34 protein-coding genes, 5 tRNA genes and 2 pseudogenes are annotated in these 40,686 nt (G+C 60.8%); 25 read left to right on the top strand and 16 right to left on the bottom strand.

The window, feature by feature from the left end:
• Positions 1–135: 135 nt before the first annotated feature.
• The gene (locus tag HMPREF2896_RS02135; RefSeq protein ID WP_246823974.1) at positions 136–3,354 is read right to left on the bottom strand and encodes an ExeM/NucH family extracellular endonuclease; all 3,219 of its coding nucleotides are present in this window, start codon (positions 3,352–3,354) and stop codon (positions 136–138) included.
• Positions 3,355–3,582: 228 nt separating this feature from the next.
• On the opposite strand from HMPREF2896_RS02135, the gene purS reads away from it, so the two are divergent.
• From purS to purL, 3 genes are read left to right on the top strand one after another with little or no spacing between them, the layout of a single operon-like run.
• Positions 3,583–3,813, top strand: coding sequence for a phosphoribosylformylglycinamidine synthase subunit PurS (purS, locus tag HMPREF2896_RS02130; RefSeq protein ID WP_039676532.1), 231 nt, complete (start codon positions 3,583–3,585; stop codon positions 3,811–3,813).
• Positions 3,813–4,475: a phosphoribosylformylglycinamidine synthase subunit PurQ gene (purQ, locus tag HMPREF2896_RS02125; protein WP_070710946.1), complete on the top strand. Its 663-nt coding sequence runs from the start codon at positions 3,813–3,815 to the stop codon at positions 4,473–4,475. The genes purS and purQ overlap by 1 nt, the downstream gene beginning before the upstream one ends.
• A gap of 28 nt (positions 4,476–4,503) precedes the next feature.
• On the top strand, positions 4,504–6,801 hold the full coding sequence (gene purL, locus HMPREF2896_RS02120) for a phosphoribosylformylglycinamidine synthase subunit PurL (RefSeq protein WP_070717311.1): 2,298 nt from the start codon (positions 4,504–4,506) through the stop codon (positions 6,799–6,801).
• Positions 6,802–6,876: 75 nt separating this feature from the next.
• Here the strand turns inward: purL and HMPREF2896_RS02115 are convergent, their stop codons facing one another.
• Positions 6,877–7,836 (bottom strand): Abi family protein, encoded by a 960-nt coding sequence (locus tag HMPREF2896_RS02115; RefSeq protein WP_070717307.1) that lies wholly within the window; start codon positions 7,834–7,836, stop codon positions 6,877–6,879.
• Between the two features lie 298 nt (positions 7,837–8,134).
• Positions 8,135–9,172 (bottom strand): alpha/beta hydrolase, encoded by a 1,038-nt coding sequence (locus tag HMPREF2896_RS02110; protein ID WP_070710944.1) that lies wholly within the window; start codon positions 9,170–9,172, stop codon positions 8,135–8,137.
• Positions 9,173–9,462: 290 nt separating this feature from the next.
• Here HMPREF2896_RS02110 and HMPREF2896_RS02105 point away from each other — a divergent pair, with 290 nt between their 5' ends.
• Positions 9,463–10,116, top strand: a complete 654-nt coding sequence (locus HMPREF2896_RS02105; RefSeq protein ID WP_236659413.1) for a PAQR family membrane homeostasis protein TrhA — start codon at positions 9,463–9,465, stop codon at positions 10,114–10,116.
• A gap of 27 nt (positions 10,117–10,143) precedes the next feature.
• Here HMPREF2896_RS02105 and HMPREF2896_RS02100 read toward each other — a convergent pair whose 3' ends face one another.
• The 3 genes and pseudogenes from HMPREF2896_RS02100 to HMPREF2896_RS02090 form a co-directional block, all read right to left on the bottom strand.
• Positions 10,144–10,782 carry a DUF6891 domain-containing protein gene (locus tag HMPREF2896_RS02100; RefSeq protein WP_070717306.1) on the bottom strand — a complete coding sequence of 213 codons (639 nt, stop codon included), beginning with the start codon at positions 10,780–10,782 and terminating at the stop codon, positions 10,144–10,146.
• Between the two features lie 95 nt (positions 10,783–10,877).
• Positions 10,878–12,961, bottom strand: a pseudogene (locus tag HMPREF2896_RS02095) (acyl-CoA dehydrogenase family protein).
• Between the two features lie 29 nt (positions 12,962–12,990).
• Positions 12,991–14,289, bottom strand: a pseudogene (locus HMPREF2896_RS02090) (acetyl-CoA C-acetyltransferase).
• A 185-nt stretch (positions 14,290–14,474) separates the two neighbouring features.
• On the opposite strand from HMPREF2896_RS02090, the gene HMPREF2896_RS02085 reads away from it, so the two are divergent.
• Both HMPREF2896_RS02085 and HMPREF2896_RS02080 read left to right on the top strand, forming a co-directional pair.
• Positions 14,475–15,824, top strand: coding sequence for a 3-oxoacyl-ACP reductase (locus HMPREF2896_RS02085; protein ID WP_070717303.1), 1,350 nt, complete (start codon positions 14,475–14,477; stop codon positions 15,822–15,824).
• Positions 15,825–16,754: a MaoC/PaaZ C-terminal domain-containing protein gene (locus HMPREF2896_RS02080; protein ID WP_070645641.1), complete on the top strand. Its 930-nt coding sequence runs from the start codon at positions 15,825–15,827 to the stop codon at positions 16,752–16,754. It abuts the gene before it with no gap.
• Positions 16,755–16,804: 50 nt separating this feature from the next.
• On the opposite strand, the gene HMPREF2896_RS02075 is transcribed toward HMPREF2896_RS02080, so the two are convergent.
• Positions 16,805–17,839 (bottom strand): acyl-CoA thioesterase, encoded by a 1,035-nt coding sequence (locus tag HMPREF2896_RS02075; protein WP_070717299.1) that lies wholly within the window; start codon positions 17,837–17,839, stop codon positions 16,805–16,807.
• A gap of 33 nt (positions 17,840–17,872) precedes the next feature.
• On the opposite strand from HMPREF2896_RS02075, the gene HMPREF2896_RS02070 reads away from it, so the two are divergent.
• Genes HMPREF2896_RS02070 through purM form a run of 3 tightly spaced genes read left to right on the top strand, consistent with a single transcriptional unit; the run spans position 17,873 to position 20,873 of the window.
• Positions 17,873–18,277, top strand: coding sequence for a sterol carrier family protein (locus HMPREF2896_RS02070; protein ID WP_070443897.1), 405 nt, complete (start codon positions 17,873–17,875; stop codon positions 18,275–18,277).
• Positions 18,278–18,311: 34 nt separating this feature from the next.
• The gene (gene purF / locus HMPREF2896_RS02065; protein ID WP_201829149.1) at positions 18,312–19,799 is read left to right on the top strand and encodes an amidophosphoribosyltransferase; all 1,488 of its coding nucleotides are present in this window, start codon (positions 18,312–18,314) and stop codon (positions 19,797–19,799) included.
• Positions 19,800–19,820: 21 nt separating this feature from the next.
• Positions 19,821–20,873, top strand: a complete 1,053-nt coding sequence (gene purM / locus HMPREF2896_RS02060) for a phosphoribosylformylglycinamidine cyclo-ligase (protein ID WP_010188991.1) — start codon at positions 19,821–19,823, stop codon at positions 20,871–20,873.
• A gap of 118 nt (positions 20,874–20,991) precedes the next feature.
• On the opposite strand, the gene HMPREF2896_RS02055 is transcribed toward purM, so the two are convergent.
• Together HMPREF2896_RS02055 and HMPREF2896_RS02050 are read right to left on the bottom strand one after the other, a co-directional pair.
• Positions 20,992–21,219 (bottom strand): DUF3073 domain-containing protein, encoded by a 228-nt coding sequence (locus HMPREF2896_RS02055; protein WP_201829151.1) that lies wholly within the window; start codon positions 21,217–21,219, stop codon positions 20,992–20,994.
• A gap of 188 nt (positions 21,220–21,407) precedes the next feature.
• A complete protein-coding gene (locus HMPREF2896_RS02050; RefSeq protein WP_070443888.1) occupies positions 21,408–22,469 on the bottom strand; it encodes a CAF17-like 4Fe-4S cluster assembly/insertion protein YgfZ in 1,062 nt (353 codons plus the stop codon).
• Between the two features lie 30 nt (positions 22,470–22,499).
• Here HMPREF2896_RS02050 and HMPREF2896_RS02045 point away from each other — a divergent pair, with 30 nt between their 5' ends.
• Positions 22,500–23,387 (top strand): aminodeoxychorismate lyase, encoded by an 888-nt coding sequence (locus HMPREF2896_RS02045; protein WP_070717296.1) that lies wholly within the window; start codon positions 22,500–22,502, stop codon positions 23,385–23,387.
• A gap of 53 nt (positions 23,388–23,440) precedes the next feature.
• Here HMPREF2896_RS02045 and HMPREF2896_RS02040 read toward each other — a convergent pair whose 3' ends face one another.
• Positions 23,441–24,115 (bottom strand): heme-binding beta-barrel domain-containing protein, encoded by a 675-nt coding sequence (locus HMPREF2896_RS02040; RefSeq protein ID WP_070645650.1) that lies wholly within the window; start codon positions 24,113–24,115, stop codon positions 23,441–23,443.
• A 63-nt stretch (positions 24,116–24,178) separates the two neighbouring features.
• Between HMPREF2896_RS02040 and HMPREF2896_RS02035 the strand changes: the two genes are divergently transcribed.
• The gene (locus HMPREF2896_RS02035) at positions 24,179–25,219 is read left to right on the top strand and encodes a diacylglycerol/lipid kinase family protein (protein ID WP_070645651.1); all 1,041 of its coding nucleotides are present in this window, start codon (positions 24,179–24,181) and stop codon (positions 25,217–25,219) included.
• Here HMPREF2896_RS02035 and HMPREF2896_RS02030 read toward each other — a convergent pair.
• Complete coding sequence (locus HMPREF2896_RS02030; RefSeq protein ID WP_070710530.1) at positions 25,216–26,052, bottom strand: LmeA family phospholipid-binding protein; 837 nt, start codon at positions 26,050–26,052, stop codon at positions 25,216–25,218. The two genes, HMPREF2896_RS02035 and HMPREF2896_RS02030, sit on opposite strands and share 4 nt — an antisense overlap.
• A 33-nt stretch (positions 26,053–26,085) precedes the next feature.
• Between HMPREF2896_RS02030 and mshD the strand changes: the two genes are divergently transcribed.
• The 5 genes from mshD (at position 26,086) to pstB (ending at position 31,204) form a co-directional block, all read left to right on the top strand.
• Positions 26,086–27,000 (top strand): mycothiol synthase, encoded by a 915-nt coding sequence (mshD, locus tag HMPREF2896_RS02025; protein ID WP_070717293.1) that lies wholly within the window; start codon positions 26,086–26,088, stop codon positions 26,998–27,000.
• Positions 27,001–27,174: 174 nt separating this feature from the next.
• Positions 27,175–28,284: a phosphate ABC transporter substrate-binding protein PstS gene (gene pstS, locus HMPREF2896_RS02020; RefSeq protein ID WP_070443870.1), complete on the top strand. Its 1,110-nt coding sequence runs from the start codon at positions 27,175–27,177 to the stop codon at positions 28,282–28,284.
• A 123-nt stretch (positions 28,285–28,407) separates the two neighbouring features.
• Positions 28,408–29,454: a phosphate ABC transporter permease subunit PstC gene (gene pstC / locus HMPREF2896_RS02015; RefSeq protein WP_070443867.1), complete on the top strand. Its 1,047-nt coding sequence runs from the start codon at positions 28,408–28,410 to the stop codon at positions 29,452–29,454.
• A 13-nt stretch (positions 29,455–29,467) separates the two neighbouring features.
• On the top strand, positions 29,468–30,379 hold the full coding sequence (gene pstA / locus HMPREF2896_RS02010) for a phosphate ABC transporter permease PstA (protein ID WP_070717291.1): 912 nt from the start codon (positions 29,468–29,470) through the stop codon (positions 30,377–30,379).
• Positions 30,380–30,430: 51 nt separating this feature from the next.
• Positions 30,431–31,204, top strand: coding sequence for a phosphate ABC transporter ATP-binding protein PstB (gene pstB, locus HMPREF2896_RS02005; RefSeq protein ID WP_070443861.1), 774 nt, complete (start codon positions 30,431–30,433; stop codon positions 31,202–31,204).
• Between the two features lie 143 nt (positions 31,205–31,347).
• Here pstB and phoU read toward each other — a convergent pair whose 3' ends face one another.
• Positions 31,348–32,076 carry a phosphate signaling complex protein PhoU gene (gene phoU, locus HMPREF2896_RS02000; RefSeq protein WP_070443858.1) on the bottom strand — a complete coding sequence of 243 codons (729 nt, stop codon included), beginning with the start codon at positions 32,074–32,076 and terminating at the stop codon, positions 31,348–31,350.
• 64 nt (positions 32,077–32,140) lie between these two features.
• Positions 32,141–33,286 (bottom strand): tRNA dihydrouridine synthase DusB, encoded by a 1,146-nt coding sequence (gene dusB, locus HMPREF2896_RS01995; RefSeq protein ID WP_070443854.1) that lies wholly within the window; start codon positions 33,284–33,286, stop codon positions 32,141–32,143.
• 176 nt (positions 33,287–33,462) lie between these two features.
• On the opposite strand from dusB, the gene HMPREF2896_RS01990 reads away from it, so the two are divergent.
• A complete protein-coding gene (locus HMPREF2896_RS01990) occupies positions 33,463–34,965 on the top strand; it encodes an acetyl-CoA hydrolase/transferase family protein (RefSeq protein ID WP_070717286.1) in 1,503 nt (500 codons plus the stop codon).
• A gap of 91 nt (positions 34,966–35,056) precedes the next feature.
• Positions 35,057–35,129, top strand: a tRNA-Lys gene (locus HMPREF2896_RS01985).
• A 76-nt stretch (positions 35,130–35,205) separates the two neighbouring features.
• On the opposite strand, the gene HMPREF2896_RS01980 is transcribed toward HMPREF2896_RS01985, so the two are convergent.
• Positions 35,206–35,538 (bottom strand): metal-sensitive transcriptional regulator, encoded by a 333-nt coding sequence (locus HMPREF2896_RS01980; protein ID WP_070443848.1) that lies wholly within the window; start codon positions 35,536–35,538, stop codon positions 35,206–35,208.
• Between the two features lie 83 nt (positions 35,539–35,621).
• On the opposite strand from HMPREF2896_RS01980, the gene HMPREF2896_RS01975 reads away from it, so the two are divergent.
• From HMPREF2896_RS01975 to HMPREF2896_RS01955, 5 genes are all read left to right on the top strand, one after another.
• Positions 35,622–35,697, top strand: a tRNA-Glu gene (locus HMPREF2896_RS01975).
• Positions 35,698–35,731: 34 nt separating this feature from the next.
• Positions 35,732–35,808, top strand: a tRNA-Asp gene (locus HMPREF2896_RS01970).
• A 253-nt stretch (positions 35,809–36,061) separates the two neighbouring features.
• Positions 36,062–36,135 (top strand) — tRNA-Asp (locus HMPREF2896_RS01965).
• A 20-nt stretch (positions 36,136–36,155) separates the two neighbouring features.
• A tRNA-Phe gene (locus HMPREF2896_RS01960) sits at positions 36,156–36,228 on the top strand.
• Between the two features lie 53 nt (positions 36,229–36,281).
• Positions 36,282–36,584, top strand: coding sequence for a GNAT family N-acetyltransferase (locus HMPREF2896_RS01955; protein WP_070717284.1), 303 nt, complete (start codon positions 36,282–36,284; stop codon positions 36,582–36,584).
• Positions 36,585–36,602: 18 nt separating this feature from the next.
• Here HMPREF2896_RS01955 and epsC read toward each other — a convergent pair whose 3' ends face one another.
• On the bottom strand, positions 36,603–37,166 hold the full coding sequence (gene epsC, locus HMPREF2896_RS01950; protein ID WP_141754749.1) for a serine O-acetyltransferase EpsC: 564 nt from the start codon (positions 37,164–37,166) through the stop codon (positions 36,603–36,605).
• A gap of 118 nt (positions 37,167–37,284) precedes the next feature.
• Positions 37,285–38,223, bottom strand: coding sequence for a cysteine synthase A (gene cysK / locus HMPREF2896_RS01945; RefSeq protein ID WP_284764728.1), 939 nt, complete (start codon positions 38,221–38,223; stop codon positions 37,285–37,287).
• Positions 38,224–38,476: 253 nt separating this feature from the next.
• Between cysK and ramA the strand changes: the two genes are divergently transcribed.
• Entirely contained in the window at positions 38,477–39,316 is an 840-nt protein-coding gene (ramA, locus tag HMPREF2896_RS01940) for an acetate metabolism transcriptional regulator RamA (RefSeq protein WP_070717274.1), read from the top strand.
• 21 nt (positions 39,317–39,337) lie between these two features.
• Positions 39,338–40,606 (top strand): UDP-N-acetylglucosamine 1-carboxyvinyltransferase, encoded by a 1,269-nt coding sequence (gene murA, locus HMPREF2896_RS01935; RefSeq protein WP_070717314.1) that lies wholly within the window; start codon positions 39,338–39,340, stop codon positions 40,604–40,606.
• Positions 40,607–40,686: the final 80 nt, after the last annotated feature.

The following is a 40,686-nucleotide window of genomic DNA, read 5'->3' as shown; positions in this document are numbered from 1 at the left end:
AGACTAAAACAGCACTAGCAACCCCGCAACTGGAGGAAGAAAATTCCTGGTTAGAGGGGTAATCGGGCTGGTAGGAGAAAAGCCCCTCAGATGAGGGGCTTAACGAGACTGAATAAATACGCTCAGCAGAGTGCTTTATTTAGACCCGGTCGGGACGCAGGCCGCGCCGATGATGCCAAGCGCAGCCAGCAGGCCGAGACCACCGGCAGCGTACTGAGCTTCGCGCGGGATGTTGCGGGCCATCGACTCAATCTGCTTCCGGACCGGCTCGAAGCCCGGGATGTTGAACTGTGTATTGGCAAACCCAAGGAAGGCCAGCGGGATGGCAAGGGCTGCGGGGATGGCGAGACCGAGGGCAGTCGGCAGGCAGCGCTCGCCAGTAGAAGAACCGGTTCGGCTGGCGGGCTTGCTGTCTACCTTGATGGTTTCGGAAGTGCCATCGGTGTACTTCACAACGAGGTTGCCCGCAGCGTCAGTGGTCACGGACTCGATGCCACGGCCATCCTTGCCGTCTTGACCATCGGCTCCGTCCTTACCGTCTTTGCCGTCGCTACCCGGTGAGCCCTGGTCGCCCTTCGGTCCGACAAGGAGACCGAGATTATCGGTTGTGCCGTCGGTGTAGGCGACGATGACCTTGCCCCTGTCGTTGGTGGTCACGGACTCAATACCACGGCCGTCTTTGCCTGGCTTGCCGTCAGCGCCGTCTTCGCCGTCGGTACCATCCTTGCCATCGGCACCGACAACATTGCCGGCGTCTTCGGTGGTGCCGTCGGTGTAGGTGATGATGAGGTGGCCCTCGTCGTTGACGGTGACAGACTTGATGCTGCGAGACTCATCAGCCTGATCCGGGTCTTCAGCTGGATCCGGATTCTCAGCAGAGCCGCAGCCCTCGAGCTCGTCCGCAGAGCGTTTCACCGTCGCAAGGTTGAAGCCCACCTTGACCGGGTCGTGGTCGGAGGAGCGGTAGGGGTTATCGGCCTCAAAGACATCGCCGCCGGTGTAGTTGCGGCGGGAGTACTCCATGGCAATCGGCTCGTCGGAGTTGATGTTCCACGTCTGCGCGGCCTGGGCGTCGACGTGCTCGTTGGCCAGGATGTGGTCCAGGGAGCCGAGGCGGCCGGAGAACTGGTAGGAGGCCACGTCCTGCCAGTCCTCTTGGGCGTTGAGCTCCTCAACCGGGATGGTGTAGCCAGCGTTGCGGAAGACGGAGATGGCGTCTTCCTTGGAGTAAGCGTTTAAGTCACCCATGACGAAGGTGGCCTTCTCCTGCCACTGTGGCTGCTTGGACAAACCATCCAGGACTGCCTGGGCGTGGGCATTGCGCACGTTCGGGTTGTTGCCCTGACCATCGCCGGTGTCCTTGTCACCGTTGGCCACGGAGCCCTTGGACTTGAAATGGTTGGTCACCACCACGAAGGAATCGGGGCCCTCAGGAGCGCACTTGTCAGCAACCGGTTCAAACTCCGCAGCGAGCGGGGTGCGGGCGGTACCCTTGAAACGCTCATCCTCAAGCAAGGAGGTCTCACCGACCGGCTCGACGCGGTCCTTCTTGTAGATGATCGCAGTGCGGATGACATCCGTGTCCGCCGCGGAGTTCGCTGGGGCCTTGACGTAATCCCACTTTTCAGACCCCGCACGGGAGTTGAGCTCACCCACGAGGTACTTCACGGCATCGTCATAGGTGCCACCCACGGTGTTGGCGGCGTTCTCAATCTCAGACAAGCCAATGACATCGGCGTCAAGGCCCTCCAGCGCAGTGAGGATCTTGCCCTTCTGGTCCTCAAATGCGGAGGCAGACCACGCACCGCGGAAGGTGGGGCTGTCGGAGCCCACACCGTTACCGAAACGGTCCTTGTACGCCTTCGCGCCGTTGTCCTCACCAAGGTTGATGAAGAAGTTGAGCACGTTGAACGCCGCCACGGTGTAATCGCCAGCCACCTGCGGGGCCTCCGGACGGGCCGGGTCCCACGTAATTGGCAGATCTGCGGTAGCGGAGTCACCCGTAATCATCGTGGTGGGCTGGAAGCGCCACTGCTCGTGGCCGTAACCCAGGATGACGCCGGAGTCCGCGAACTCCACCTGGTTCGTCGTGCGAATCGTCTTCACATCCGAGCCGTTCTGCATGATGTACGGCAGCTTCGCCGACGCGCCATCGCGGGTGAAGTCACGGGTGGAGCCGTCATCCACGATGACGTACTTCGCCGCGTTAGAGGCTTCCATGTCCTTTTGCTCCTGGGTGCCAGGGGAGACAATATCGGTGGGCTGGCGCAGCGCCTCGGTGCCCGGTGCTAGACCGAGCTCGCCGTAGCGGTTGAGGCCGTAGTTATCGGTCACCGTGTGCACGCCCGGCTTGAGCAGCATGGACTCGAGCTTCTCTCGCTCCTCATCTCCCTCGGGTAGGGCGTCGATGGCGAGCGGGGTGGCGGGATCGAGTGCGGTGTCGAGGACGGAGCCCTGGGCCAGGGCGATTTGGGTCTGGCCGTAGTACTCATCAACGGTGCCGGTGACCTCGACGGATTCCCCAATCTTTGGGTAGAAGCCGGTGCCGCCGGTGTAGACGAAGACAGCCTCAGAGGCCTCTGCCGGTACGGTGTCGCCCGTGCCCGGGGTCTGGATGGTGAAGCCGTTGAGGGACTTCTCACCCTGCCACACGGCGGTGACAACACCCTGGGTGGTGACGTTCTGTCCCTTGAGCGGGGACTCCGCGCCGGTGCCCTGGATTTCCGGGATGGTGACGGATGCGCCCGGCTCGGCCGGTGTGGGGTCCTCCGGCGCGGTGGCGCCACCGCCAGCAGACTTCGGCGTCGGCGCTGTAGCGCTGAAGTCAGCAACGTTGTCGTCGGTGTCGGTGCCCTCGGCGTCGCGTTGCGCAGAGGTGGAGTTGTTCAAGGCCTGGGCAGGGGAGCCCTCGCTGAGCGACGCCTCCCCGTACCCCACGAGGTCTACCACGGCCCCGGAGGCGTCGTAAAGCTTCACCGAGCCCTTGGAGCCGGACAGATTCAGGTTCCCCTCTGCATCAGGAGCAGGAAGCGGCTCACCGGTGCCGCCACCACCTTCCTGGATGAGGAAGTGGCCCGCGGCCGGGAGGGAACCGGACAGCTCGTGCTTTCCGCCAGAGTTGCCGGAGGCGGACAGGTACTCCACGGACCAGCCAGTGAGGTCGAGGTCAGCTGAGGTGGGGTTATAAAGCTCGATGAAATCGTGGTTAAACGCGGCACCCTTGTTGCCGCCGCCACCGTAGACCTCAGAGATGACGGCGTTGGAGCCGTCCACAAAGGCGCTGGCCTGGGGGACAACAATGCAGGTAGAGACAAGGGCGGCGATGGCGAGTGAGCCAATGCGTTTGAAATGCATGAGAGGTTCCTTGGATAGGTGAGAAAGGGCAGCGCATCTCGTTCTACCTGGGTTTCGGGGCACGTGATACCGAAGCGCAGAGGGCGAGCTGGGGGTTAAGGTGGGATTCCCCAAGAATTCTTCAACCGTTTGGTTTGAATTCATCACCCCCAAAGATTCCGAATCTTTCTTGCCGGCGGGATAGACTGGCGGGGCACCTATACTCACGCACAGTAAGGCAAAATTTTCATGGCTCGTGTAGTTGTCAATGTCATGCCCAAGGCCGAGATTTTGGACCCGCAAGGCCAGGCCGTCGTTCGCGCGCTGGGCCGCCTGGGGGTTGCTGGTGTCAGCGACGTGCGCCAGGGCAAGCGCTTTGAAATTGAAGTTGATGATTCGGTCAGCGCCGAGGAACTCGAGAAGGTGGCTTCCACCTTGCTGGCCAACACCGTGATCGAGGATTACGAGGTCATCCAGTAATGAAGATCGGCGTTATTACCTTCCCTGGCACGCTTGACGACGTCGACGCGGCCCGCGCCGCCCGCACCGCCGGCGCCGACGTCGTGTCCCTGTGGCATGCGGATGAAGACCTGCGAGGAGTGGACGCCGTCGTTGTACCCGGTGGCTTTTCCTACGGTGACTACCTGCGCTCCGGCGCTATTTCGGCGCTGGCCCCGGTGATGCGCGCGGTGGTGGAAGCAGCGAATAAGGGCATGCCGGTGCTCGGCATCTGCAACGGCTTCCAGATTTTGACGGAGACCGGCCTGCTGCCCGGCGCCCTGACTCGCAACCAGGGCCTGCACTTCCACTGCGTGGATACCTACCTCGAGGTGGAGAACGCACAGACCTCCTGGACCAGCGAGTTTGAGCAGGGCCAGCGCATCCTGATTCCAGCGAAGCACGGCGAGGGCCGCTTCCAGGCGGATGCGGAGACCGTGGAACGCTTGGAGGGCGAAGGCCGCGTGGTCTTCCGTTATACCGATAACTTCAACGGCTCCATCAACGGCATCGCCGGCATCACCAATGAGGCCGGCAACGTGGTGGGGCTGATGCCGCACCCAGAGCACGCCATCGATCTTCTCACCGGCCCGTCCACCGACGGTCTGGGTTTGTTTGTGTCCGCCCTCAAGGTCGTCGCTTAACCCGCGCCGACGGTTATAAGGAGAAACAATGACCGTACACAACGACACCGTCGAGCAAGCAGCTGCGCAGCCTGAGCTGGAGCAGCCCTACCGCGAGTTGGGCCTGAAGGATGACGAGTACGCGCACATCCGCGAGATCCTGGGCCGCCGCCCCACCGACGCCGAGCTGACCATGTACTCGGTGATGTGGTCGGAGCACTGTTCTTATAAGTCCTCCAAGACGCACCTGCGCTACTTCGGCGAGACCATGACCGAGGAAATGGGCTCCAAGATCCTCGCCGGCATCGGTGAGAACGCCGGCGTGGTGGATATCGGAGACGGCAACGCGGTGACCTTCCGCGTGGAAAGCCACAACCACCCCTCCTACGTGGAGCCGCACCAGGGTGCGGCCACGGGTGTCGGCGGCATCGTCCGCGACATCATGGCCATGGGCGCTCGCCCGATTGCCGTGATGGACCAGCTGCGCTTCGGCCCGGCGGATGCCCCCGACACCAAGCGCGTTTTGCCTGGCGTGGTTGGCGGTATTTCGCACTACGGCAACTGCTTGGGCCTGCCTAACATTGGCGGCGAAACCGTTTTTGATGAGTCTTATGCTGGCAACCCGCTGGTTAACGCGCTGTGCGTGGGAACGCTGAAGGTGGAGGACCTGAAATTGGCCTTCGCCTCCGGTACTGGAAACAAGGTCATGCTCTTCGGCTCGCGCACCGGCCTCGATGGCATCGGTGGCGTGTCCGTGTTGGCTTCTGACACCTTCGAGGACGGCGCGGAGCGCAAGCTGCCGGCCGTTCAGGTGGGCGACCCGTTCGCGGAGAAGGTCCTCATCGAGTGCTGCCTGGAGCTGTACAAGTCCGGCATCGTCGTGGGCATCCAGGACTTGGGCGGCGCGGGCCTGGCGTGCGCCACCTCCGAGCTGGCCGCCGCCGGTGATGGCGGCATGGAGATCAACCTGGACAACGTCCCGCTGCGCGCCAAGGATATGACCGCCGCGGAGATCCTTGCCTCCGAGTCCCAGGAGCGCATGTGTGCCGTGGTGACCCCGGAGAACGTGGAAAAGTTCAAGGAGATCTGCGCGCATTGGGACGTCACCTGCGCCGAGATCGGTGAGGTTACCACTGGCAAGCACCTCATCATTCGCCATCAAGGCGAGGTCGTTGTGGATGCCCCAGCCGGCACCATCGCGGACGAGGCCCCGGTCTACGACCGCCCCTACGCCCGCCCGGAGTGGCAGGATGCGCTGCAGGAGTTCAAGGGCGTCGAGAAGCAGGACCTTACCGTGGCGCTGAAGAAGCTCGTGGCCTCCCCGGCGCTGTGCTCCCGTGATTTCATCACCGAGCAGTATGACCGCTACGTGCGCGGCAACACCGTGCAGTCCCATCACGCGAACGCTGGTGTGTTGCGCATCGACGAGGAGACCGGCCGCGGTATCGCGGTATCGGCTGATGCTTCTGGGCGCTACACCAAGCTGGATCCGAACATGGGCACACGCCTGGCGTTGGCGGAGGCCTACCGCAACGTCGCTGTGACCGGTGCCCGCCCGGTCGCCATCACCAACTGCCTCAACTACGGCTCCCCGGAGAACCCGGACGTAATGTGGCAGTTCCGCGAGTCCGTGCACGGGCTTGCCGACGGCGCCGTGGAGCTCGGCATCCCCGTGTCCGGTGGCAACGTCTCCTTCTACAACCAAACCGGCGAGGAGCCGATCTTGCCGACGCCCGTCGTAGGCGTCCTGGGTGTCATCGACGACGTCCACACGTCCATCGGCAACGAGCTTGGACGCGTAGAGGAGCCGGAGGTCCTTGTTCTGCTGGGTGAGACCAAGGATGAGTTCGGTGGTTCCATCTGGCAGCAGGTAAGCGCTCGTGAACAAGGTCACGAGTCAGAGAAGGGACTCAATGGCCTGCCGCCACAGGTGGACCTGGCCAACGAGCAGCGTCTCGCGGACTTCTTCGTGGGCAACGAAGGCCTGACCGCTGCACACGACATCTCCGAAGGCGGTCTCGCCGTTACTGCATTCGAGATGGCCAAGCGCAGCGGCGTGGGCCTGAGCCTGGATCTGTCTAAGGTCCACGAGGACGCCTTCGTGGCAGCCTTCTCTGAGTCCGCCTCCCGAGTACTGGTAGCAACGACCGCTGACCGCGTCGACATGCTGCTGCAGCGCGCCGAGGAGTGCGGCGTTCCGGCCGTCGTCGTCGGCCAGACCACCGACAACGGTGAGCTGGAGCTGGGCGGCGAGTCCGTTGCTGTTTCCGAGTTGCGCGAAGCTTGGGCGGCGACCCTGCCGGACCTCTTCGGTCACGCCGTCGGCGCGAACTCCGTCGTGGAGTAAAACGCGCAGTTCCGCTCAGCAGCGTTGACGCTGCATCAGCCCGGCTTCGGCCGGGCTTTTCCTTTTCCGAGTCATTTAAATTGTTTCTTCATCCCAGTTGCCATGAATACCGATACTGGCTTTTTCGACAAGAGGATTGGTGAGGAAGTGTCCATTTAACAAGGCCACTACTTTTTCAGGCCACGTGGTTCCAGGAGACACAGTCCGCAGTAAATGCGCCATGATTATCAAAGCGCCGAATAACTTCTCACTTTGATTCTCTGGAAGGATGTGTAGGTTTCCATTGTTCCGGATAACCTCAGTTGGAGCCGGAGCAAATGAACGATTCCACAGCCTTCCATGGTGGGCACATGTATTCCGAATGACAGTTAGCTGCTCGAGCCAACTCGCCAGCGGATGTTTCTTCGTAAGTCTTTGCTTCTGATTCCTATTCAAACTAGAGAAGTTGATCTTTATATTCAGCGCTTCCGAAATTGACCGTTGATCGTTGGATCCTAAGCCTGCATAGAGCTTTGAAATGTCCGAAAAATCGAGCACTTCAGCCACAACCCACATGGGATACTGTCCACCGTATTCATCAATGTAGTGCTTCACGGCGTTGCTCTTCTTCGCTCTCGCAAGCCGACCGTACGCTGTACTCAGCCACGACACGTGGTCAAAGTTTGGCCGAAAGTCGTCTGAACGGAGATAGAAAGTAGGATCATTGGGGTGTCGAGTACACAGTAGCTCGACGAGCTTGGTGCGCATCGCAACCTCGATTCGCTCCATACCATCATGAATCAGGGTACGGAGTTTCCGATCGGCTTCATATAAGGAGACGACGTCGGCAAAGTCAGTACCATCGACGAAGCTGCTAATTCGGCTAGTTCCGTCTTCAGTGAACTGTCTAGCCGGATACCAATAGGCGGAAAGCCGGTAGTAGCTGACGTGTGAAAACCATTGTTCAGCTAAAGCTCTGTCGATCTTCATGCCGCGGCTTTGCAGGCGAAGAATGTGTTCGCCAATGGTCGCTGCTGGCTTGAGCGTAGAAGACATGAAAAGCCAATCTAGAGGTGGGATGTGTTGCCACGATGACAGTGTTGGCGAGACTGCGCAAATAGAGATCCAGCCCACTCCGTGTTTCCGAAGGGAACCGGGCGGGCTGAACTATTAACCAAAATTTTACCGCAGAATCTTGACATGCGTCAATCCCTTTTTTTCGGGCAAACGTGAACCTTGAAGATCTAGTTGTTTAGCTGAGGGTTAGTGGAATCAAATCCTGCAGTGGGTATATTTCGTGGTCGTGGTGATGAAGGGGGCTTGCGTCTGCAGTGAAGCGACAACCAGTCAAAACTTAGGCGCCGATAGTGCGGGCGATGGTCTGGTCCCAACTCAGCTTCATCTGGTGGGAGAAGAGGTTGAAGGTGTGCGAACCCTGGGGGCTGAAGTAGCGGTTCACGCGCACCCCGGCGTTGCGGGCGTTGCGGGTGAATTCCTCCGAGCACTGGTTGGCCACCATCTCTACCGCGCGGGGGCCCAGCCACTGGGCGGGGCTGTTGGTGCCATCGATGGGGCCCGGGGTGCCGGAGGCCGAGCCCACGAAGACCTCGACGTCGCGCAGGCGTCCGGGGTTGGCGTTGGGGTCGTGCTCGAACCACTGCGGGGAGCCTGGCAGGCCCCAGGCATTGAAGGAGGAGCCGCCGCCGTAGGCAATCATCGCGGTGGAGGTAGGGAAACCAATCGCACCGGAGCGCACCGGACAACCGGAGTAGGAGGCTGCGGCTTTGTAGCGCTGTGGGGCGTGGCCGGCGATGTCGAGTGCGGCGCCGCCAGTAGAAGAAATGCCGCCGATGGCATCGCGGCCGGTGCCGTGGAATTCGGCGTCGATCAGCGGGGGCAACTCAGCGGTCATGTAGGTGTTCCACTTGTTGACCCCCAGGATGGGATCCTCGGCATTCCAATCGGTGTAGAGAGAGTAGGCACCGCCGAGCGGCATTACGACGTTGACGTTCTTGCCTACGGCCCAATGACGGATATCGGAGTGGGTCATCCAGTTCATGCCCGCTTGGCCGCCCTCTACGCCGGGCAGCAGGTAGAAGGAGGGGCGCGGCTTATCGCCCTCAGGGAGTAGGACGTTATTAGAAATCACCGCATGATTGGCCGGGGACCAGACGTCCACCACCCAGTGGTTGCCGCCCATGTGGCGCTTAGAGGTAATGAAGGCCTTGTCACCGAGCCAGGGCTGCGGGTTGGTCACGCGCGAGGAAACCTCGCCGATGGTGCTGGACTGTGCAGAGGCGGAGCCGACGCCTGCCGACGCCGCTCCCAGCGCCACCATGGTAGCTGCGAACAGCGCCGCGGTGCGGCGAGAGCGTGAGACAAAGGAAAGCATAATGTGGGTAGTTTACGTGGCCAGTGCCCTCGTGCTGCAAATATTGGAAGAAAAACTGGAGGAAACTTTCGCTCCACCCTTGTCTGCCGCAATGCTCGGCCGTATAGTTACGGATACGTAAGTTTTGGGAGTGAATGCGTTATGCGCACGACCCGCATCTCAGGCAAGGCAAGGCCCCCACTATGAACGCACCCAGTGCTCAGAAATCGTCCCCGCAAGAATTTCCAGTTGAATCAGGCTCTGTGCAGGAAAATAGCACGATAGAGCAGCTCATCCAGCGCACGTACTGGATGGCGGACCGCGGCCCGCGCCCATTAACGCGCGGCTGGGGTCACCTCTTTGCTGCGCTTGCTTCCCTGATCGCATCGACAGTGTTGATTACCTTTGCGTGGATGACGCTGCCGTGGTGGCAGGGGTTAGCAGTAACGGTGTATGGCGTCGGCGTGGTTGGCCTCTTTACAGTCTCGGCGCTGTACCACCGCTGGCCATGGGTATCGATGCGTGCTGTGCAGTGGTGGCGGCGTGCTGATCACGCGACGATTTCGGTGTTCATCGCGGCGACCTACACGCCGCTGTGTGCCATCGTGCTGGAGCCCACGCAGGCGCTATGGATGCTGACTGCTGCGTGGGTGGGCGCCACCATGGGGGTTGTCTTGAACTTGGTGTGGATTAATCATCCGCGGTGGCTGGACGTGGTGGTCTATCTCGTGCTGGGTTGGCTCATCCTGCCTCTGTTGCCGAATCTGTGGCACTCCGCAGGGCCGGCCGTGGTGTGGCTGCTTTTTGCGGGTGGCGTGGTCTATTCAGTGGGGGCTCTGATGTACGGCTTCAAGTGGCCGGGTCGCAACGCACGTTGGTATGGCTACCACGAGCACTTTCACACCGCGACGATTGCCGCGGCGGTGGTGCACATGGTAGCCATCTGGATGGTTGTCGCGGGCTAGCTTTAAAGGATCTATTGGAAGCGTCTATTAGGCGTTGGTGAGGTCCTCCGCGAGGGGAAATTCGACAACTAGGCCTTGGCAGAGCACACGTGCGTTAGGGTTGCCATCCCAGGTGGGGTTGAAACCAACAGCGCGCAGCGCTTCGACGAGTTGCTCGCCAACGCTTGCTGGCGTGCTGAGCTCGTCATCGGTTTTCATGGTTCCGAAACCGAAGAAAAGTTCTCCGGTGTGAATCAGCCTGTCGACGTCCTGCATGTGGCAATAAACATATCCTGCGGCATCGTCTTCTTCCGCTTGTTCGGCTCCGCACTCAGCGCCGTCGGAGGCGTCCCACCCCTCGTCAAAGCTGAAAGCTAGGTTGTGCTGTCGCAGTTCATCCCGAAGGGCGTCGAGGCGCTGTGCATCAGCAGACTTTTCTGTAACTTTTTGAGCGTAATCGGCGGCAACTTCGTCGATGATGGCGTCGAAATCTTCTGGGAACGGGTCCTGGCGGGTGCTCTCCCAATCAGAGGGATCGTCGAGAAGCTCGAAGAAGTCGTTGTGAATGTCCCGGCGTGAGTGGCCGTGGAACAGATGCAGCGAGATGTCGTTGCGCAGAGTACCGGAGACCAAGATGTCTTCGGAAGGTGGGAAGGAACTGGAGAACATGGCGTGTGAGGTAGTCATGCTTGTGGATGGTAAATGTGTGATACTGCGCGTGACTGAAAGCAGGGAGGGCGCCCCGCCAGGTGGCGGAAGTGCCCTCGAGATGCGTGGCGTGACTAGACGTGGAGCGGATCCACACCGGCCTCGGTGAGCATCGGGATGTTGTGTACCTCAGGCGGAACGCCGAAGGCATCCACGAGTACGACGGACCATGGTGCGAGCGAATCGACGAGGTCGTTGATAGCAGCGCGGGCGGCCTTCATGCGGCCGGCCGGAATCAGGTTGTGCTCCTGGTACCAGCCCGCGTGCTGAACCAAGGTGTCGAAGACAAAGAGGTGGCGCAGCTGCTCGAAGACCTGGCGTGCCAGCGAGCCTTCCTCAAGGCGCTCTTCTGCCTCAATCATGGCCTGGACCAACAAGGTATCCACGCGGGCCCAGCCGGCGGCGATGAGGTGATCCTGGCACTGGTCCACGATGGCAGCTGCCTGCACCTTATCGGCCTTGCGGGCCGGCTGGATGCGGCGCACGAGGGAGAAGAGGATGGACTGGGCGCGGTCGTCGATCAGCTTGGCCTGGTAGGTGGCGTCGAAAAGCGAGGCCTCTGAAGGATTCACGCGGTCCACCAGCCCCTGCAGACGGGTGGTGAACCCGTAGCGGCGGCGAACCACGTCGGTGGCGGTGGTGGCTGCGTACTTCACGGTGTCCCACGGGCTCATGTCATTCATCGCGCGGCCATAGGCGGTGAGCAGGTTCTTGCCCACCATCTGGATGAGCACGGTGTTATCGCCCTCGAAGGTGGCGAAGACATCGGAGTCGGCGCGGTAGGTGGTCAAGCGGTTCTCCGACATGTAGCCAGCACCGCCGCAGGCCTCGCGGCATTCCTGGATGGTGCGGGTGGCGTGCTGGGTCTGCGCAGTCTTGATGGCCGCAGCCAGGGATTCCATCTCGCGGGAGGCGAACTTCTGCTCTTCGGTCGGTTCCGTCACCGACCACGTTCCGGCCTCATGCTGATCGTTTTGCTCCTGGTAGCGTTCCAGAATCTGGTTGTAGAGCAGGTGCAGCGCGTAAGTACGGGCCAGCGGAATGAGCAGGCGGCGACGGTGCTGGCGGTGCTCGATGAGGCGCTTTTCCACGCCGGTCGCGCCCTCAAACTGGCGGCGGCGGTTGGCGTAGCGGATGGCGATGTCCAGGGAAGCCTCGGTGGCCGCGCCCGCTGCGCCGGATACACCGATGCGGCCGCGGATAAGCGTGCCCAGCATGGTGAAGAAGCGGGCATTCTTGGACTCGATCGGGGAGGAGTACTTACCCTTCTCATCGACATCGGCGAAGCGGTTGAGCAGGTTCTCGCGTGGCACGCGGACGTTGTCGAAGCGCAGGGTGCCATTATCGACACCCACCAAACCACCCTTGTGGCCATGATCGCCCAGGGTGACGCCTGGTAGCTCGTTGCCTTCTTCATCGCGGATAGGGACGATGATGGCGTGGACGCCATGGGAGCGGCCATCGCTGTCCGGGGTAATGAGCTGGGTGAAGACGACGGCCGCACGGCCATCCTTGGCGGCGTTGCCGATGTAGTTCTTCACCGCGGAATCGGAGGGAGTGTTGATGATGAACTCATCGGTCTCCGGGTCGAAGGTTGCGGTGGTCTCTAGGGATTGTACGTCGGAGCCGTGGCCGCGCTCGGTCATGGCGAAACAGCCCGGAAGCTCCAGGCTGGCGGCCTTGTTGATCCAGTCGAGGTGGCGCTCGGTGCCCAGCTGATCTAGCGCGCCACCCCACAGGCCCCACTGCACACCGGACTTGATGGCCAGCGAGCCATCAACCCAAGCTAGGCCCTCGAGGGTGAAGGTGGAGAGATTCGGTTTGCCGGCGCCGCCGTGTGCGCTGCGCAGGCCGTGGCTGAATCCGCCGAAATCGCGAACCTTGGAGAGGTTCTCAAAGGTGTGCTGGCGCTGCTCCGCCATGGACAGGTGGGGCTTTGGGAAGAGCTCCGGGTCATTGAGGAAGGTGCGCAGTTCCTGGCGGAAGGCGGCATGGGGCCGTCGAGAAGCGCGGCAAGTTCGGTGGCAACGGAAGGCTTGGGGGTGGTGGGCAGGCGGTGCGGGCTGCGGGCCTCCGCCTTGGGTGCATCGGTGGTGGCTTGGTTGTTGAGCTCTGGGGAGACGGGTTTCTTGTCTGAAGAAGACTTGGTGAGTGCCATGATGGGGGTCCTTTCTGAGAGGGCGGTGCTTAACGCTCGACGATGGCTGCGACACCCTGGCCGCCGGCGGCGCAGATGGAAATGAGGGCGCGTCCGCCGCCGTTTTCCTCAAGAATCTTGGCCGTGGTGGCGAGGATGCGGGTGCCGGTAGCGGCGAAGGGGTGACCGGCTGCTAGAGAAGAGCCCTTGACATTGAGCTTGGCGCGGTCGATGGGGCCGAGTGCAGACTGCAGGCCGAGGCGCTCGCGACAGTAGGTCTCGTCCTCTCATGCAGACAGGGTGGCGAGTACCTGGGAGGCGAAGGCCTCGTGGATCTCGTAGAAATCGAAATCCTGCAGGCTTAGGTTGTTGCGCTCGAGCAGGCGCGGGACCGCGTAGGTGGGGGCCATGAGAAGGCCGTCTGGGCCGTGGACAAAGTCGACGGCCGCGGTCTCGGAGTCCACCAGGAAGGCGCGGGGTTCGATGTTGTGTTCGGCAGCCCACTCTTCAGAGCTGAGGAGGGCCACGGAGGCGCCGTCGGTCAGCGGCGTGGAGTTGCCTGCGGTCATGGTGGCCTGCGTGCCGTGCTGCTCGGCATCGCGTTTACCAAAGACTGGCTTCAGCTTGGCTAGGGACTCCAGGGAGGAGTCCGGGCGCAGGTTGGTATCGCGATTGACGCCGAGGAAGCCGGTGGTGAGGTCATTGAAGAAGCCCTCCTCCCAGGCCTTGTGGAGGTTCTGGTGGGAGGCGAGTGCCAGCTCGTCCTGGGCTTCGCGGCTGACGTTCATCTCGCGGGCGGTGATGGCGGCGTGGTCGCCCATGGAGAGCCCAGTGCGGGGTTCGCCATTCTGCGGCTGCTCCGGAGCCAGCTGCGATGGGCGGATGGAGCCGACGAGCTGTGCGCGCTGTGCGGCGGTCTTGGCACGGGTGAGGTTGAGCAGTGTGCGTCGCAGCGTGTCATTGACAGCCAGCGGGGCGTCTGAGGTGGTGTCCGTTCCTCCTGCGATGCCGGCGGAGATGCGTCCTTGGGCGATGGCATCGCCGACGTGGATGGCTGCCGCAAGGGAAGTGCAGCAGGCCTGCTGCATATCGATAGCTGGCGTCGTGGAATCGAGGGCGGAGCCGAGTACGGATTCGCGGGTGAGGTTGAAATCGCGGGAGTGCTTGAGAACTGCGCCGGCTGCCACGAGGCCTAGGCGTTCATCGTGCAACCCGTAGCGTGCCACGAGGCCATCCAGCGCACTGGTAAGCATGTCCTGGTTGGACGCATGAGCGTACTGCTTATTGGAGCGAGCAAAGGGAATGCGGTTGCCACCCAGGATGGCTACGCGGTGCGGGGGGTTGGTCATTGAAAACTCCTTCGCGAGTGGTCTTGTGCGAATCGTCCCAGTGGGAGGGGGTAGCAACCCGACTGTTTATTTCGCGTCACAACTAAAGTGATATTGTTAGTTCTATCACTTAATTAACTAACCTTGCAACCGCTCGATCAAGGCTTGCAAGGTTGTGAAGAACCGAGAAAGGAACAGGCCGGCCTATGCCGCACGTCACATTTGCTGAGAAGCTCATCAACTCACCGCTCGCCGCCAAAGCAGGAGTACCGCAGGGGTACCCCCTGCGCCGCCACAAGGTAGGGGAACCGGCGCTCGATGGTCCCATTGTCATCGGCGGTCAGGGGCGCATCGCAGACTTCTTGCGCTCCCAGCTAGCCGTGGACTACCAGGTCATCAACTCTTCGGCAGAGGCGAAGCGCGCTGCCCTCGTTTTTGACGCCACCGGCCTAGACACCCCTGAACAGCTGCGTGAGCTTTATGACTTCTTCAACCCCCAGATGCGCAACCTCCTGCCATGCGCGCGCTTGGTAGTTGTCGGTACCACCCCGGAGGCGGCAGATACCATCGACGCCCGCATTAGCGCACGCGCCCTCGAAGGCTTTACCCGTTCTTTGGCTAAGGAGATGCGCAAGGGCGGCACTGTGAACCTGGTGTGGGTAGACCCCGCGGCCACCTCAGAGGTGGAGTCCACGGTCCGCTTCTTCCTTTCCGGAAAGTCGGCTTTCGTGGATGGGCAGGTTGTGCGCGTCAGCGCCCAGGGACAGGTGCCTTCCGGACATAGCAGACATAGCAGTGGGACACAGAACTGGGAGCAGCCACTCGATGGGCGGCTTGCAGTGGTGACCGGTGCCGCCCGCGGTATCGGCGCCACCATCGCGGAAGTGCTGGCGCGCGACGGTGCCAGCGTTATCTGTATCGACGTCCCACAGGCCAGCGAGCACCTGGCAAAGACCGCGAACAAGGTCAAAGGCACCGCGCTGCCTCTCGACGTCACTGACCCTCAGGCCGCGGACAAGATTGCCCAGCACGCCCAGGAGCGCCATGGCCGAGCTATTGACGTCATCGTTCACAACGCCGGCATTACCCGTGACAAGCTTATGGCCAATATGAATGAAGGCCAGTGGGATGCTGTCCTGGCCGTTAACCTTCTGGCGCCGGTGCGTATCACCGAAAACCTTCTGGAATCTGGCTCCCTCGCGCCGGGTGCGGCCGTGGTCGGTGTGTCCTCCATGGCCGGCATCTCCGGTAACCGCGGCCAAACGAACTACGCCACCACCAAGGCCGGCATTATCGGGCTGGTCGACGCCCTGCGTCCCGTCCTCGCCGAGAATGGTTCCACCATCAATGCCGTGGCGCCGGGCTTCATTGAGACCGCCATGACCGCCGCGATGCCGACCGGCCCGCGCGAGATCGGCCGCCGTTTGAACTCACTGCAGCAGGGCGGCTTGCCTGTTGACGTCGCCGAGACCGTCGCTTTCTTCGCCTCGCCGGCCTCCGCGGCGGTAAGCGGCAACACCGTCCGCGTCTGCGGCCAGAACCTCATGGGAGCCTAAATGAACGTCACCACACTCAACGAGATTCCAGATCTTCCTGCGCTCTACCGCAGCCTGATGGTAGGTGCGGTGCCCATCCCCGGGCTGGGGGCAGGCAAGCGCAAGGTCGACGACCCACAGACTGCTTACCGGGTCGCGGGAGTGCGCGTAGACACCGAGCACCTCGCGCGCTACTGCCAAGCCACGGGCCTGCGTCTGGGCAATGAGCTGCCCGCTACTTATCTCTACGCGCTGGCCTTCCCCCTCGCCATCAAGGTGATGGCCGCCCAGGACTTTCCTTTCCCCGCTGTGGGCGTGGTGCACCTGTCCAACCGCATTGAACAGATCCGCCCGCTGCGCGTCGACGAGAGCTGCGACATCACCGTGCATGCGGAAAACTTGCGACCGCACCGCAAGGGGCTGGTCATTGATATGGTGACCACCTACAGCGTGGAGGGGGAGGAGATCTGGCGCCAGACATCGGTCTTTCTAGGCCAAGGCGCGAAATTCACCAAGGACACCCCGCGGCAAGTGAAAACGCGCCCGGAGGCCGAGCGTTTCCTCGACTTCCCCGGCGATGAGGTGGGAACCCCCACGGCAACGCTGCGCTTTAGTGCCGAGAGCACTCGCGTCTATGCGGCGGCATCTGGCGATAAGAACCCTATTCACGTTTCCGCCGTGGGAGCCAAGCTCTTCGGCTTCCCCGCGCCCATCGCGCATGGCATGTACACGCACGCCCGTATGCTGTCGGTGCTCGACGGCACCCTTCCGGGTGCTGTTCGCATCAGCGCGGATTTCTACAAGCCCGTCATTCTTCCAGCGAGCACGGGAGTGTTTGTGGCTCCGAGCGTCGCCACAAACAGTGAGATCGGAGCCCGCACCGTTGCGTTGCGTAAGGCCAAGGACCCAAGCTCCCTCCACGTGGCGTGCCGGGTTGAGCCAGTGGACTAGCCCCTCGGCACTAGCGCCAAGCAGCTGTGGGGTGGTGGGGGAGCCTCGGGCTAATCTACGTGCTGGTGCTGTGGTGCCACCACCAGCGGCTTCGGGGAGTACTTGCCGCGCAGGCCACGAAGAATGCCGGCGTGCTCCCACAAGCGCTTATCCTCTTCGGTGCGTGGAGTGAACTGGCGGGCAGCTAGCGGCTGCCAGTCGGCGTCCATCGCCATGTAGGAGACGGTGGCGTGGATGGCGGTTTCCAGTTTCTCGCGGCCACCGCGCGGGTTGCCTGAGCGCACGTGGACCGACATCTGCATCGATCGGGTATCCGTGCGCATCATGCGGGCATCCACTTCGATGAGGTCTCCAATGTGAATGGGCCGGTAGAAGCGGATGCCGCCGGCATAGACCGCGACGGTGTGCTCACCCGACCACTCCATGGTGCAGGCAGCGCCGGCCTCATCAATCCATTCCATGGCCGTTCCGCCGTGGACGTTGCCGCCCCAATTGACATCGGTGGGCTTAGCCAAAAAGCGGTTGACCATTCGGGGTGCATCGGAAGGGCCATCATAAGTCTGCTTTTCCATTTCCGCTTCGATGGCCTGGCGCAGCTCGATGCGGGATTCTGCAGCCTCCCACACACGCTGGTGCTCAGTGGTGTCCGGAATCAGCGGCGGAACAGCCACCGACTTTCCGGTCTCGGTATCTTTGGCCACGAAGATGACGAGGCAGTCGCAGGCGCGGGTAAAAATGCCATCGCGAGGGTCAGCGGAGAGCACCTCGTTGACGATGTGCATGGAGGATCGCCCAGTCATCGCGATTCGTGAGCGCACCTCCACCAAGTGGCCCGAAGGGATTGGGCGAGTGAAGTGAATATGGCCCACGTAGGCTGTCACGCAGTAGGTGCCCGACCACTGGACCGCGCACGCATAGGCGGCCTTATCGATCCACTCCAGAACGCGGCCGCCGCCGATGCCTTGGGCGCCGGCGATAGTGAGATCTGTCGGGGCGGCCATAAACCGCAGCGTGATGGAGGGAGACTTGCCGGTTGGGACAGGCTTCTTTTCTTCCGAGGAGCTTGGTGGCATGGTTGGTGACATGGATAACAAAGTATCAGGGAGCGTGCTGACCGTATGAAAAAGGCTGTTGATGCCGCCACCACCCGCGCTGCTGTCGAAGCGGTGGAGGAGTGGATCCGTGACCCTGAAGGGGTGGAAAAACCAGGTCGCCCGGCCCTTGCGAAAGCCACTCGGACCACAGCTCGCCTGTTGGAGGCGGACGCGCCGGGTCACTCCGTGGAACTGCGGGTCCCCCCATTCGTGGCAGTGCAGTGTATCGCCGGGCCTCGGCACACCCGGGGTACTCCTCCGAATGTGGTGGAGACGGATCCCCAGACGTGGTTGCAGCTGGCCACGGGCGTCCTGGACTGGGAGCAGGCGCTTCACGACGGCCGCGTGGACGCCTCCGGCTCCCGTTCTCACGAGATCGCTGGCTGCCTGCCCGTGATTCCGTTAGTTTTCACTGGCCGGAACGGCTAGGATTAGCGCCGTGGTAGCTGAACACGTCCAGAGCATGACTAAGCCCCTGTCTACGGATCCCAGCCTGGATCCGGAGCCCCGCGAAGAATGCGGAGTCTTTGGTGTTTGGGCACCAGGAGAAGAGGTTTCCAAGTTAACCTACTTCGGACTTTTCGCCCTCCAGCACCGCGGTCAAGAGGCCGCCGGCATCGCGGTCGGGGATGATGACCGCATTGTTGTCTTCAAAGACATGGGCCTAGTCTCCAATGTCTTCGATGAATCCATCCTCACCTCACTGCACGGAAACGTGGCCGTCGGCCACACGCGTTATTCCACTGCGGGTGGCAAGGAATGGTCGAATGTACAGCCGATGTTTGGGACGTCGCCCAGCGGCGTCGACATCGCGCTTGGTCACAACGGAAACTTGGTGAACTACCAGGAGCTGCGCACCAAGGCTGTGGAACGCGGGCTCATCAAACCGCAGGAAGAGTCCGTTTCGGACTCCATGTGTCTGTCTATCTTGTTGGCTGATGGCGTGAGCGAAGACAGTAGCGTGTTCGATTCCGCTTTGCAGCTCTTGCCCACCGTGAAAGGAGCGTACTGCCTGACCTTTACGGACGGGCACACCCTCTACGCCGCCCGCGACCCGCATGGCGTGCGCCCGCTTGCCCTCGGTCGGCTCAACACGGGCTGGGTGGTAGCCAGTGAGACCTGTGCGCTCGATATCGTCGGCGCGCAATTTATTCGGGAGATCGAACCGGGCGAACTCGTTGCTATCGATGAGACGGGCATTCGCTCCGAGCGCTTTGCAGAAACTAAGCGCCACGGCTGCGTCTTCGAATATGTCTACCTGGCGCGGCCGGATACCAATATCAAGGGCCGTTCGGTCAACGCTACGCGCGTGGAAATTGGGCGTCGTCTAGCGCGCCAGTACCCAGCACCCGATGCGGACATGGTGATCCCCGTTCCTGAGTCCGGCAACCCGGCCGCCGTGGGATATGCCCGCGAATCCGGGCTGACCTTTGCACATGGCTTGGTGAAGAACTCCTATGTGGGGCGCACCTTCATCCAGCCCACACAGTCCCAGCGACAGATGGGCATTCGCCTCAAGCTCAATCCGCTGCGGGAGGTCATCGAAGGCAAGTCCATCGTGGTGGTGGATGATTCGATCGTGCGTGGTAACACGCAGCGCGCACTAATCCGGATGCTACGGGAAGCCGGCGCTGCCGAAGTCCACGTGCGCATTGCCTCCCCGCCGGTGAAGTGGCCATGCTTCTACGGCATCGACTTTGCCTCGCCAGGCGAGCTTATTGCCAATGCCAACCCCTCCGATGATCCGGAAGAAGTAGCACAGACCATCTGCACCGCGATCGGTGCGGATTCGCTGGGCTTCGTCTCCACCGATGAGATGGTGGCGGCTACCCAACAGCCACGCAACGAACTGTGCTGCGCATGCTTCGATGGGAAGTACCCACTCGGACTGCCCGCCGGAAACCCGAATGCTGAGGCCGTGCGCACCCTGCAGGGCTCGACGACAAACTAAGGAATAAGGACTAAGTCATTCATGAGCGAGAACACGTATGCTGCCGCCGGCGTCAACATTGAGGAAGGCGACCGCGCAGTAGAGCTAATTACCCCCCACGCCAAGCGTGCCACCCGCCCCGAGGTGATGGGTGGGCTCGGCGGATTCGCCGGCCTGTTCAAGCTGGGGGACTACAAGGAGCCGGTCCTCGCAGCTGGCTCTGATGGCGTGGGTACCAAGCTGGCCGTGGCCCAGGCCATGGATAAGCACGACACCATCGGCATCGACCTCGTCGCCATGTGCGTGGATGACCTCGTCGTGTGCGGAGCCGAGCCGCTTTTCCTGCAGGACTACATCGCGGTGGGCGAGGTTGTTCCGGAAAAGGTAGCGGAGATTGTGAAGGGCATTGCTGAGGGCTGCGTCCAGGCTGGTGCTGCCCTCCTCGGCGGTGAGACCGCGGAGCACCCAGGCGTCATGGGCAAGGATGAATACGACGTCTCCGCCACCGCCGTTGGCGTGGTGGAGGCCGATGAGCTCCTCGGCCCAGACAAGGTACGTGACGGCGACGTCCTGATCGCTATGAAGTCCTCTGGTTTGCACTCCAACGGCTACTCCTTGGCGCGCTACGTCCTCCTGGAGCAGGCCGGTTTGCCGCTTGACGGCTATATGGAAGACCTGGGCCGTACTCTCGGTGAGGAACTACTGGAGCCTACCCGTATCTACGCCAAGGACTGCCTGGCCCTGGTCTCTGAGTGCGCGGTGTCCACCTTCTGCCACGTCACCGGCGGTGGCCTCGCTGGCAACCTGGAGCGCGTCATCCCGGAGGGCCTGACCGCTGAGGTGAGCCGCTCGACGTGGACTCCGGGCCAGATCTTCAAGACCATTTCCTCGGTGGGCAAGGTGGCGCTCGAAGAGATGGAGAAGACCTTCAACATGGGCGTCGGCATGATCGCCGTCGTTGCGCCGGAGGATCGCGAGCGCGCACTGGCCATGATGACTGCCCGCCACGTTGAAGCATGGGAGCTGGGCACCGTCCGCGTTGCCGAAGAAGGCGAGCCGCGCGTTCTGATGACGGGCGAGCACCCAGGGTTCTAGGTCCTAGGAAAGGAACCTGGGAAAGGAACAGGGCCGGCAGTTTCCTCCTCTTATTGAGGGGAAGCCTTGCCGGCCCTTCGCTTACGTGCTGTGCACGGCGGGGAAGTGATCCACGCGCTTAGCGCGCGTCGGAATCATCCTCATCCCACTCGTCCGAGTTCCAGCGATCCGCATAGTCCTCGTAATCCGCGTACTCCGAGTACGGGTCCTCGTCCTCATCGCGGGAGCGCTTGGAGTTCTGTGAGGCGAGTTCACGCTGGAGCGAATCCAGATCCATCTCGGGCGAATTGTACTTCAGCTGGCGTGCAACTTTGGTCTGCTTTGCCTTTGCGCGTCCGCGTCCCATGTGCATGACCCCCTTGAGGTGTGTAGGGCGGTCCAGGGATTCTTGGCCGCCCCATCGTCTTAGTCAGATATGTGTATGTTCCTGTAAGACACCATAGCCTGTGTGACGAAAAAATTCCGAACTACCCCCCAGCGTCGCGTCGAAAAGGGCTCTAGCCCGCGGAGAAGAGGCGAATGTGTAATTCGCCACTACTTTCCGCGCAGGCGGTCCACAGCGGCGCGCCCGGCCTTGGGGCCCTCATCGGTGGGGATGGACTCTGGTTCAACCGAAGCTGCCACAGAGCCAATGTTCAGATCCCCGTTGTTGAGAGCGCTGCGCTTAATCAGACCAAGTGCGATGGGGCCATAATCGCAGTCCTCCACCACGGTGCCGAGCCGGCCAACGCGCCGCCCCCCGAGCGTAATGTCGGCGCCGCTATCGGGGCGCTCTGGAGCGGACCCGTCGAGGTAAAGCATCACCAGCAAACGGGGAGAGCGGCCGAGGTTCTCTACGCGCGCTACTGTCTCCTGTCCGCGGTAGCAACCTTTTTCTAGATGAACGAATGCGGGCACATCGTCGTTGCGCCGGATCCATTGTGGAACCTCATGGGCGATGGTTTTCTCATCGAGGTCAGCGGCCAGTTCGGGCTCACGTGCGCGCACTCGCTCTGCGGTATACGCCATGAGACCCGCTAAGCTTCCGCCCTGCTTCTCCAGCTCTGTTACGGCAGCATCGAGCCGCTGGCGCGGCACGAGGAAATCCTGGCGTGGACAGCCCGGCCACTGCACAGAACGCTCGACCAAGGCCGCCGAGGGCTGCTGCAGCGACTGCCCCAGAACCGTGATGACCGCCGCGTCTGCTTCCTCCACGGTGACCTGGGACCAGAACACCATGGCGGTAAGGAAATCTCGCAAAGACTCGAACTGTGCTGTGGGCACGTCGAGGTAAAAGGTGTCCCCGTCGAAGGACAGATCCATGTGGTGTAGGACGTGGCCCTGAATGTTGAGGTCAAGAGCGCCTGCGGAAAAGCCGCTGTCTACATCGTCGAGCTTCTGGCTCAGCAGGTTATGCAGGAAGGCACGGGCATCGGGGCCAGACACCGCGATGACGCGGCGATGGGAGCGGTCGATGATGGCGGAACCTGTCTCTACCGCGCGCTGCTCCACAAGGGGGTTTCCATAGTGCCAGGGGACCCCGGAGACATCGACAAGCGTGCTGCCCTGGAACTCAGTGGCTCCGGGCCGGGAAAGAAGTGGCGAAGAGTAACTCACGCCCTCCGATGGTAGGGCATAATCGGGTCTATGAGCCTTCAGCGCAGGAAAGAGCCGGTCATCTACGTTGTGGAACCGTTTGGAGGGTCGGTGCGGCGTCATATGCCGAACCTTCCGTTGGTCTATTGGGATGATGCCGCGGTGACGCGCGGCGACGGGATCTTCGAGTCCCTCCTCGTCCGTAATGGCAAGGCCGCTAATTTTCACCGCCACGCGGAGCGCTTCCGGCATTCCGCCCGCGCGCTCGATCTGCCGGAGCCGCCGATGCACAAGTGGCAAGAAGCCACTGAGCTGGCCATCGCAGACTTCTATGGCCCCGCCGGCGCGGATGGAGAGGAGGGCTCGTCGCTAGAAGCCAAGTGCACGTGGACTTATACCCGGGGCCGCGCCTCCACCGGTGTGCCCACGGCCTGGGTGGTGGTTCAGGAGGTTTCAGACGCGGTTGTGGCACAGCGCGCTACCGGCGTCAAGGTGATGAGCACCCCGCGCCTGTGGCAAGTAGCGGAGGATCTACCTGCGAAAACGCTGAATTATGCGGCCACAATGGCTACGCTGCGCCTGGCACGCGAGCGTGGGTTTGATGATGTGATCTTTACTGATCCCGATACGGGACTGGTGCTGGAAGGCGCCACCTCTACCGTGGTGGCGGTCAAGGGGGCGAAGCTGCGCACGCCTGCGGGTAAGGGTATTTTGCCCGGCACAACGCAAGCGGCGCTCTTCGAATACGCCTCCGATCAGGGCTATCGCTGCAAGGCGAAGGAGCTTGACCTGCGCTACCTCGAGGAAGCCGACTCGGTGTGGCTTGTGTCTTCAGTGCGCACGGCGGTGCGCGTGACGCGCCTCGATGGCAAGAAGCTCAAGGCGCCGGCGAACGCGGAGGAAATACGCGCGCTGATCGACGCCGCCCTGGCGCGCTAGACTCCCTCGTACTGCGAGCTAGCGTTAGCTAGCTCAGCTAGCTCGCCTGCTGATTAGCCTGCCACGCGGGTGAGCTCGGCGGACATGAAGGGGCGCATTTCGCCGTCGACAAGCCGCTCATCTACCCAGCCCAGGTTGTTGTTCGGCATGAGGCCATACATACGCTTGCCGGGGCCGAGGTTGGTAGGCCCAGTTTCCGTGACCATGGTGGACGCAGATTCCAGCTGCCAGGCGCGCTCGTTGAACAGCGAGCCGTAGAAGATCTCGTTGATGCCATTGGAGGAGGTGTAGGTCATCTCAATCTCGTCCTTGAGGGAGATGCGCCAGAATCCGGACTCGCGGACATCTGGGCCCACCGGTTTGCCCTCGGAATCGATCTTCCAGGTGCGGGAGGTGTAGGTCAGGTAGTTCTCACCGTCGTGGGCGATGATGAGCTGCTGGCCAAAGGCGTACTGTTCGCCGTCGGTGCTGTGAGCCTGGCCTTCGCCCTGCCAGACACCGACGAGGGGGAGAAGCCCCAAGAGGCCATCGTGCAGTGACGGGCCTTGGCGTAGGTTCGCCGTCTCATCCGGCAGGGGATTATCAGCCACATCAACGGTAGGAATGTTGCGGGAGGCAGCATCCTTCCACGCTTCAGCAGCTTGGTTAACGGCTGCGTTGCCGTCGATCTTGGTGTTCTCCGGGTGGGTATTTTCCGTCTGGTTTTCATTATTAGTCTGTTCGCTCATGCTGCCCCAGCGTAGTCGTGGTGGCATCACGGTAACCACTAGGCTCCAGTAGTCTTGGGAGTCATGCGCGTTTTGCTGATCTCAAACCCGAACTCCACGAGTCAGAATTCGGCCCTTTTCCGTGAGGTTCTGCCCGTTATTCGGGACGTGGAGGGGCTGCAGCTGCTGGCCCGCTTCACGCACTACCCGGGGCACGCGCAGGATATGGTGCGCGGCATGACGCGGGAAGACTTCGATGTCATCTTGGTCTTCGGTGGCGATGGCACGGTGAATGAGGTTGTAAACGGGCTGCTGGGTCCTGCAGATTCCACAGAGCGCCCCAGCCCCCAGGAGATTCCAGCACTCGCAGTGATCCCCACTGGTTCCGCCAATGTCTTCGTTCGCGCCCTTGGTTTCCCTAATACCCCGGTCGAGGCAGCGCACGTGTTGGCTCGGATGCTGGAGCGCAATACGCGTCGCACCGTCTCCTTAGGTGTGTGGAATGACAGATGGTTCGCGGTCAATGCCGGTTTCGGGTTAGACGCCGACGTGCTGGCTCGCGTGGACCGTGCTCGGGAGTTGGGCTTTGCAGCTACCCCGTTGCGCTATTTGGCCGTGGCCTTTCAGGCTTATCAGCGCGCCCGCATCCGCCCACCGCGCATTAGCGTGCGTGCGCGCTCGAGTTCGGGAGAAACCTTCGCGGCTGATGACGTACCCGTCATGTTCACCTCCAACACCAACCCGTGGACTTTCCTCGGCCCACTGCCCGTGGTGACCAATCCGCGCAACTCCTTCGACCAAGGACTTGGCCTATTCGGGGTGTCAGACCTTGGCGGTATTGATGGTCTCGTCGGTGTGCTCCACCTCTTCGGCGTGGACCACCGCCACTGGCTGAATAAAGTTACGGATGCCCGTACGCTGCACTTCGAGGATGCCGTCGAGGTGGATCTGGTGTGCCCGAAACCGCACCGTTTTCAGGCGGATGGGGAGTCGGAGGGCACTTTCACAGAAGTGCACCTGGAATCGGAAGCGGACGCATTGGAGGTATTCGCTCCCATCGACCCGACCCCGCCCACGCACCGCAGCATCCGCAGGATCCTGCGGGACCTCATTCGAATCAACTAGTTCTGGCGCCAGCTCGGCGGAGTCGTTGGTGCGCTACCCACTTGGTTGGCCGTGTCTTGTGCCTTCTGCGCTGCATCCTCGACGGCCTTTTCTTCTGAGCCGTCGATCTCCAGCGGTGAGAGCTGCGCGGTCTTCAACGTGATGTTGCGGCGCTGCACCTCGAAGGTGATGGAGCCGCCGTGCAGTTTTACGGATGTGGCCTGTGAAGGCAGGGGGAGCTGGCGGGTATCCAAGACCAAACCGAAAGCCTTCTTGAGGCGTTCATCATCGGTTCCGTAGACGCTCATACGAAATTCCGGGCCCACGAGGCGCAGCGTTACCGTCGCGGTGGACTTGGTGTTGTCTCCTGGTAGCGTGCCGGTGAGCTCAGCTTCGGCCGAGGGGCCGCCGGTGGGAGACATGTCATCGGGATTGGCAATGGACAGATCGGTAATGCCCAGCATGCGGCCTAAGGCCACACCGTCGAGGCTGATGCTGCGCGTGTAAGTCGACACCGGTGAGCCTTCCAGCTCGCCGCTGAAGAGCTGTTCGGGGCGGATCGTGATGTCGCGCAGAGTAGTCGAGGCATTGACCATCCCGAGCTTGGGAACCTCCACGTCAGAAGATTTAACCTCCAAGTAGGGGATCTCCTTGGTGAGCGCGCCCAGGGTGAAGGGGACGCCGCCGATATACACGTTCGGTGTGTTTTCCAGCTGGGAGCTGGCCTTCGCCTGCTGGGCCACGGTGTGTTCCGCATGCATCGCCACTGCTGAATCCGCCAGCCATGCGGTCAGGACCACTCCCGCGACGGCGGCAAGACGTACGAGGTTGCGGCTGAGGTAGATGACGGTCACCCCTCTATTACTACCGCACGTAGGGTGGGAAGCATGAATATAGAGACTAATACTGTGCCGCAGAATCTAGATCTCGCGCAGCGCGTGGAGGAACTTGCTGCAGCGGCCGAAACACACGATGGTGTTGCGCCTTTCTCAGAACAGTTTCTTATCGGGCTGCGGGATGACCGCCTGGGCCACCGCCATCTGCTCTCTATCGAGGGCGACGAGGTGCTCGGTGTGGCTGCCCTCGACGGGCAGACAGTGGAGCTCTTTGTCGGTGTGGAACACCGTGGGCGAGGGGTAGGGCAGGCGCTTGTCGACGCCCTCCCGGCATCCCCCCAGATCTGGGCGCATGGCAACCTCCCGGCCGCCCAGGCGCTGGCGAAACGTAATGAGATGGACGTCGTCAGGCGCCTGCTCGTCATGGCTATTGAGGGCCAGGACCTACGCGCAGCGGAGGAAGCGTCCGCAGCGGTCGACGGCCTAGAGATTCACACGTACACCGAGTCGGTGGAGCGCTTCGGACGTGAACATGTCGAGGCGGAATGGGTTCGCACCAACAACGAGGCTTTTTCCTGGCATCCGGAGCAAGGGGGCTGGGACCTGGAGCGCCTACATCGCGGGATGGAAGCCGAATGGTTTGATCCTGCCGACGTGCTATTCCTGTGGGATTCGCACGGTGGTGCGCACAGTGCCCCAGCATTGGCCGGTTTCCACTGGCTGAAATGGCATGCCGAGGGCACCCCAGCCTTTGGTGAGGTCTATGTTGTGGGGCTGGGTGAGGACTACCGCGGGCGTGGGCTCGGTGGGCCACTGCTCACTGCGGGACTGCAGCGCATGGTGGCTAAAGGCGCGGACAAGGTCATTTTATATGTCGAGGCGGACAACGAACCTGCAGTAAAGGCCTATGAGCGTTTGGGCTTCTCGATTGCAGAGGAACACTGCGTCTGGGCGAAAAGTGACTAGCCTCACCGCTTTTTGGTACAAGTTCACCGATTGTTCATCTCTTGATCCCTGTGGGGTTAACCCACCAGATATAGCTTTACTTCCCGTGAGTTAATCGTGCCCGCCTTAAGAGGACGGCGGAGGGCGATTTACTCGGACAATCATTCTCTTGTATCCGCACCGGAAAGGTTTCCCGTGATCCGCAACTTCAAGCGCACTGCCGCTATCTTCGGCATCGTCGCCGCCACCTCCACCGCTCTCGTCGCTTGCTCCGAGTCCAACGACTCCGGCTCCGCTGAAGGCGGCTCCGAGGGCTCTGACGTCTCCGGCGAGCTCGTCGGTGACGGCGCGTCCTCCCAGCAGAATGCAATGTCTTACTTCCAGACCGCATTCTCTGAGGATCATCCGAACGCTTCCCTGTCCTACAACGCTTCCGGCTCCGGCGCTGGCGTTGAGGCTTTCACCAACGGCCAGGCCGACTTCGCTGGTTCCGACTCCGCTCTGAAGGAGGATGACGGTGAGGTTGAGGCTGCTGCTGAGCGCTGTGGCGGCAACGAGGCATGGCACCTGCCGACCACCATCGGTCCGGTAGCTATCGCTTACAACCTCGAGGGTACCGAGATCAACCTCTCCACCGAGACCCTGGCCAAGATCTTCAAGGGTGACATCACCAAGTGGAACGATGAGGCAATCGCCGCTGACAACGAAGGCACCGACCTGCCGGACGAGGACATCACCGTCATCTTCCGCTCTGATGAGTCCGGTACCTCCGCCAATTTCCAGAAGTTCCTGAAGGCCGCTACCGGCGACTGGGACACCGAGGGCAAGCAGTTCCCGGATGCAGTTGGTGAGGGCGCCAACGGCTCCGCTGGTGTTGCTGACCAGGTTGCCAACATCAAGGGTGCTATCACCTACGTTGAGTCCGGTTTCGCTGACCAGAAGGAAGCAGACGGCGTTCAGAAGGCAAAGATCGACTTCGGCCACGGCCCGGTTGAGCTGAACACCGAGTCCGTCAACGTTGCTCTGGAGAACCTGGAGTTCAAGGAGACCGAGTCCGAGCACAACATGGTTGTTGACTCCGACGCTCTGTTCGCGTCTGACGACGAGGGCGCATACCCGCTCATCCTGACCACCTACAACATTGTTTGCTCCGCTGGTTACGATGAGGAGACCTCCGCTCTGGTTAAGGCCTTCTTCACCACCGTCCTGGATCACCAAGATGACCAGCTTGCTTCTCAGGGCTTCATCCCGGTTGAGGGTGCACACCTGGACAAGCTGAAGGCTGCTGTTGACGCTCTGCAGTAAGCGCTAGAGCTCAACAAAGCTAAATACTCTTCGCCCCCACTGCCGCACTCGAATCGCGCTTTGGGGGCGCAGGTATGTAACGACAAACTCCATTCTTAACGCTGAAAAGGATTAGAACGTCTCATGGCAGACAATAATCTCACCACGGCGCCCGAGCAGACGGAGCTTTCCGTCTCCGCTGCTGAGCGGCCTTCTACCGGCGGATCCGAAGAACTTACCAAGGCTAACTCCAGCAGCGGAGTTAAGCGCCCGGGTGACCGAGTCTTCGAATTCCTTTCTTCTGCTTCGGCCACGTTGATCACCGTCATGATTGCTGCCATTGCGGGCTTCTTGCTGTGGCGTGCCGTGCCAGCCCTGGGCGTCAACGACGGTGGCATCATGGGGTTCTTCACCTACGGTGGCCGTTGGGAGACTGGCGATACTTCCGCGATGAAGTTCGGTATCCCGACCATGTTCGGCACTACGGTTCTTATCTCCGTCTTCGCCCTGCTGCTGGCTATGCCGGTTGCACTGGCGATTGCCATCTTCCTGTCTAACTACGCGCCGGCACGTCTGGTCAAGCCGCTGGGCTTCCTCGTGGACATGCTCGCTGCAGTCCCGTCCATTGTTTATGGTCTGTGGGGCTGGCAGGTCCTCGGTCCAGCTCTCTCCGGTTTCTACTCGTGGCTGGAGTCCTGGGCTGGTGGGTTCTTCCTTTTCACCGTCTTTGATAACTCGCCGTCGTTTGCTACCGGCCGTAACCTCTTCACCGGTGGCATCGTGCTGGCCGTGATGATTCTTCCGATTATCGCCGCTACGGCACGTGAGGTCTTCGTCCAAACTCCTCCTGGTCAGATTGAGTCTGCCTTGGCACTGGGCGCAACCCGCTGGGAAGTTATCCGCATGACGGTGCTCCCCTTCGGTATGTCCGGCTACATCGCCGGCTCCATGCTCGGTCTTGGACGTGCACTGGGTGAGACCATGGCTCTGTACATGGTTGTCTCCCCGCTCGTGGACTTCCGCTTCTCGCTCTTCGACGGCGGTACGACCTTCGCCATGGCCATCGCCTTGGCATCCGCAGAGTTCGGTAATGAGATGCGCGCAGGTGCCTACATCGCCGCCGGCCTCATGCTGTTCTTGCTGACCTTCGTGGTCAACGCCATTGCCCGCACCATCGTGAAGAAGAAGTAGGGAGGAGGACACAATGACTACTACTACAAACGCCAAGCCTGCCTCCGCAGGCGCTACCTTCCTTGATATTTCGGCTTCCCGAAAGGCCACCAACACCATTGCCACCGTCGTGGTATGGGTGGCCATGATTATCGCCATGATCCCTCTGGTTTGGGTTCTGTGGGAACTCTTTGCCCGCGGCAGCGGCATCATCTTCAGCGCCGATTGGTGGACCACGTCCCAGCGCGGTGTCATGAACAGCGTTGCGGGCGGCGGTGCTGCTCACGCCATCGTTGGTACCTTCGTCCAAACCGTCCTAGCCTCCATCATCTCCATCCCGATCGGTATCTTTACCGCTATCTACTTGGTGGAGTATTCCAAGGGCGGCTGGCTCGCCCGTACCACCACCTTCATGGTGGACATCCTGTCCGGTGTGCCGTCCATCGTTGCCGCGCTGTTTATCTTCGCTATGTGGATCACGCTCTTCGGCTTTGGCCGCTCCGGCTTCGCCGTGGCGCTTTCCTTGGTGCTGCTGATGATTCCGATCGTGGTTCGCAACACCGAAGAGATGCTCCGTGTTGTCCCGATGGACCTGCGTGAGGCCTCCTATGCACTGGGCGTTCCGAAGTGGAAGACCATTGCTCGCATCGTCCTGCCGACCGCCCTGTCCGGCATCGTTACCGGTATCATGCTCGCGGTTGCGCGTGTGATGGGTGAGTCTTCTCCGGTGCTGGTCCTTGTTGGTTCCTCCTCCATCATCAACTGGGACGCGTTCAAGGGCTCGCAGTCCTCGCTACCGCTGATGATGCTGGATATGTACAAGGCCGGCGCACAACCGGCTGTCCTGGATAAGCTCTGGGGTGCAGCGCTGACGCTGGTTATCCTTATCGCTGTCCTTAACATCGCGGCCCGTGTCATCTCCGCGAAGTTCTCGGTCAAGAAATAGATCGCCGTAACACTCGATTCCGCCATACATTCTTAAGAGGAGAAACTCCTAATGTCTAAGCTTGAGCTCAATGACGTGAACATTTACTACGGCGACTTCCACGCCGTGCAGAACGTCAACATGCAAATTCCGGCGAAGGCCGTGACCGCCTTTATCGGCCCTTCCGGCTGCGGTAAGTCCACCGTTCTGCGCACCTTGAACCGTATGCACGAGGTCATCCCCGGCGCCTATGTCAAGGGCGAGGTCCTCTTGGACGGCCAAGATATTTACGGCGCCAAGGTTGACCCGGTATCCGTTCGCAACACCATCGGCATGGTTTTCCAGAAGGCTAACCCGTTCCCCACGATGTCTATCGAGGACAACGTTGTTGCCGGCCTGAAGCTCTCCGGCGAGAAGAACAAGAAGAAACTGAAGGAAGTTGCCGAAAAGTCTCTGCGCGGCGCCAACCTCTGGGATGAGGTTAAGGACCGCCTGGATAAGCCGGGCGGCGGCCTGTCCGGTGGACAGCAGCAGCGTCTGTGCATCGCCCGTGCGATTGCCGTGGAACCGGAGGTCCTCCTCATGGACGAGCCGTGCTCGGCACTTGACCCGATTTCTACCCTGGCTGTTGAGGACCTCATCCACGAGCTGAAGGAAAACTTCACCATCGTTATCGTCACCCACAACATGCAGCAGGCAGCCCGTGTGTCCGATAAGACCGGTTTCTTCTCTCTAGAAGCCACCGGAAAGCCGGGCCACCTCGTCGAGTTTGATGACACCACCAAGATCTTCGAGAACCCCTCCAAGAAGGACACCGAGGATTACATCTCCGGCCGCTTTGGCTAAACACCGATAGCGCCATAGTGCCGAAAGCCGGCGCCCTCTCTCGACTGTTTAAGGTCTAGGAGTGGGCACCGGCTTTTGTGTTTTCAGGATGAGCTAGGTGTTACTAGCGGTGGATCGGCAGCTATTTCGAGCATGAGCCTCATCTAGTGATGGAACTGGCGCTCCAGCTCTGCCATGCGGGCCTCTAGCTCGGCTTCGCGTTGCTCCTGATCACGCTTGCGCATATAGCGGTCCGGGTCCAGGCCCGTTGCAAGATAAATAATGCGACCGGCAGCGGCGGCACAATGATCGGCGAAACGCTCGTAGTAACGCGATAGCTGCGAGGTTTCCACGGCCTGGCGCACTGTTCCTTTCCATTCCCGCTGGGTCAGCATGCGCAGCAGGTGATGGTTGATGTCATCGACGGCATCATCATCTTCGGTCAACCGAAGGGCTAGCTCCGGATCGCGGGTGATGAGGATGTCCTTGAGCCCCGCGGACATATCGAGAACGAGGCGCGCATATTCCTCGAAGTAGCCCATGATGTCTGCTGGTACCACTGGCTCGGGGTGGCGGCGGCGGGCACTCGTTGCAATGTGCTGGGACAGGCGGCCCATGCGATAAAAGTCTTCAACAATATAGATGGAAGAGATGACCTGGCGGAGATCCTTGGCCATCGGATTTTCCAAGGCTAGCAGGGAGACCGCGCGGTCTTCGCACCGCGAGCGCACCTCATCCAGTTCATCGCGCAGTGACACAGCCTCCTCAGCCGGTTGCAGGGAGGCCTTGATTAACGCCTGGGAGGCGAGGGCCATCAGCTTATGGACGGTCGTGCTCATGATGATGAGATCATGAGAAAAATTATCCAACTGTTCACGGTAAGCAGCGCGCATGCCACGTACTTTAGCTGAACTATTGGTCTAGTGCCTGTCGAACAACAAGTTTGAATAATCGCGGTTAGCCGCCGGAGTGCATAATCTCCGCGCCTTCCGGCACAGTGGCATCCTCCGGATCATCGAGCCAACCCTCGGGAAGGACTACCTTGGCGGGTGAGCCCTGGCGGCCGCGGGCACCATCGGCGTCGTCGGCAAGCGCAGGCGAGTCGGCCCACGGCGCCAGCAGTTCGCGCAGATCCTCCAAGGAATTGACGCGAGAAAGGCCCGCACGTACCTGGCCGCCCACGGGAAAACCACGCAGGTACCAGCCAATGTGCTTGCGAATATCGCGGCTGGCTTGAGCCTCGCCCTCATGCTGGGCTAGAAGCTCTGCGTGGCGGAGCATGATGCGCGTGACTTCGCCTAGCGTGGGCTCTTCCGGTACTGGTTCACCCCGCAGGTGGGCGGAGAGTTCCGCAAAAAGCCACGGGCGGCCCAAACAGCCGCGGCCCACCACGACGCCGTCACATCCAGTTTGCTCCATCATGTCGTGCGCATCGGTTGCCTTGAAGATATCGCCGTTGCCCAAGACTGGGATGCCTGTGTCTGCCAAGTGCTCCTTCAAGCGGGCGATTTCGCCCCAGTCGGCGTGACCGGAGTAGCGCTGGGCGGCGGTGCGCCCGTGCAAAGCAACTGCTGCGGCTCCTTCCGCCACAGCGATACGCCCGGCATCGAGGTGTGTCTTGTGCTCTTCATCAATGCCGACGCGCATCTTCACCGTGACTGGAATATCCGTGCCCTCAGTCGCCTTGACTGCGGCGGAGACGATGTTGCCAAACAGGCGGCGCTTATAAGGAAGGGCAGAACCCCCGCCGCGGCGCGTGACCTTGGGGACCGGGCAGCCAAAGTTCATATCGATGTGGTCCGCCAAGTTCTCATCCACGATCATCTTGGCAGCCTTGTAGGTGTACTCCGGATCGACGGTGTACAGCTGCAGCGAGCGGGGCTGTTCTTGGGGAGCGAAGGTGGTCATGTGCAGGGTCTTGGGGTTGCGCTCGACCAAGGCGCGAGCGGTGACCATTTCGCACACGTAGAGCCCGGAGACAGTCCCGGTCTTTTCAATCTCTTGCTCACGGCACAGCACGCGAAAAGCCACGTTGGTCACGCCAGCCATGGGGGCGAGGACAACGGGGGAGTTGAGCTGGATTTTTCCGATTGCAAGAGTCACGCCGCCAATTGTGCGCGGAAAGAGCCTGGGGTGGCAAATTCTGATGAGGAAAGTGAGGTGTGCACACGGTTTGGGGCAGAGTGCGGTAAATTCGCCACTGATTCGCTAGTGTGGTGCATGTAACTAATAGGAAAGGACCGTAATGTAGGTCGTTTCTGCACATAAAAGGAGGACTAATGTCTGAGAGAATTGCATACGCGCCGTTTGAGAAGCTCGTGATGAGCGCTGACGAGGCCGCACAGTTCGTCAACCACGGTGATCGTGTGGGAATCTCCGGCTTTACCGGTGCTGGCTACCCCAAGGCCCTGCCGACCGCTATCGCGGAAAAGGCAAAGGCGGCCCACGAGGCGGGGGAGGAATTCAAGATCGACGTCTTCTCCGGTGCCTCTACCGCCCCGGACTGCGATGGCGTCCTGGCTGAGGCAAACGCCATTCGCTTCCGCTCCCCATACAACTCTGATCCGGCATTGCGCGGCCGCTTCAACGATGGCTCCGCCCTCTACCAGGATGTTCACCTCTCACACTCTGGCCAGCAGGTGGAGGAAGGTTTCTACGGTGACTTCCAGGTAGCCATTATTGAGGCCGTGCGTATCGATGAGAAGGGAAATATCGTTCCCTCCTCCGCAGTAGGTAACAACCTCGAGTACATCGAGGCCGCCGACAAGATCATCATTGAGATCAATGAGTGGCAGTCCCTCAACCTCGAGGGCATGCACGATATCTACCGCATTGAGAAGCTGCCGAACCGTCAGCCGATCCCGATTACCAAGCCGGCTGACCGCGTTGGTACCACCTACATTGAGATCCCGGAAGAGAAGGTCGTGGCTGTAGTCAAGACCAACGCCCCGGACCGCAATGCTCCGTTCAAGGCCCCGGATGAGGTCTCTGAGAAGATCGCTGCGAACTTCATCGAGTTCCTCGAGGGCGAGGTTGCTGCCGGACGCCTGGAGTATGACAAGTTCATCATGCAGTCCGGTGTGGGCAACGTCCCGAACGCAGTGATGGCCGGCCTGCTGGATTCCAAGTTCGAAAACATTCAGGCCTACACCGAGGTTATCCAGGACGGCATGCTGGATCTTATCGACGCCGGCAAGATGACCGTCGCCTCTGCTACCTCCTTCGCCCTGTCCCCGGAGTATGCGGACAAGATGAACGCTGAGGCTGAGCGCTACGCCAAGCACATCATCCTGCGCCCGCAGCAGGTGTCCAACCACCCGGAGGTTATCCGCCGCGTTGGCCTGATCTCCTCCAACGGCATGATTGAGGGCGACATCTACGGCAATATCAACTCCACCAACGTCTCCGGCTCCCGCATCATGAACGGTACCGGCGGCTCGGGTGACTTCACCCGTAACGCCTACATCTCCACCTTCGTGTCCCCGTCGGTGGCAAAGGGCGGCGCTATTTCCGCCATCGTGCCTTTCGTGTCTCACACCGACCACACTGAGCACGACACCATGGTCATCATCACCGAGTATGGTGTTGCGGACCTGCGTGGCCTGGCTCCGAAGGAGCGCGTGGAGAAGGTTATCACCGTGGCGCACCCGGACTACCGTCCGCTGCTGGAGGAGTACTTCGAGCGTGCCAAGGCGAATAAGTTCCAGCACACCCCGCACGATCTGAAGACCGCTTTTGACTTCCAGGTGAACTTCATGGAGAAGGGTGACATGCGCGGCTAATTGCGCATCTCTGCTAGGTAGTGGCCCTTTCCGCTGGAGGTGAGGGCCATTTCGTTTTCTTTAGTGCGACCTACTAAGATGGTTGGGCGTTGGGCCTTTAGCTCAGTTGGTAGAGCTACGGACTTTTAATCCGCAGGTCGCGGGTTCGAGCCCCGCAGGGCCCACAAAAAGAGCCGCCTTCGGGCGGCTCTTTGAGTAGTTTTAGGGGCGTTGAGCTTGCAGGGATGCGGCTGGGGTTTGTTAGCTCTTGACGAGCTTCCGAATGGCCCGCATAGCCTCCTCTAGCTTCTCTGAGGCTATTTCCCCGTCCTCGGCAGCGGCTCCTGCCACGCAGTGCTCTATGTGGTCCTCCAGGAGCGCCAGGGAGACATTCTCGAGCGCGGAGGTTACCGCCGAGATCTGCGTGATGATGTCAATGCAGTATTGGTCCTCTGTGATCATGCGGTGGATGCCGCGGGTTTGCCCTTCGATGCGCTTGAGGCGCGCTAAGTATTTCGCCTTTTGATCGTCATTGGAGTTGTAGCCGTGTACACCCGGCTCATGGCAGGAACAGGTATCTCGCTGGTCAGTCATAGTTTTTCACCTTTCTGCCGGGGCGATTTGGTTAAGTAAGGATGTCTACAGTATATTTTTACAAAGTTGCCTCAAGGCAACGGGCCCCCATCGTCTAGCGGCCTAGGACACCGCCCTTTCACGGCGGCGGCACGGGTTCGAATCCCGTTGGGGGTACCAACACCTTTGTGTTGGCACACAAGTAAATATATATGGCCCTGTGGCGCAGTTGGTTAGCGCGCCGCCCTGTCACGGCGGAGGTCGCGGGTTCAAGTCCCGTCAGGGTCGCCATATTCAAGCCTCGAGGCATTGTTAGAGAAACAAGCCTCGGGGCTTGCGTCGTTTTGTCTCCGTCAGCGATTAATCCTGCTGGCGCATGCCGCCGGTGGAGCGGGAAAGCTTATAGGTCTAGGTGCTGTGGGGTGGGCTGTATACCGAGGTCTAGTGCACGGTAAAACTGAGTCTGACGTGCTGATTTGCTGTGCTTATCTAGCTGTGTGTAGAGTACTTATTCGTGCCCAGCGCACAAGAGAAAACTAAAAATGGCCCTGTGGCGCAGTTGGTTAGCGCGCCGCCCTGTCACGGCGGAGGTCGCGGGTTCAAGTCCCGTCAGGGTCGCCGAAGTCCTAGTGGCTTCTGGCCAGATAGCTCAGTCGGTAGAGCACACGCCTGAAAAGTGTGGGGTCGCCAGTTCGATCCTGGCTCTGGCCACAAGATAGCCCCCTCCATTTTGGAGGGGCTTTTTTGGTGCATTTTTTGGTTTAATGGCCGGCATGACTACTTCTGTTGCGCACCAAACCGATCAATCCCGCTTCGTTATTACCGTCGATGGCGAGGAAGCGGGTTTTGCCGAATACAGTGACTCCGCAGCCACGCGCGAGTTCACGCACACGGAAATCTCTGAGGCCTTTCAAGGCCAAGGCCTGTCCAAGCCGCTCATTAAGGCGGCGTTGGATGATGACTCGACGGTAGGCCGCCAAGTCATCCCAACGTGCAGTGCCGTAGCGCGGTTTATTGAGAAGAACCCTGAATACCAGCGTCTGACTAAGCGTGAGGGCAGCCTCTAAGGACAGGTTCTGGGGCCCTTAGATGTAGTAGTCCGGGTCCACCAGCTTGATGCGCTCATTCTTCTTGCGAGGACGGTTCTTAGCCGGAATACCCGTAGCGGTGTGATTAGCGGGCACATCCTTCGTCACCACGGCGTTAGCGCCTACTGCGGAGCCTTCGCCGATGGTGATGGGGCCTAGTACCTTGGCGCCGGCACCGATGGTCACGTTGTCCCCGATCGTTGGGTGGCGCTTGGTCTGCGTGAGCACCTGGCCGCCGAGCGTGACCCCGTGGTAGAGCATCACGCCATCGCCGATTTCGGCGGTTTCACCAATAACGATGCCCATGCCGTGGTCAATGAAGAAACGGCGGCCGATGGTGGCACCAGGGTGGATCTCAATACCGGTGAAGAAGCGGTTTACTTGTGCCAGGATACGTGCGGGGCCGCGCCAACCATGCTTCCACATGCGGTGGGCGATGCGGTGCGCCCAAATAGCGTGGAGGCCGGAATAGACCACGGTATTCTCGACGTCGCCGCGCGCGGCCGGGTCATGCTCGCGCGCGTTGGCGAGGTCTTCACGAATCATCTTCAAGATGTGCATGCGAACCATCCTATCCAGAAAGAAAAAGCGCCCCCTAGCACAGAGGGCGCTTTTATTCGGAGGCTCATCACGGCGCCGTGCTTGGCGACGTCCCGCGGAGAGCCATGTTGACTATTCCTTAAGCTTCGCGGATGTCCTCGAAGAGAATGGTGGAGACGTAGCGCTCACCAAAGTCCGGGGCGACAACGACGATGGTCTTGCCCTTAAACTCGTCACGAGCGGCCAGCTTGAGTGCTGCAGAGACGTTGGCGCCGGAGGAAATACCAACGAGCAGGCCTTCTTCGGTAGCCAGCTTGCGGGCGGTGGACACGGACTCTTCGGTGGTTGCGGTAAGAACCTCGTTGAGGATCTCACGGTCCAAAACCTCTGGGACGAAGTTAGCGCCGATGCCCTGGATCTTGTGAGGACCTGCGTGGCCCTCGGACAGGACGGGGGAGTCGGAGGGTTCTACAGCTACCAGGTAGGTATCCGGGTTCTGGGAGCGCAGGTAGCGGCCAACGCCGGTGACGGTGCCGCCGGTACCGACGCCCGCCACGAAAGCATCAACCTTGCCCTCTGCGTCCTCCCAGATCTCAGGACCGGTGGTTGCCTCGTGGATCTTCGGGTTTGCCTCGTTAGCGAACTGAGAAGCCAGGATAGCGTTAGGGGTTTCGGCGATAATCTCGTTGGCCTTTTCCACCGCGCCCTTCATGCCGGCAGCGCCTGGGGTTAATACGATTTCAGCGCCATAAGCGCGCAGCAGCACCTTTCGCTCATTGGACATGGTCTCCGGCATGGTGAGGATGACCTTGTAACCCTGAGCTGCGCCGACGAGTGCCAAGCCAATACCGGTGTTGCCGGAAGTGGCTTCAACGATGGTGCCGCCAGGCTTCAGCTCGCCGGATTCCACGGCGGTGTCGACAATCGCCTTGGCGATGCGATCCTTGACGGAGTTTGCGGGGTTGAAGGACTCGACCTTCACGAGTACCTCTGCGCCGAGGCCTTCGGTCAAGCGGTTGAGGCGGACCAGCGGGGTTCCGCCGATGGTTTCTAGAATGTTGTCGTATACAGCCACGATGTGGACTCCTTGTAAGTAACTTCCGATGTACAGCATACACCTTACACGGCGCCACTAGACAAAGTGGTATATAAATTCTGAACAGAGCATTCGGGCATGCCATGTGGGATTTGGGGTGACGGAGTAGGGCGCTGTGCGATTTAGAATTACCCCCGTCGGCCGGTTATACTTCGCAAATAGTGGTCACCTACCCCCGTTTCAGGCGGGGAATGTGGGTGCACCTGCTGGTTACCCCCGAGTAAGAGAGAGTCTCATGGAGCCGCATCGACTCAAGGATGACGACGAAGCCGTACGCGCAGCGCTCTCGTCGCTGAAGACCGCAACGGGAATTCCCGTCACGATGTACGGGACCTTGCTGCCGGATAATCGCCTGCAGATTACCCAGTGGGTAGGTCTGCGCACCCCGGCCTTGCAGAACTTGGTGATTGACGCGAATGTGGGCGTCGGCGGGCGTGTTGTCAGCACTCGCCGCGCGGTTGGTGTATCCGATTACACACGCGCCACCACGATCAGCCACGAGAATGACCGCTACATCCAGGATGAAGGGCTGCATTCCATCGTGGCGGTACCGGTGACTGTGCAGCGTGAGATCCGCGGTGTTCTTTATGTTGGTGTTCATTCGCCGGTCCGCCTGGGAGACAAGGTGATCGAGGAGGTCACCATGACCGCCCGCTGCCTCGAGCAGGATTTGGCGGTGAATTCCGCGCTGCGTCGCGCCGATGGAGGCAAGGGCGGCGCCGCCCGCGGTCACGTAATGAACGGTGCCGAATGGGAGCAGGTGCGATCGACGCACTCCAAGCTGCGGATGCTGGCTAATCGCGTCAACGATGAAGACCTTCGCAAGGAATTGGAAGCCCTCTGTGATCAGATGGTCTCTCCGGTACGCGTGAAGCAGACCACCAAGCTGTCTGCGCGCGAGCTGGATGTTCTCTCTTGCGTGGCGTTGGGGCATACCAACGTTGAGGCGGCAGAGGAAATGGGCATCGGAGCCGAAACGGTGAAGTCTTATCTGCGCTCTGTCATGCGCAAACTGGGGGCCCACACCCGTTATGAGGCGGTTAATGCGGCCCGTCGTATCGGCGCGCTGCCCTGATTGTAGGTAAGTTGGGTGGGTGTGAAAGACCAATTTATTGTCTCCGGTGGGGCGCGCCTGCAGGGCACTGTCAAGGTGGACGGTGCCAAAAACAGTGTGCTGAAGCTGATGGCTGCGGCACTGTTGGCGGAGGGCACCACCACACTAACCAACTGTCCTGAAATTCTTGATGTTCCACTGATGCGCAAGGTACTCGAGGGCCTCGGTTGCACAGTGGAGATTGATGGCCACACCGTGCGTATCACCACGCCGGCCCAACTGCATTCCAACGCAGACTTCGACGCCGTGCGGCAGTTTCGTGCGTCCGTATGTGTGTTAGGTCCACTGACGGCGCGGTGCGGTTATGCCAAGGTGGCCTTGCCGGGCGGCGATGCTATCGGTTCCCGCCCTCTGGACATGCACCAGTCCGGGCTGGAGAAGATGGGCGCGAGCACACGGATTGAGCACGGTGCCGTGGTGGCAGAGGTTGACCACCTTCACGGGGCAAGCATCAAGCTCGACTTCCCCTCCGTGGGCGCCACAGAGAATATTCTTACCGCTGCGGTGCTTGCCGACGGCGAAACGCAGCTCCACAACGCCGCCCGTGAACCGGAGATCGTCGACCTGTGCCTGATGCTTAAGGAAATGGGTGCTGATATTACCGGTGAAGGTACGTCTACCATCACGATTCGGGGTGTGGACAAGCTGCAACCGACTGAGCACGAGGTCATCGGCGACCGCATTGTTGCGGGTACCTGGGCCTATGCCGCAGTCATGACGCGCGGCGATATTACGGTAGGCGGCATTGCGCCCAAGCACCTTCACCTGCCGTTAGAGAAGTTGAAGTCAGCCGGTGCCGATATTGAGGACTATGTCAACGGCTTTCGCGTACGTATGGACAGGCGTCCCACTGCCGTGGATTACCAAACTCTTCCTTACCCGGGCTTTCCAACGGATCTCCAGCCGATCGCTATCGGACTGTCCGCAGTTGCGGAAGGGACCTCCATCATCACGGAGAATGTGTTTGAATCCCGTTTCCGTTTCGTCGATGAGATGTTGCGCCTCGGTGCCGATGCTCAGGTTGATGGCCACCATGTCGTCATCCGCGGCCAGGAACGACTGTCTTCGACGCACGTTTGGAGCTCCGACATCCGGGCGGGCGCTGGACTCGTGCTCTCTGCGCTCTGTGCCGATGAGACGACTACCGTCCACGATGTCTTCCATATCGATCGCGGCTATCCCAATTTTGTAGAGAACCTGCAAGCGCTGGGGGCGACCATCGAGCGCACTCAGGAGGAAGAGCTCTACTAGGCAGCAGTGCTTGGCGACGTCCCCAGGTAGTGCACCGTTTCGGTGCACTACCTGGGGATTTGTTGTTTGTTGGGGGTGTG

The organism is Corynebacterium sp. HMSC069E04 (assembly GCF_001813175.1).
Taxonomy (GTDB): domain Bacteria; phylum Actinomycetota; class Actinomycetes; order Mycobacteriales; family Mycobacteriaceae; genus Corynebacterium; species Corynebacterium aurimucosum.
This window is presented reverse-complemented; position numbering and strand designations above follow the sequence as displayed.

Coding starts and splice junctions, on each gene's coding strand:
- mshD (WP_070717293.1), top strand. CDS start 26,086: ATGAATATAGAGACTAATACTGTGCCGCAGAATCTAGATCTCGCGCAG.
- HMPREF2896_RS02075 (WP_070717299.1), bottom strand. CDS start 17,839: ATGTCACCAACCATGCCACCAAGCTCCTCGGAAGAAAAGAAGCCTGTC.
- purF (WP_201829149.1), top strand. CDS start 18,312: ATGACTAAGCCCCTGTCTACGGATCCCAGCCTGGATCCGGAGCCCCGC.
- HMPREF2896_RS02035 (WP_070645651.1), top strand. CDS start 24,179: ATGCGCGTTTTGCTGATCTCAAACCCGAACTCCACGAGTCAGAATTCG.
- HMPREF2896_RS01955 (WP_070717284.1), top strand. CDS start 36,282: ATGGCCGGCATGACTACTTCTGTTGCGCACCAAACCGATCAATCCCGC.
- HMPREF2896_RS02080 (WP_070645641.1), top strand. CDS start 15,825: ATGAACGTCACCACACTCAACGAGATTCCAGATCTTCCTGCGCTCTAC.
- purS (WP_039676532.1), top strand. CDS start 3,583: ATGGCTCGTGTAGTTGTCAATGTCATGCCCAAGGCCGAGATTTTGGAC.
- HMPREF2896_RS01980 (WP_070443848.1), bottom strand. CDS start 35,538: ATGACTGACCAGCGAGATACCTGTTCCTGCCATGAGCCGGGTGTACAC.
- HMPREF2896_RS02070 (WP_070443897.1), top strand. CDS start 17,873: ATGAAAAAGGCTGTTGATGCCGCCACCACCCGCGCTGCTGTCGAAGCG.
- HMPREF2896_RS02055 (WP_201829151.1), bottom strand. CDS start 21,219: ATGGGACGCGGACGCGCAAAGGCAAAGCAGACCAAAGTTGCACGCCAG.
- HMPREF2896_RS02110 (WP_070710944.1), bottom strand. CDS start 9,172: ATGCTTTCCTTTGTCTCACGCTCTCGCCGCACCGCGGCGCTGTTCGCA.
- HMPREF2896_RS02135 (WP_246823974.1), bottom strand. CDS start 3,354: ATGCATTTCAAACGCATTGGCTCACTCGCCATCGCCGCCCTTGTCTCT.
- pstC (WP_070443867.1), top strand. CDS start 28,408: ATGGCAGACAATAATCTCACCACGGCGCCCGAGCAGACGGAGCTTTCC.
- HMPREF2896_RS02105 (WP_236659413.1), top strand. CDS start 9,463: ATGGCGGACCGCGGCCCGCGCCCATTAACGCGCGGCTGGGGTCACCTC.
- HMPREF2896_RS02115 (WP_070717307.1), bottom strand. CDS start 7,836: ATGTCTTCTACGCTCAAGCCAGCAGCGACCATTGGCGAACACATTCTT.
- HMPREF2896_RS02085 (WP_070717303.1), top strand. CDS start 14,475: ATGCCGCACGTCACATTTGCTGAGAAGCTCATCAACTCACCGCTCGCC.
- purM (WP_010188991.1), top strand. CDS start 19,821: ATGAGCGAGAACACGTATGCTGCCGCCGGCGTCAACATTGAGGAAGGC.
- pstB (WP_070443861.1), top strand. CDS start 30,431: ATGTCTAAGCTTGAGCTCAATGACGTGAACATTTACTACGGCGACTTC.
- phoU (WP_070443858.1), bottom strand. CDS start 32,076: ATGCGCGCTGCTTACCGTGAACAGTTGGATAATTTTTCTCATGATCTC.
- HMPREF2896_RS02040 (WP_070645650.1), bottom strand. CDS start 24,115: ATGAGCGAACAGACTAATAATGAAAACCAGACGGAAAATACCCACCCG.
- epsC (WP_141754749.1), bottom strand. CDS start 37,166: ATGCACATCTTGAAGATGATTCGTGAAGACCTCGCCAACGCGCGCGAG.
- HMPREF2896_RS02045 (WP_070717296.1), top strand. CDS start 22,500: ATGAGCCTTCAGCGCAGGAAAGAGCCGGTCATCTACGTTGTGGAACCG.
- pstA (WP_070717291.1), top strand. CDS start 29,468: ATGACTACTACTACAAACGCCAAGCCTGCCTCCGCAGGCGCTACCTTC.
- purL (WP_070717311.1), top strand. CDS start 4,504: ATGACCGTACACAACGACACCGTCGAGCAAGCAGCTGCGCAGCCTGAG.
- HMPREF2896_RS02100 (WP_070717306.1), bottom strand. CDS start 10,782: ATGACTACCTCACACGCCATGTTCTCCAGTTCCTTCCCACCTTCCGAA.
- ramA (WP_070717274.1), top strand. CDS start 38,477: ATGGAGCCGCATCGACTCAAGGATGACGACGAAGCCGTACGCGCAGCG.
- purQ (WP_070710946.1), top strand. CDS start 3,813: ATGAAGATCGGCGTTATTACCTTCCCTGGCACGCTTGACGACGTCGAC.
- HMPREF2896_RS01990 (WP_070717286.1), top strand. CDS start 33,463: ATGTCTGAGAGAATTGCATACGCGCCGTTTGAGAAGCTCGTGATGAGC.